The organism is Erwinia sp. GW821-FHT03D09 (genome assembly GCF_059420805.1).
The window spans coordinates 53806-110069 of record NZ_JBWKUK010000009.1; the positions used below are offsets into that span (position 1 = coordinate 53806).

59 protein-coding genes, 2 tRNA genes and 1 pseudogene (1 of these 62 running past the window's edge) are annotated in these 56264 nt (G+C 53.4%); 37 read left to right on the plus strand and 25 right to left on the minus strand.

The annotated features are described in order from the left end of the window. Together AC07U6_RS10585 and AC07U6_RS10590 are read left to right on the plus strand one after the other, a co-directional pair. Nucleotides 1–75 (plus strand) — tRNA-Gln (locus AC07U6_RS10585). Between the two features lie 68 nt (nt 76–143). Next, nucleotides 144–218: transfer RNA gene (locus tag AC07U6_RS10590), tRNA-Gln, on the plus strand. A gap of 130 nt (nt 219–348) precedes the next feature. Here the strand turns inward: AC07U6_RS10590 and ubiF are convergent. Continuing rightward, entirely contained in the window at nt 349–1527 is a 1179-nt protein-coding gene (gene ubiF, locus AC07U6_RS10595) for a 3-demethoxyubiquinol 3-hydroxylase (RefSeq protein ID WP_494762000.1), read from the minus strand. Nucleotides 1528–1706: 179 nt separating this feature from the next. On the opposite strand from ubiF, the gene miaB reads away from it, so the two are divergent. The 5 genes from miaB to lnt all read left to right on the plus strand — a co-directional run bounded on the left by miaB (nt 1707) and on the right by lnt (nt 7375). Continuing rightward, nucleotides 1707–3131 carry a tRNA (N6-isopentenyl adenosine(37)-C2)-methylthiotransferase MiaB gene (miaB, locus tag AC07U6_RS10600; RefSeq protein ID WP_494761999.1) on the plus strand — a complete coding sequence of 475 codons (1425 nt, stop codon included), beginning with the start codon at nt 1707–1709 and terminating at the stop codon, nt 3129–3131. Nucleotides 3132–3335: 204 nt separating this feature from the next. Continuing rightward, nucleotides 3336–4400: a PhoH family protein gene (locus AC07U6_RS10605; protein WP_494761998.1), complete on the plus strand. Its 1065-nt coding sequence runs from the start codon at nt 3336–3338 to the stop codon at nt 4398–4400. Continuing rightward, nucleotides 4397–4864 carry an rRNA maturation RNase YbeY gene (gene ybeY, locus AC07U6_RS10610; protein ID WP_494761997.1) on the plus strand — a complete coding sequence of 156 codons (468 nt, stop codon included), beginning with the start codon at nt 4397–4399 and terminating at the stop codon, nt 4862–4864. The genes AC07U6_RS10605 and ybeY overlap by 4 nt, the downstream gene beginning before the upstream one ends. 83 nt (nt 4865–4947) lie before the next feature. Beyond that, nucleotides 4948–5826, plus strand: a complete 879-nt coding sequence (corC, locus tag AC07U6_RS10615) for a CNNM family magnesium/cobalt transport protein CorC (protein ID WP_494761996.1) — start codon at nt 4948–4950, stop codon at nt 5824–5826. A 7-nt stretch (nt 5827–5833) separates the two neighbouring features. Continuing rightward, a complete protein-coding gene (gene lnt, locus AC07U6_RS10620) occupies nt 5834–7375 on the plus strand; it encodes an apolipoprotein N-acyltransferase (protein ID WP_494761995.1) in 1542 nt (513 codons plus the stop codon). A gap of 44 nt (nt 7376–7419) precedes the next feature. Here lnt and AC07U6_RS10625 read toward each other — a convergent pair whose 3' ends face one another. After that, nucleotides 7420–7608: a hypothetical protein gene (locus AC07U6_RS10625; RefSeq protein WP_494764796.1), complete on the minus strand. Its 189-nt coding sequence runs from the start codon at nt 7606–7608 to the stop codon at nt 7420–7422. 354 nt (nt 7609–7962) lie between these two features. Between AC07U6_RS10625 and AC07U6_RS10630 the strand changes: the two genes are divergently transcribed. The 4 genes from AC07U6_RS10630 to AC07U6_RS10645 all read left to right on the plus strand — a co-directional run bounded on the left by AC07U6_RS10630 (nt 7963) and on the right by AC07U6_RS10645 (nt 11222). After that, entirely contained in the window at nt 7963–8886 is a 924-nt protein-coding gene (locus AC07U6_RS10630; RefSeq protein ID WP_494761994.1) for an amino acid ABC transporter substrate-binding protein, read from the plus strand. Nucleotides 8887–9078: 192 nt separating this feature from the next. Next, nucleotides 9079–9819: an amino acid ABC transporter permease gene (locus AC07U6_RS10635; protein WP_494761993.1), complete on the plus strand. Its 741-nt coding sequence runs from the start codon at nt 9079–9081 to the stop codon at nt 9817–9819. Then, complete coding sequence (gltK, locus tag AC07U6_RS10640) at nt 9819–10496, plus strand: glutamate/aspartate ABC transporter permease GltK (protein ID WP_494761992.1); 678 nt, start codon at nt 9819–9821, stop codon at nt 10494–10496. Before AC07U6_RS10635 ends, gltK begins: the two co-directional genes overlap by 1 nt. Continuing rightward, complete coding sequence (locus AC07U6_RS10645) at nt 10497–11222, plus strand: amino acid ABC transporter ATP-binding protein (protein ID WP_494761991.1); 726 nt, start codon at nt 10497–10499, stop codon at nt 11220–11222. It abuts the gene before it with no gap. 90 nt (nt 11223–11312) lie between these two features. Here the strand turns inward: AC07U6_RS10645 and AC07U6_RS10650 are convergent, their stop codons facing one another. Continuing rightward, nucleotides 11313–11795, minus strand: a complete 483-nt coding sequence (locus AC07U6_RS10650) for a zinc ribbon-containing protein (protein ID WP_494761990.1) — start codon at nt 11793–11795, stop codon at nt 11313–11315. Between the two features lie 228 nt (nt 11796–12023). Between AC07U6_RS10650 and leuS the strand changes: the two genes are divergently transcribed. The 13 genes from leuS to lipA all read left to right on the plus strand — a co-directional run bounded on the left by leuS (nt 12024) and on the right by lipA (nt 25628). Next, a complete protein-coding gene (gene leuS, locus AC07U6_RS10655; RefSeq protein WP_494761989.1) occupies nt 12024–14606 on the plus strand; it encodes a leucine--tRNA ligase in 2583 nt (860 codons plus the stop codon). 14 nt (nt 14607–14620) lie between these two features. Further along, entirely contained in the window at nt 14621–15217 is a 597-nt protein-coding gene (lptE, locus tag AC07U6_RS10660) for an LPS assembly lipoprotein LptE (RefSeq protein WP_494761988.1), read from the plus strand. Beyond that, a complete protein-coding gene (gene holA, locus AC07U6_RS10665) occupies nt 15214–16245 on the plus strand; it encodes a DNA polymerase III subunit delta (RefSeq protein ID WP_494761987.1) in 1032 nt (343 codons plus the stop codon). The genes lptE and holA overlap by 4 nt, the downstream gene beginning before the upstream one ends. Further along, nucleotides 16238–16918, plus strand: a complete 681-nt coding sequence (nadD, locus tag AC07U6_RS10670; protein ID WP_494761986.1) for a nicotinate-nucleotide adenylyltransferase — start codon at nt 16238–16240, stop codon at nt 16916–16918. Before holA ends, nadD begins: the two co-directional genes overlap by 8 nt. Nucleotides 16919–16966: 48 nt before the next feature. After that, nucleotides 16967–17284, plus strand: coding sequence for a ribosome silencing factor (gene rsfS, locus AC07U6_RS10675; protein WP_494761985.1), 318 nt, complete (start codon nt 16967–16969; stop codon nt 17282–17284). 3 nt (nt 17285–17287) lie between these two features. After that, nucleotides 17288–17758, plus strand: a complete 471-nt coding sequence (rlmH, locus tag AC07U6_RS10680; protein ID WP_105591034.1) for a 23S rRNA (pseudouridine(1915)-N(3))-methyltransferase RlmH — start codon at nt 17288–17290, stop codon at nt 17756–17758. Between the two features lie 33 nt (nt 17759–17791). After that, nucleotides 17792–19696 carry a peptidoglycan DD-transpeptidase MrdA gene (gene mrdA / locus AC07U6_RS10685; RefSeq protein WP_494761984.1) on the plus strand — a complete coding sequence of 635 codons (1905 nt, stop codon included), beginning with the start codon at nt 17792–17794 and terminating at the stop codon, nt 19694–19696. Between the two features lie 5 nt (nt 19697–19701). After that, the gene (gene mrdB / locus AC07U6_RS10690) at nt 19702–20814 is read left to right on the plus strand and encodes a peptidoglycan glycosyltransferase MrdB (protein ID WP_494761983.1); all 1113 of its coding nucleotides are present in this window, start codon (nt 19702–19704) and stop codon (nt 20812–20814) included. Between the two features lie 11 nt (nt 20815–20825). Continuing rightward, nucleotides 20826–21953: an endolytic peptidoglycan transglycosylase RlpA gene (gene rlpA, locus AC07U6_RS10695; RefSeq protein ID WP_494761982.1), complete on the plus strand. Its 1128-nt coding sequence runs from the start codon at nt 20826–20828 to the stop codon at nt 21951–21953. Nucleotides 21954–22052: 99 nt separating this feature from the next. Continuing rightward, nucleotides 22053–23264: a D-alanyl-D-alanine carboxypeptidase DacA gene (gene dacA / locus AC07U6_RS10700; RefSeq protein ID WP_494761981.1), complete on the plus strand. Its 1212-nt coding sequence runs from the start codon at nt 22053–22055 to the stop codon at nt 23262–23264. 157 nt (nt 23265–23421) lie between these two features. Continuing rightward, a complete protein-coding gene (gene ybeD, locus AC07U6_RS10705) occupies nt 23422–23685 on the plus strand; it encodes a DUF493 family protein YbeD (RefSeq protein ID WP_105591029.1) in 264 nt (87 codons plus the stop codon). Nucleotides 23686–23769: 84 nt separating this feature from the next. After that, nucleotides 23770–24438 carry a lipoyl(octanoyl) transferase LipB gene (lipB, locus tag AC07U6_RS10710; protein WP_494761980.1) on the plus strand — a complete coding sequence of 223 codons (669 nt, stop codon included), beginning with the start codon at nt 23770–23772 and terminating at the stop codon, nt 24436–24438. A gap of 224 nt (nt 24439–24662) precedes the next feature. Next, on the plus strand, nt 24663–25628 hold the full coding sequence (gene lipA / locus AC07U6_RS10715) for a lipoyl synthase (RefSeq protein WP_494761979.1): 966 nt from the start codon (nt 24663–24665) through the stop codon (nt 25626–25628). Between the two features lie 66 nt (nt 25629–25694). On the opposite strand, the gene tatE is transcribed toward lipA, so the two are convergent. The 5 genes from tatE to pagP form a co-directional block, all read right to left on the minus strand. Then, a complete protein-coding gene (gene tatE, locus AC07U6_RS10720) occupies nt 25695–25898 on the minus strand; it encodes a twin-arginine translocase subunit TatE (RefSeq protein WP_494761978.1) in 204 nt (67 codons plus the stop codon). 108 nt (nt 25899–26006) lie between these two features. Beyond that, nucleotides 26007–26807, minus strand: coding sequence for a deaminated glutathione amidase (locus tag AC07U6_RS10725; protein WP_494761977.1), 801 nt, complete (start codon nt 26805–26807; stop codon nt 26007–26009). 3 nt (nt 26808–26810) lie between these two features. After that, on the minus strand, nt 26811–27236 hold the full coding sequence (locus AC07U6_RS10730) for a GNAT family N-acetyltransferase (protein WP_494761976.1): 426 nt from the start codon (nt 27234–27236) through the stop codon (nt 26811–26813). A 480-nt stretch (nt 27237–27716) separates the two neighbouring features. Further along, complete coding sequence (cspE, locus tag AC07U6_RS10735; protein WP_004156612.1) at nt 27717–27926, minus strand: transcription antiterminator/RNA stability regulator CspE; 210 nt, start codon at nt 27924–27926, stop codon at nt 27717–27719. 151 nt (nt 27927–28077) lie between these two features. Next, nucleotides 28078–28647, minus strand: a complete 570-nt coding sequence (pagP, locus tag AC07U6_RS10740; protein WP_494761975.1) for a lipid IV(A) palmitoyltransferase PagP — start codon at nt 28645–28647, stop codon at nt 28078–28080. Nucleotides 28648–29694: 1047 nt separating this feature from the next. Between pagP and AC07U6_RS10745 the strand changes: the two genes are divergently transcribed. Genes AC07U6_RS10745 through AC07U6_RS10765 form a run of 5 tightly spaced genes read left to right on the plus strand, consistent with a single transcriptional unit; the run spans nt 29695 to nt 33230 of the window. Beyond that, nucleotides 29695–30414, plus strand: coding sequence for an MtnX-like HAD-IB family phosphatase (locus tag AC07U6_RS10745; RefSeq protein WP_494761974.1), 720 nt, complete (start codon nt 29695–29697; stop codon nt 30412–30414). After that, nucleotides 30411–31256 (plus strand): alpha/beta hydrolase, encoded by an 846-nt coding sequence (locus AC07U6_RS10750; protein WP_494761973.1) that lies wholly within the window; start codon nt 30411–30413, stop codon nt 31254–31256. Before AC07U6_RS10745 ends, AC07U6_RS10750 begins: the two co-directional genes overlap by 4 nt. Beyond that, nucleotides 31253–31609, plus strand: coding sequence for an EamA family transporter (locus tag AC07U6_RS10755; protein ID WP_494761972.1), 357 nt, complete (start codon nt 31253–31255; stop codon nt 31607–31609). The genes AC07U6_RS10750 and AC07U6_RS10755 overlap by 4 nt, the downstream gene beginning before the upstream one ends. Then, nucleotides 31609–32010: a DMT family transporter gene (locus AC07U6_RS10760; protein ID WP_494761971.1), complete on the plus strand. Its 402-nt coding sequence runs from the start codon at nt 31609–31611 to the stop codon at nt 32008–32010. The genes AC07U6_RS10755 and AC07U6_RS10760 overlap by 1 nt, the downstream gene beginning before the upstream one ends. Then, on the plus strand, nt 32007–33230 hold the full coding sequence (locus tag AC07U6_RS10765) for a DegT/DnrJ/EryC1/StrS family aminotransferase (protein WP_494761970.1): 1224 nt from the start codon (nt 32007–32009) through the stop codon (nt 33228–33230). The genes AC07U6_RS10760 and AC07U6_RS10765 overlap by 4 nt, the downstream gene beginning before the upstream one ends. Here AC07U6_RS10765 and AC07U6_RS10770 read toward each other — a convergent pair. The 9 genes from AC07U6_RS10770 to ltnD all read right to left on the minus strand — a co-directional run bounded on the left by AC07U6_RS10770 (nt 33219) and on the right by ltnD (nt 42062). After that, the gene (locus tag AC07U6_RS10770) at nt 33219–34115 is read right to left on the minus strand and encodes an arginase family protein (protein WP_494761969.1); all 897 of its coding nucleotides are present in this window, start codon (nt 34113–34115) and stop codon (nt 33219–33221) included. The two genes, AC07U6_RS10765 and AC07U6_RS10770, sit on opposite strands and share 12 nt — an antisense overlap. Then, nucleotides 34091–35077: a GNAT family N-acetyltransferase gene (locus AC07U6_RS10775; protein WP_494761968.1), complete on the minus strand. Its 987-nt coding sequence runs from the start codon at nt 35075–35077 to the stop codon at nt 34091–34093. The genes AC07U6_RS10770 and AC07U6_RS10775 overlap by 25 nt, the downstream gene beginning before the upstream one ends. 94 nt (nt 35078–35171) lie before the next feature. Next, the gene (locus AC07U6_RS10780) at nt 35172–36554 is read right to left on the minus strand and encodes an aspartate aminotransferase family protein (protein ID WP_494761967.1); all 1383 of its coding nucleotides are present in this window, start codon (nt 36552–36554) and stop codon (nt 35172–35174) included. 253 nt (nt 36555–36807) lie between these two features. Continuing rightward, the gene (locus tag AC07U6_RS10785) at nt 36808–36891 is read right to left on the minus strand and encodes a small membrane protein YohP (protein ID WP_456153892.1); all 84 of its coding nucleotides are present in this window, start codon (nt 36889–36891) and stop codon (nt 36808–36810) included. Between the two features lie 89 nt (nt 36892–36980). Next, on the minus strand, nt 36981–38342 hold the full coding sequence (locus AC07U6_RS10790) for a GntP family transporter (RefSeq protein ID WP_494761966.1): 1362 nt from the start codon (nt 38340–38342) through the stop codon (nt 36981–36983). 142 nt (nt 38343–38484) lie between these two features. Next, complete coding sequence (locus tag AC07U6_RS10795) at nt 38485–39261, minus strand: HPr family phosphocarrier protein (RefSeq protein WP_494761965.1); 777 nt, start codon at nt 39259–39261, stop codon at nt 38485–38487. A 4-nt stretch (nt 39262–39265) separates the two neighbouring features. Further along, a complete protein-coding gene (otnC, locus tag AC07U6_RS10800) occupies nt 39266–39889 on the minus strand; it encodes a 3-oxo-tetronate 4-phosphate decarboxylase (RefSeq protein ID WP_494761964.1) in 624 nt (207 codons plus the stop codon). After that, nucleotides 39886–41148 carry a 3-oxo-tetronate kinase gene (gene otnK / locus AC07U6_RS10805; protein ID WP_494761963.1) on the minus strand — a complete coding sequence of 421 codons (1263 nt, stop codon included), beginning with the start codon at nt 41146–41148 and terminating at the stop codon, nt 39886–39888. The genes otnC and otnK overlap by 4 nt, the downstream gene beginning before the upstream one ends. Then, nucleotides 41148–42062 carry an L-threonate dehydrogenase gene (ltnD, locus tag AC07U6_RS10810; RefSeq protein WP_494761962.1) on the minus strand — a complete coding sequence of 305 codons (915 nt, stop codon included), beginning with the start codon at nt 42060–42062 and terminating at the stop codon, nt 41148–41150. Before ltnD ends, otnK begins: the two co-directional genes overlap by 1 nt. Before the next feature lie 323 nt (nt 42063–42385). Here ltnD and ygbI point away from each other — a divergent pair, with 323 nt between their 5' ends. The 3 genes from ygbI to AC07U6_RS10825 all read left to right on the plus strand — a co-directional run bounded on the left by ygbI (nt 42386) and on the right by AC07U6_RS10825 (nt 45098). After that, entirely contained in the window at nt 42386–43147 is a 762-nt protein-coding gene (gene ygbI / locus AC07U6_RS10815; protein ID WP_494761961.1) for a DNA-binding transcriptional repressor YgbI, read from the plus strand. A gap of 296 nt (nt 43148–43443) precedes the next feature. Further along, complete coding sequence (locus tag AC07U6_RS10820) at nt 43444–43689, plus strand: hypothetical protein (RefSeq protein ID WP_494761960.1); 246 nt, start codon at nt 43444–43446, stop codon at nt 43687–43689. Between the two features lie 335 nt (nt 43690–44024). Further along, entirely contained in the window at nt 44025–45098 is a 1074-nt protein-coding gene (locus tag AC07U6_RS10825) for a malate/lactate/ureidoglycolate dehydrogenase (RefSeq protein ID WP_494761959.1), read from the plus strand. Here AC07U6_RS10825 and AC07U6_RS10830 read toward each other — a convergent pair. Continuing rightward, on the minus strand, nt 45045–45335 hold the full coding sequence (locus tag AC07U6_RS10830) for a hypothetical protein (RefSeq protein ID WP_494761958.1): 291 nt from the start codon (nt 45333–45335) through the stop codon (nt 45045–45047). The two genes, AC07U6_RS10825 and AC07U6_RS10830, sit on opposite strands and share 54 nt — an antisense overlap. Before the next feature lie 880 nt (nt 45336–46215). Between AC07U6_RS10830 and AC07U6_RS10835 the strand changes: the two genes are divergently transcribed. The 3 genes and pseudogenes from AC07U6_RS10835 to AC07U6_RS10845 all read left to right on the plus strand — a co-directional run bounded on the left by AC07U6_RS10835 (nt 46216) and on the right by AC07U6_RS10845 (nt 49059). Beyond that, nucleotides 46216–47640 (plus strand): cytochrome ubiquinol oxidase subunit I, encoded by a 1425-nt coding sequence (locus tag AC07U6_RS10835; RefSeq protein ID WP_494761957.1) that lies wholly within the window; start codon nt 46216–46218, stop codon nt 47638–47640. A gap of 1 nt (nt 47641) precedes the next feature. Further along, nucleotides 47642–48649: a cytochrome d ubiquinol oxidase subunit II gene (gene cydB / locus AC07U6_RS10840; RefSeq protein WP_494761956.1), complete on the plus strand. Its 1008-nt coding sequence runs from the start codon at nt 47642–47644 to the stop codon at nt 48647–48649. 153 nt (nt 48650–48802) lie between these two features. Next, nucleotides 48803–49059 (plus strand): annotated as a pseudogene (locus AC07U6_RS10845) (CsbD family protein). 39 nt (nt 49060–49098) lie between these two features. On the opposite strand, the gene AC07U6_RS10850 reads toward AC07U6_RS10845, so the two are convergent. Then, the gene (locus tag AC07U6_RS10850) at nt 49099–49356 is read right to left on the minus strand and encodes a hypothetical protein (protein WP_494761955.1); all 258 of its coding nucleotides are present in this window, start codon (nt 49354–49356) and stop codon (nt 49099–49101) included. 90 nt (nt 49357–49446) lie between these two features. Here AC07U6_RS10850 and AC07U6_RS10855 point away from each other — a divergent pair, with 90 nt between their 5' ends. Both AC07U6_RS10855 and AC07U6_RS10860 read left to right on the plus strand, forming a co-directional pair. Further along, complete coding sequence (locus AC07U6_RS10855; protein WP_494761954.1) at nt 49447–49974, plus strand: hypothetical protein; 528 nt, start codon at nt 49447–49449, stop codon at nt 49972–49974. Between the two features lie 328 nt (nt 49975–50302). Continuing rightward, nucleotides 50303–51616, plus strand: a complete 1314-nt coding sequence (locus tag AC07U6_RS10860; RefSeq protein WP_494761953.1) for a carbohydrate porin — start codon at nt 50303–50305, stop codon at nt 51614–51616. Nucleotides 51617–51855: 239 nt separating this feature from the next. Here AC07U6_RS10860 and fetB read toward each other — a convergent pair whose 3' ends face one another. The 6 genes in view from fetB to arnD are tightly spaced (at most 60 nt apart) and all read right to left on the minus strand, a layout consistent with a single transcriptional unit that may run on beyond the window. Next, nucleotides 51856–52617, minus strand: coding sequence for an iron efflux ABC transporter permease subunit FetB (gene fetB / locus AC07U6_RS10865; RefSeq protein WP_494761952.1), 762 nt, complete (start codon nt 52615–52617; stop codon nt 51856–51858). Then, nucleotides 52604–53269, minus strand: coding sequence for an iron efflux ABC transporter ATP-binding subunit FetA (gene fetA / locus AC07U6_RS10870; protein WP_494761951.1), 666 nt, complete (start codon nt 53267–53269; stop codon nt 52604–52606). Before fetA ends, fetB begins: the two co-directional genes overlap by 14 nt. Before the next feature lie 60 nt (nt 53270–53329). Next, nucleotides 53330–53713: a 4-amino-4-deoxy-L-arabinose-phosphoundecaprenol flippase subunit ArnF gene (gene arnF, locus AC07U6_RS10875; RefSeq protein WP_494761950.1), complete on the minus strand. Its 384-nt coding sequence runs from the start codon at nt 53711–53713 to the stop codon at nt 53330–53332. Further along, complete coding sequence (gene arnE / locus AC07U6_RS10880) at nt 53713–54048, minus strand: 4-amino-4-deoxy-L-arabinose-phosphoundecaprenol flippase subunit ArnE (protein ID WP_494761949.1); 336 nt, start codon at nt 54046–54048, stop codon at nt 53713–53715. Before arnE ends, arnF begins: the two co-directional genes overlap by 1 nt. After that, nucleotides 54045–55706 (minus strand): lipid IV(A) 4-amino-4-deoxy-L-arabinosyltransferase, encoded by a 1662-nt coding sequence (gene arnT / locus AC07U6_RS10885; protein WP_494761948.1) that lies wholly within the window; start codon nt 55704–55706, stop codon nt 54045–54047. The genes arnE and arnT overlap by 4 nt, the downstream gene beginning before the upstream one ends. A gap of 6 nt (nt 55707–55712) precedes the next feature. Next, nucleotides 55713–56264: the 3' portion of a 4-deoxy-4-formamido-L-arabinose-phosphoundecaprenol deformylase gene (gene arnD, locus AC07U6_RS10890; protein WP_494761947.1), read on the minus strand. 345 nt of this gene lie beyond the right edge of the window; the window shows 552 of its 897 coding nt (coding positions 346–897); its start codon lies off the right edge, out of view — the gene reads right to left on this strand; its stop codon occupies nt 55713–55715.

Genomic DNA, 56264 nt, shown 5'->3' on the forward strand with positions numbered 1-56264 from the left:
TGGGGTGTCGCCAAGTGGTAAGGCTCTGGTTTCTGATACCAGCATTCCGGGGTTCGAATCCCTGCACCCCAGCCATATAAAGACGGCTGGTTGTATTAAGTCGCAAAATAAAAGTCGCCTGGTTCGCCAGACGCAGTAAAAATTGGGGTGTCGCCAAGTGGTAAGGCTCTGGTTTCTGATACCAGCATTCCGGGGTTCGAATCCCTGCACCCCAGCCATAAAGCAAAAAAGCCCGCGCAAGCGGGCTTTTTTACGTCTGTTGTTTATATCGCTCAAACATACTCACCATAAAAAACAGCGCGTTTCGTGAAAATATCGGGCAGGCTGTTAACCCACCCGAAGTAAAGCTTACAGCCCCAGCGCGTACCGCAAGGCCCGCCGCTTCAATCCTCCCGAATGCTCTGCCGCCATCAGCCCGAGATTCCGGACAAATTTCAACGGAGCAAGCTGATTACTGAACGCAAAATAGAACAGGTCCATTCCGCTTTGCATCAGCTGATTATCTTTCTGCCGCTGACGTTGATAACGCCGCAGTACGGCTTCAGAGGCCCAGTCCTCAGCGCGCAATAGCGACTCACTCAGCACGCTTATCAGCGCATCCACGTCGCGATAACCGAGGTTCACTCCCTGCCCTGCCAGCGGATTGATAGTGTGGGCCGCATCGCCTACCAGCGCCAGGCCTGGCTTAACGTAGTCGATGGCATGCCTGCGGACCAATGGGAAAGATCCGGCCGCCACGGGAGTCACTTTGCCTAATCGCGCCGGGAAATGAGCAGCAATTTCTTTTTGCAGCTGAGCCATGGGCATCGACTGCAGCTGGCGTATACGCACCGGGCTGTCATACCAGACCAGTGATGCCCAGTTATCAAACAACGGCAGAAAAGCGCGTGGCCCCTGTGGAGTAAACTGCTGCCAGGTGGTATCTCCCGCATCATGCTCACAGCGCACGCTGATTAACATACAGGACTGAGCATAATTCCAGCCGCGAATACCAATACCAGTCATCTGGCGCACCTGAGAATTGGCCCCGTCAGCACCGATAACCAGACGCGCATTCAGCCGCTGGCCGCCGTCCAGCGTGAGCTGCCAGCCACCGTTCGTTGATTGCAAACCCTGCAAGCGAGTTGGGCAAATCATCCGCACGGGCTGCTGTTGCAAGCGCAGCCACAGCGCCCGCTGCAGCACGCTGTTCTCTACCATATAGCCGAGTTCCGGCAGTCCAAGCGAGGCGGCATCAAAGGACACCTGAGCCGTCTGCCACTCCCAGGTTTCCAGCCGACGATAGGGCACACAGCGCATGGCACTAACCGCAGACCAGACATCAAGCTGTTTGAGTAAAGCGACGGATGCAGCACCAATAGCTGAGATACGCACATCGGGAGGACTGGCAGGATCAAATTCCACCGGGGCTTCCTGCTCCAGAACCGCTACCTCAAACCCGTGCTGTGCCAGACCACTGGCCAGCGCGGCGCCAACCATGCCACCGCCCACAATGGCCACATCTACCTTCTGCTCATTTTCTGTCATTGTTTTTCCTTCACCGGCGTTGCCAAATATACTCTACAGCTTCACCTCGCCGGGCGAATTCTGTTATCCTGATAGTTAGTAAGTGTACCGGATTTTAACTCCGTTACCTCAGTTTCACTGGTCGCGAAACAATAGGATACGCGCCCTGCACTCTTTTCTGCATGACAAATGGCAAGTCAATGACAAAAAAACTGCATATTAAAACCTGGGGCTGCCAGATGAATGAGTATGACTCATCCAAAATGGCTGACCTGTTAAACAGCACCCACGGTTATACCCTGACCGAAGAAGCAGAAGATGCTGACGTACTGCTGCTCAACACCTGCTCAATCCGTGAAAAGGCTCAGGAAAAGGTTTTCAATCTGCTTGGCCGTTGGCGAAAGCTGAAAGAAGCGCGACCGGACGTCATTATCGGCGTGGGTGGCTGTGTGGCATCGCAGGAGGGCGAGCATATTCGTCAGCGCGCCAGCTGCGTGGATATCGTTTTTGGCCCGCAGACCCTGCATCGCCTGCCGGAAATGATCAACACCGTCCGCGGTACCAAAAGCCCGGTGATTGATATCAGCTTCCCGGAAATTGAAAAATTTGACCGCATGCCGGAACCGCGTGCAGACGGCCCTACTGCTTTTGTTTCTATCATGGAAGGCTGCAACAAGTACTGTACGTTCTGTGTGGTGCCCTACACGCGCGGCGAAGAGGTCAGCCGACCTTCGGATGACATTCTGTTTGAAATTGCTCAGCTCGCCGCTCAGGGCGTGCGTGAAGTCAATCTGCTGGGGCAAAACGTCAACGCTTACCGGGGCGAAACTTACGACGGTGGAATCTGCACGTTCGCCGAACTGCTGCGCCTGGTCGCCGCCATTGACGGTATTGACCGCATTCGTTTCACCACCAGCCATCCGATTGAATTTACTGACGACATTATTGAAGTCTATCGCGATACGCCCGAGCTGGTTAGTTTCCTGCACCTGCCGGTGCAAAGCGGTGCCGACCGCATACTCACGCTGATGAAGCGTTCACATACAGTACTGGAATATAAAGCGATCGTCCGTAAGCTGTTGGCCGCACGTCCAGATATTCAGATCAGTTCCGACTTTATCATCGGCTTCCCTGGCGAAACTCAGGCCGACTTTGAACAAACCATGAAGCTGGTTGGCGAAATCAACTTCGACGTCAGCTTCAGCTTTATCTACTCCGCGCGCCCCGGTACGCCAGCCGCCGATCTCCCGGACGATGTGTCTGGAGAAGAGAAGAAACAGCGCCTGTATATTTTGCAGGACCGCATTAACCAGCAGGCGATGGCGTGGAGCCGCCGCATGCTCGGTACCGTACAGCGAATTTTGGTGGAAGGCACCTCGCGTAAGAATGTGATGGAGCTCTCAGGCCGCACGGAAAATAATCGCGTGGTCAACTTTGAAGGCACGCCTGAGCATATTGGCAAATTTGTTGATGTTGAAATCGTCGATGTTTACACCAACTCACTGCGCGGCGTGCTGGTGCGCAGCGAAGAACAGATGGGTCTGCGCAGTATTGAATCCCCCGCCTCAGTTATTGCCCGTACCCGTAAGGAAAACGAGCTCGGCGTAGGGTCATTCCAGCCCTGATCCCACCTTTATAAATGCGGCGAGCCTTCCAGTTCGCCGCATTATTTCATGCAACGACGGTTGGTTTCTGAAATCTCAGCCCAAATATCGACTGAGACGCTTGCACCTTTGCACCTCACCATAAATAATTCCCTTATGGCACTGGCGCTTAAGTCGGTGAAGCCCATTTTCTCAACCTGGCCCTGAGTGACCCAAAGGATTAGTTTGAATATTGAAACACGTGAAATGACTTTAGAACCAGCCGATAACACCCGGCTGTTGAGCCTCTGTGGTCCGTTCGACGACAACATTAAGCAGCTGGAACGCCGTCTTGGGATTGAAATAAATCGCCGCGATAATGCGTTTAAACTGGTTGGCCGTGCGCTCTGCGTCAATGCCGCCGTGGATATCCTGCGCGATCTCTACGTGGATACCGCCCCCGTGCGTGGCCATATCCCGGATATCGACCCGGAACAGATCCACCTGGCGATTAAAGAGAGCCGGGTACTGGAGCAGACAGCGGAGAGCGTGCCTGAATTTGGCAAAGCGATTCACATTAAGACCAAGCGCGGCGTTATCAAGCCACGTACGCCGAATCAGGCGCAGTACATAGCCAATATTCTCGATCACGACGTCACTTTTGGTATCGGGCCGGCGGGTACCGGGAAAACCTATCTGGCGGTGGCCGCTGCGGTAGATGCGCTGGAACGCCAGGAAATACGCCGCATCCTGCTGACACGCCCGGCAGTGGAAGCTGGTGAGAAGCTGGGCTTCCTGCCTGGCGATCTCAGCCAGAAGGTCGATCCTTATCTGCGTCCTCTGTATGACGCCCTGTTTGAGATGCTGGGCTTTGAGCGCGTGGAGAAATTGATTGAGCGCAACGTTATCGAAGTGGCTCCGCTGGCCTATATGCGCGGTCGCACTCTGAATGATGCGTTTATCATTCTTGATGAAAGCCAGAACACCACCATCGAACAGATGAAGATGTTCCTGACGCGCATTGGTTTCAATTCCAAAGCGGTGATTACCGGTGATGTGACCCAGATTGACCTGCCGCGTAATCTGAAATCCGGTCTGCGCCATGCCATTGAAGTGCTATCTGACGTACCGGAGCTGAGCTTCAACTTCTTCCACAGCGAAGACGTGGTGCGTCATCCGGTTGTCGCCAGTATTGTCATAGCCTATGAAGCCTGGGAAAGTGCCGATCAAAAACGGCGCGATGCCCTGGCAGAAGAACGTAAACGTGAAGCGCTTGCCCTGCAGCAGGCCGCTTCACAGGAGCCCAAATGAGTACAGTCATTCTTGATCTGCAGTTAGCCTGTGAAAGTGAACAAGGATTACCGGCTGAAGCTGATTTCCGCCGCTGGCTGGAAGCGGTACTGCCGCAGTTCCAGCCGGAAAGTGAAGTCACCATTCGCGTGGTGGATGAAGCGGAAAGCCATGAGTTAAACCATACGTATCGCGGCAAGGACAAGCCAACCAACGTGCTGTCTTTTCCGTTCGAAGCGCCGCCGGGCATTGAACTGCCCCTGCTGGGCGATCTGATTATCTGCCGTCAGGTTGTTGAGCAGGAAGCGCAGGAGCAGGAGAAAACGCTGGAGGCGCACTGGGCGCACATGGTGATCCACGGTAGCCTGCATTTATTAGGTTATGATCACATCGAAGATAACGAAGCCGAAGAGATGGAATCGCTGGAGACCGAGATAATGCTTGCTCTTGGCTATCCCGATCCGTACATTTCGGAGAAAGAATAAGTACTGGCGTATCCAGCTTGCTGTACGCCTTGCCCCTGCGGGGGCAGCCGATCCCTTAACAGAGAGACTAACTCAAAAACGCCATGAGCGATGACCATTCACAGAATAACGACAGTCCCAGTAGTAAAAAGGGATTTTTTAGCCTGATCCTCAGCCAGCTGTTTCACGGTGAGCCTAAAAACCGTGATGAACTGCTTGAACTAATCCGTGATTCCGAGCAGAACGAGCTGATCGATCCGGATACCCGGGATATGCTGGAAGGGGTGATGGATATCGCCGAACAGCGTGTACGCGATATTATGATCCCCCGCTCGCAGATGATCACGCTCAAGCGTAATCAAACGCTGGAAGAATGCCTGGCGGTGATCATAGACTCTGCCCACTCGCGTTTCCCGGTGATCAGTGAAGACAAGGACCATATTGAAGGCATCCTGATGGCGAAAGATCTGCTGCCGTTTATGAGCAGCAGTTCCGAGCCGTTCAGTATAGAAAAAGTCCTGCGCCAGGCTGTTGTGGTACCGGAAAGTAAGCGTGTTGACCGCATGCTGAAAGAGTTCCGCTCGCAGCGCTATCACATGGCTATCGTCATTGATGAATTTGGCGGCGTTTCCGGTCTGGTGACCATTGAGGATATTCTCGAATTAATCGTCGGTGAAATTGAAGATGAATATGACGATGAAGAAGATCGTGATATCCGCCAGCTGAGCCGTCATACCTATACCGTGCGCGCGCTTGCCCCGATTGAAGACTTTAATGAGGTATTCGGCACCCACTTCAGCGATGAAGAGGTGGATACCATTGGTGGACTGGTGATGCAGGGCTTCGGCCATCTCCCGGCTCGTGGAGAGAGCATTGAAATCGATGGCTATCAATTTAAGGTCGCCATGGCCGACAGCCGCCGTATCATCCAGGTTCATGTCAGGGTTCCGGAAAACTCGCCACAGCCCACTCTGGAAGAGTAATTACCTTATGGCAATTGCCTCAATGTGTCAGCGCCAGCAGGTTCGCCTGCTGCTCGCGCTGTTAACGGGTGCCGCTGGCACCCTTTCTTTCTCCCCCTATGATTTCTGGCCAGCCGCCCTGGTCTCTTTAATCGGGCTCCAGGCGCTAACGCTGAACCGCACAACTCGGCAGGCCTGCGCTATTGGCTTCGTATGGGGATTTGGCCTGTTCGGCAGTGGTATTAACTGGGTCTACGTCAGCATCGCCACCTTTGGCGGTATGCCGGGCCCGGTGAATATCTTCCTCGTGGTTCTGCTGGCGGCCTATTTGTCGCTGTATCCGATGCTGTTCACCACCCTGCTAAACCGCCTGTTCCCGAAAACATCGCTGCTGCGCCTGGTGCTGGCTGCGCCGGTTCTCTGGCAGATCACGGAGTTTTTACGCGGCTGGATCTTAACCGGCTTCCCGTGGCTACAGTTCGGCTACAGCCAGATTAACGGCCCTTTAAAAGGACTGGCACCGCTAATCGGTGTGGAGGGCATCACTTTCCTACTGATGGTAATAGCGGGTCTGATGGTCTTCGCCGTCAATCGGCGGCGTTTGAGCGCGGGCATCATCGCCCTTGCCCTGCTTTTACTGCCGTGGCCATTGCGCCTGGTTAACTGGTTTCAGCCGTTACCAGAACGCGCCGTTGACGTGGCGCTGGTGCAGGGCAATATCGCACAATCGATGAAATGGGACCCTAACCAGCTGGTTAATACGCTAAAAACCTATACCGCGCTCAGCCGCCCCTGGGTTGGTAAAGCGCCGATTATTATCTGGCCGGAGTCAGCCATTCCCGATCTGGAAACGCGCCAACAGCCATTCCTGAAAGAAGTTGATGAGCAGCTTCGCAACGGTGGCAGCAGTCTGATTACCGGGATTGTTGACTCGCGGCTGGAGAATAATCGTTACCACGATTACAACTCGATTATCGTGCTGGGTGGACCGGAGCCTTACAACTACTTCAGCGGCAACCGCTACCAAAAAAATCACCTGGTGCCTTTTGGTGAATTCGTCCCACTGGAATCGCTGCTGCGTCCGCTGGCACCGTTCTTCGATCTGCCAATGTCCTCTTTCAGCCGTGGCAGCTACATTCAGCCGCAGCTCAAAGTGGCGGGCTTTAATCTTACCGCCGCGATTTGCTACGAAATCGTACTGGGTCAGCAGGTGCGGGATAACTTCCAGCCGGATACTAACTTCCTGCTGACGATCTCAAACGATGCCTGGTTTGGCCATTCCATTGGCCCATGGCAGCATCTGCAAATGGCGCAGATGCGCGCGCTGGAGCTGGGTCGTCCTCTGCTGCGCAGCACCAATACTGGCGTAACGGCCATCGTGGACGCCAAAGGGGATATCAGCCAGACTATCCCTCAGTTCTCCGCCGAGGTGCTCTCCGCAAAAGTCACACCGACTACGGGCCTGACCCCTTACGCACGTATCGGTAACTGGGGCGTGTGGTTTATCACTCTGCTCTTCGCTGCGGTGGGCGCACTGTGCTGCTGGCGCTCACGCGGAGCTCAGCGTTAAATCTTCCCGGAGCCAGTCTTTTCGCTGGCTCCGTATTTTATGCCTCATTCAAAATGCTCTCCCCCTGTTACCTTCGCGATATTTTCCCTCGCCAGCCCTTTTCTACCTTTTCCACTTCTACTTTCCACCTCTGCGAATTTCACATTCTGTTTTTCTAACGTATATATCCTCTTCGCCAACGATCTACCTTCCACTTTCTGGCTGGCCGTAGCCCTCTCGATCGCATCCATCATCCTGCTCGCCGATTATGCTGCACTTTTGTTAAAAAACTGCGGTTGGCACGATGATTGCAAAATATTTCCGTAACAACGTGTGTCGCCCTCAATAAAGTCATGATGAAACGCCGCGCGCACTATAAAAGAGCATTTAACGCACTATTACACAGCAAGGCTAGCTGCAAGGCGCCTGATTGGTGCGGCATGACTCGCAAAAAAAAAACTTTTTCGTATCCTGCCGTTAACATTCGGTTATGTTATTTGAGAAAGGCCACGTTAACGACTGTACAAAAAACAGATAAACAACTGGAAATACACACAACATCACGTAGGCGCAGTGTAACTCGCGCCGCAACACAAAGGAGTTGGAACATGAAATTACGGAAACTGGGGCTTTGCCTTGCACTGGCAGGTTTCGCCTCCGGTATTGCTAATGCAGAAGAGGCTGCGGCACCACAGGCTGCCGATGCGCAAACACAGACCCTGGAAAAAATCGCTAAAAACGGCGTCATCGTTGTGGGTCACCGTGAATCATCCGTCCCGTTCTCCTACTACGATAATCAGCAAAAAGTGGTGGGTTATTCTCAGGCATACTCCGACGCCATCGTTGAAGCTATCAAAAAGAAACTCAACAAGCCCGATCTGCAGGTTAAATTCCTGCCAATCACTTCGCAGAACCGCATCCCGCTGCTGCAAAATGGCACCTATGATTTCGAGTGCGGTTCCACCACCAATAACCTGGAACGCCAGAAACAGGCGGCCTTCTCTAACAACATCTTCGTTGTGGGTACCCGCCTGCTGGTGAAAAAAGGTGGCCCGATTAAAGACTTCGCCGATCTGAAAGGGAAAAGCGTCGTGGTCACTTCCGGTACAACGTCTGAAATTCTGCTGAACAAGCTGAATGATGAGAAGAAAATGGAAATGCGCATCATCAGCGCCAAAGATCACGGCGACTCCTTCCGTACGCTGGAAAGCGGCCGCGCGGTAGCCTTTATGATGGATGATGCACTGCTGGCAGGTGAACGCGCAAAAGCGAAGAAACCGTCTAACTGGGAAATTCTTGGCACGCCGCAGTCGCACGAAGCCTACGGCTGTATGCTGCGCAAGGGCGACGGCGAATTTAAAAAGCTGATAGATGGCACTATCGCGCAGGCGCAGACGTCCGGCGAAGCGGCTAAATGGTTCGATAAATGGTTTAAACAGCCAATTCCACCTAAAAACATGACCATGGACTTCGATTTGTCAGACGATATGAAAGCGCTGTTCAAGTCTCCGAACGACAAGGCAATGAATTAATAACGAAAATAAAGGGCAGTCTGCTGCCCTACGATTGTTGAACACTGGCCCGGGCAGACACGGCCAGGCTGATGTGGCATATGCCACATCAGCCTGGCTAAGGTATTAAGCGGTCGTTCCCCGCAGCGTACATCAGGGCCTCTCATCAATCTTCAGGGTAGCAGTCGCTACCCTTTTTTACCGGAGTTGTTTATGTCAATTGATTGGAACTGGGGAATCTTCCTGCAAGAGGCCCCGTTCGGTAATACCACCTATCTTGGCTGGCTATGGTCTGGTTTCCAGGTTACCGTTGCCGTCTCAGTCTGCGCCTGGATTATCGCTCTGCTGGTTGGATCGCTGTTCGGTATCTTACGCACCGTTCCGAACCGATGGCTGTCAACGCTGGGTACCTGTTATGTCGAACTTTTCCGCAACGTACCGCTGATCGTTCAGTTCTTTATCTGGTATCTGGTCGTCCCTGAACTGCTGCCTGTAAGTGTCGGCATGTGGTTCAAATCGGAGCTGGCCCCCAATATTCAGTTCTTCACCTGCTCTGTTCTCTGCCTGGGGCTGTTTACCGCCGCACGCGTTTGTGAGCAGGTCCGCGCCGCTATTCAGTCTCTGCCTTCCGGGCAGAAAAACGCCGGGCTGGCGATGGGACTGACGCTGCCACAGACCTACCGTTATGTCCTGCTGCCTAACGCCTATCGCGTGATCGTGCCCCCCATGACCTCTGAAATGCTGAATCTGGTGAAAAACTCGGCGATTGCTTCAACTATTGGTCTGGTTGATATGGCGGCGCAGGCGGGCAAGCTGCTAGATTACTCCGCGCACGCCTATGAATCATTTACGGCTATTACGCTGGCCTATATCGCCATCAATGCGGTCATTATGCTGCTGATGAGCCTGGTTGAACGTAAAGTACGCCTGCCCGGCAATACGGGAGGAAAATAATGTACGAATTTGACTGGAGCACTATTGTTCCCAACCTGCCTTACCTGTGGAACGGTATGGTTGTTACTCTAAAAATCACGATTACAGCGGTGATTTTTGGCATCATCTGGGGCACCCTGCTGGCGGTAATGCGGCTGTCGTCGATTACCGTCGTCAGCTGGTTTGCTCGCCTGTACGTCAACCTGTTCCGCTCAGTGCCGCTGGTAATGGTACTGCTGTGGTTCTATCTGGTGGTGCCGAGCTTCCTTCAGCAGGTACTGGGGCTGTCACCCAAAACAGATATCCGCCTGATTTCGGCAATGGTGGCCTTCTCACTGTTTGAAGCCGCGTACTACTCCGAAATTATTCGCGCCGGAATACTGAGTATTGCACGTGGTCAGGGCAACGCCGCGCTGGCGTTGGGGATGACCAAGTGGCAGTCAATGCAGTTGATCATACTGCCGCAGGCGTTTCGCGCCATGGTGCCGCTGCTGCTTACCCAGGGTATCGTTTTGTTCCAGGACACCTCACTGGTTTACGTTCTGAGCCTCGCCGATTTCTTCCGTACAGCCGATACCATCGGAATCAACAACGGTACGGAAATTGAAATGGTGCTGTTTGCCGGCGCGGTTTATTTTGTTATCAGCCTCAGTGCTTCGCTGTTGGTCAGCTATTTAAAGAAAAAAAGGACTGTTTAAATGATTACCCTGAAAAATGTTTCTAAGTGGTATGGTCAATTTCAGGTGCTGACCGACTGCTCAACGGAAGTGACGAAAGGTGATGTGGTAGTAGTCTGTGGCCCTTCCGGTTCCGGTAAATCTACGCTGATTAAAACCGTCAACGGTCTGGAACCCATCCAGCAGGGGGTGATTGAAGTCAACGGCACGGCGGTTAACGATAAACGCACCAATCTTGCTCAATTACGCTCACGCGTTGGCATGGTGTTCCAACACTTTGAACTGTTTCCCCACCTTTCCATCGTTGAAAACCTGACTCTGGCCCAGGTCAAGGTTCTTAAACGTAATAAAGATGAGGCGCGTCAGAAAGGGCTGAAGCTACTGGAACGCGTCGGGCTGGGAGCACACGCTAATAAGTTCCCTGGGCAGCTTTCCGGCGGCCAGCAGCAGCGCGTAGCCATCGCACGCGCGCTATGCATGGACCCCATCGCCATGCTGTTTGATGAACCCACCTCAGCACTGGACCCGGAAATGATCAACGAAGTGCTGGATGTGATGGTTGAGCTGGCGAATGAAGGAATGACCATGATGGTGGTGACCCACGAAATGGGCTTTGCCCGTAAAGTGGCCAACAGAGTGATCTTTATGGATGAAGGCAAAATTGTAGAAGACTCACTGAAGGATGACTTCTTCAACAGCCCTCAGTCGGAGCGCGCAAAAGAGTTCCTGGCGAAAATCCTGCATTAAGGCGGGCTTCCCATAGCTAAAAAACGGTATCCGGAGAATGATATTTTTACTTTATCCGGATACCGATTTCACCCTTTTCAGACTCGCAGCCTACGGTTCAAACGGCAGACGCTGAAACTGATCGTGCCCACACTCAGAGCAGCGAGTTAATACCTCAGGCGTGTAAATCGCGCGGGTAAACTGGCATTTCTCACAAACCAGATTTCCCAGCCCAACCACCTCACCGCTTTGATACACCCCGTGATGATTCAGATCCTGAAACACTTCGCGCCACTCAAGCTGGCTTTTATCGGTAATATCAGCCAGTTCTTTCCACAGACTCTGGCGAATGACCCGCATAAACACGCTGTCGCCGAGCTCCTGTTCGTTCTCCGCGTAGCTGCGCGCGAACTCTTCCAGATCGCGGCGAACCGCTCGCGTAACGTCATCAATTTCGCTGCGGGTCAATTCGCCACGGTTATTCATCCGCTGCCGTGCGCTTTCGACCAGCTCATCAATGTCGCGCTCGCCCTGTTCCAGGCGCTTCGTTAAGGATGAAATAAACTCGCGATAGTACTGAGCAACCTTGTTCATGGACTCTCCTTATTGATAACGAAAGCATTTCCCTATCATTCTAGTTCCTGTACAAAAAATACGGCTTTTCATTGCACAAATTTGCCGCAGCGCTTCCAGCTTAAAGAGAAATGCCGCCTCGCCGCTCGCTTACTGTTGTTGCGTTGGGGGGGGATCAGCTATGCTATGCGGATCTTAAATGAAATCAGAAATAAGCTTAGCGCTATTCAAAAAGGACCACTGGCAGCCATGCAAGAGCAATACCGCCCGGAAGAGATAGAATCCCACGTCCAGAAACACTGGGATGAGAAGCAAACGTTCAAAGTTACCGAAGAGGAAGGTAAAGAGAAGTATTACTGCCTCTCAATGCTGCCCTATCCTTCTGGCCGCCTACATATGGGCCACGTGCGAAACTACACCATCGGGGATGTGATTTCACGCTACCAGCGTATGCTGGGCAAAAACGTGCTGCAGCCTATCGGCTGGGATGCATTCGGTCTGCCTGCGGAAGGCGCGGCGGTAAAAAACAATACCGCTCCGGCTCCGTGGACCTATTCCAACATCGATTACATGAAGAACCAGCTAAAGCTGCTCGGTTTTGGCTACGACTGGAGCCGCGAACTGGCGACCTGCCAGCCTGAGTACTATCGCTGGGAACAGTGGTTCTTCACCAAGCTTTACGAAAAAGGCCTGGTCTATAAAAAGACCTCGGCGGTGAACTGGTGCCCGAACGATATGACCGTGCTGGCCAACGAACAGGTGATCGACGGCTGCTGCTGGCGCTGCGACACCAAAGTTGAGCGTAAAGAGATCCCGCAGTGGTTTGTTAAAATCACCGCTTACGCCGATGAACTGCTGAACGACCTCGACACGCTGGAAAGCTGGCCTGAGCAGGTTAAAACCATGCAGCGTAACTGGATCGGCCGCTCTGAAGGTGTGGAGATCGAGTTCAACGTTGCGGACAGCGAAGAGAAGCTCAGCGTTTATACCACTCGCCCTGATACCTTTATGGGCGTGACTTACCTGGCCGTGGCTGCGGGCCACCCGCTGGCGGCTGCAGCTGCCGCATCGAACCCGGCGCTGGCTGACTTTATTGCTGAATGCCGTAATACCAAGGTTGCCGAAGCGGATATGGCCACCATGGAGAAAAAAGGCATGGCCACCGGCCGTTTCGCGGTGCATCCTCTGACTGGCGAGCAGCTTCCGGTATGGATCGCTAACTTCGTGCTGATGGAATATGGCACCGGTGCAGTGATGGCAGTGCCTGGCCACGACCAGCGCGACTGGGAATTTGCCACCAAATACGATCTGTGTATCAAGCCGGTTATTCTGGCCGCAGACGGCACAGCGCCGGATCTGAGCGCTTCGGCAATGACCGAAAAAGGTACGCTGTTCAACTCCGGTGAGTTTGACGGCCTGTCGTTTGAAGACGGCTTTAACGCTATTGCCAACAAGCTGGCTGAAAAAGGCGTTGGCGAGCGTAAAGTGAACTATCGTCTGCGCGATTGGGGTGTTTCCCGTCAGCGTTACTGGGGGGCACCAATTCCAATGGTCACGCTGGAGGACGGCACCGTGATGCCTACTCCGGAAGATCAGCTACCGGTTATCCTGCCGGAAGATGTGGTGATGGATGGCATTACCAGCCCGATTAAAGCCGATCCTGAGTGGGCTAAAACCACGGTTAACGGCCAGCCTGCGCTGCGTGAAACCGATACGTTTGACACCTTTATGGAGTCATCCTGGTACTACGCACGCTACACCTGCCCGGACTATGATAAAGGCATGCTGGACCCGGCTGCGGCCAACTACTGGCTGCCGGTCGATCAGTACGTCGGTGGGATTGAGCACGCAATCATGCACCTGCTCTATTTCCGCTTCTTCCACAAGCTGCTACGCGATGCAGGTCTGGTGACGTCCGACGAACCAGCTAAACGCCTGCTGTGCCAGGGGATGGTGCTGGCCGATGCCTTCTACTACACCGGTAACAACGGCGAACGTAACTGGGTTTCTCCGGTTGATGTGACCGTTGAGCGCGACGAGAAAGGCCGTATCACTAAAGCATCTGATGCCGCTGGACATGAACTGATCTACGCAGGCATGAGCAAAATGTCGAAGTCGAAAAACAACGGCATCGATCCGCAGGTGATGGTTGAGCGCTACGGTGCGGATACCGTTCGTCTGTTTATGATGTTTGCTTCTCCGGCCGATATGACTCTGGAATGGCAGGAATCCGGCGTTGAAGGGGCGAACCGCTTCCTGAAGCGCGTGTGGAAACTGGCCTTCGAACACAGTGAAAAAGGCGCGACCGAAGCGCTGGATATCGCTTCACTGAGCGACGAGCAGAAATCGCTGCGTCGCGACCTGCACAAAACCATCAGCAAAGTCAGCGATGATATCGGTCGTCGTCAGACCTTCAACACCGCTATCGCTGCGATTATGGAACTGATGAACAAACTGCTCCGTGCGCCACAGGAAACTGCTCAGGACCGCACGCTGATGCAGGAAGCGTTGCTGGCCGTGGTCCGTATGCTGTATCCGTTTACCCCACACGCCAGCTTCGTGCTGTGGCAGGCGCTGGGCGGTGAAGGCGAAGTGGATAATGCCCCATGGCCACAGGCTGATGAATCAGCGATGGTTGAAGACTCGCTGCTGGTGGTTGTTCAGGTTAATGGTAAAGTTCGCGGTAAAGTTACCGTTGCAGCAGACGCGACTCAGGAGCAGGTGCAGGCTCACGCGGCACAGGAGCATCTGGTGGCGAAATATCTCGACGGCGTTACCATTCGTAAAGTTATTTACGTGCCGGGTAAACTGCTGAACCTGGTTGTGGGTTGATGTCAGGAGGAATTGTGCGACATCCGATAGTCTCTCTGTTTGTTGGCCTGGCGGTGTTGATCACCGCCGGTTGTGGCTACCACCTTCGCGGTACGACCTCTGTACCTGCTGAGATGAAAACGCTGGTGTTGGATTCGTCCGATCCTTATGGTCCTCTGGCTCGTTCGGTGCGCGAACAGCTGCGTCTGAATGATGTGAAGATTCTGGATAGCACGGATAAAAACACCGAGGTGCCATCGTTACGTCTTCAGAGCGAGCGTATCAATCGCGATACCGCGTCGATCTTCCAGGATGGTAAAACGGCTGAATACTCAATGATGATGGTAGTCAGCGCTCAGGTACTGGTGCCGAATAAAGGTATCTACCCGATCAGCACCACCGTGTATCGTTCATTCTTTGATAACCCGCTGGCCGCACTTGCAAAAGATTCCGAACAGCAGATTATCATTAGTGAAATGCGTACTCAGGCATCACAGCAGCTGGTTCGTAAGCTGCTGACGGTGCATGTGGCAGAGAATGATTCATCCATCAACACGCTGGATCGCACGCCTTCTTCGGTCGATCACCTGCACTCTGACAATACAGTGTCTGACGATTCCTACACCCGATGATCAGGATTTACCCTGAACAGCTAGGCGCGCAGCTCCGTGAAGGGCTGCGCGCCTGCTACTTATTAAGCGGTAACGAGCCGCTGTTGCTGCAGGAATCACAGGATGCTATCCGTGATGCCGCCCAGCTGCAGGGCTTTACCGAACATCACAGTGCCACGCTGGATGCCAGCACCGACTGGCCGTCAATTTTCGCGCTCTGCCAGGAACTCAGCCTGTTTTCCTCGCGTCAAACGTTGTTGCTTATCCTGCCGGAAAATGGCCCTAACGTAGCGATGAATGAGCAGCTGCTCACGCTCTCAGGTTTGCTGCACAGCGATATCCTGCTGATCCTTCGCGCGGCTAAACTGACTAAAGCTCAGGAAAACAGTGCCTGGTACAAGGCATTGAGCAACCAGGGTGCCACCATCCCCTGCCAGACACCCGAGCAGGCACAGCTGCCTCGCTGGGTGAGTGCACGGGCGAAAAAAATGCAGCTAACGTTAGACGATGCCGCCAGCCAGCTGCTGTGTTACTGCTATGAAGGGAATCTGCTGGCGCTTTCACAGGCGCTTGAACGGCTGTCTTTGCTGTGGCCGGACGGGAAACTGACGCTACCCCGGGTTGAGCAGGCGGTGAGCGATTCAGCGCATTTCACCCCGTACCACTGGGTTGATGCCCTGCTGGCTGGAAAAAGTAAGCGCGCACTTCATATTTTGCGCCAGATGCGCAATGAAGATAGTGAACCGGTGATCCTGCTGCGTACCCTACAGCGCGATCTGCTGCTGCTCTCCATGTTAAAACGCCAGATGGCGCATACGCCGATGCGTACGCTTTTCGACCAGCACCGCATATGGCAAAACCGCAGAGCGCTGTTCAGCGAGGCGCTACAGCGGCTGTCATCAGCGACTCTGACTCAGGGCATTCATCTGCTGGCGCGCATTGAACTGACGCTTAAGCAGGATTACGGCCAGTCGGTGTGGTCTGAACTTGAAACGCTGGCGCTGCTCCTTTGCCATCCGGCCTTTCCGACGAGCTTCTGCGATGCCTGATAAAACTCAGCTTCATGCCCTGTATGGCGGCACGTTTGATCCGATCCACTACGGACACCTGAAACCTGTTGAAGCCCTGGCGATGCTGGCAGGTTTACATAACGTGACGCTGCTGCCGAACAACGTGCCCCCCCATCGCCCACAGCCGGAGGCCTCACCGGCACAGCGGATCGAAATGGTCAGGCTGGCAATTGCGGGGAATCCGTTGTTCGATCTTGATCTGCGGGAAATGCAGCGCGACACGCCCTCATTCACGGTTGATACACTGGACGAGCTTCGCCAGGAGCGCGGGCCCACACAACCACTGGCGTTTATTATCGGTCAGGATTCCCTGCTCACCCTGCACAAGTGGCATCGCTGGCAGGATCTGCTGTTACTGTGTCACCTGCTGGTTTGCCAGCGTCCGGGATACAGCAGAGAAATGACCACGCCGGAACAGCAACAGTGGCTTGAGGAACATCTGGCAGCGCGGCCTGAAGAACTGCATCAGCAGGCTGCCGGTAAAGTTTTTCTTGCCGATACGCCGCTGTTTTCAATCTCTGCAACCGAAATCCGCGATCGCCTCCATCAGGGCCGCTCTGATGCCGATCTGCTCCCACCGTCGGTCAGTGAATTTATCGTGCGCGAGGGTTTATATCGGAACCCAAATCCGCATGCTATACTGCGCCGCTAATTTTTTGGGCATCAGCCCAACACGAACTTAATCCCAAGGGGGAACCTTTTGCAAGGTAAAGCACTCCAAGACTTCGTCATTGATAAAATCGACGATCTGAAAGGCCAGGATATTATTGCTATCGACGTCCAGGGCAAATCCAGCATCACCGACTGCATGGTGATTTGTACCGGTACTTCAACCCGTCACGTGGTTTCTATTGCGGAACACGTCGTGCAGGAAGCTCGCCTGGCAGGCCTGCGCCCGTTCAGCGTTGATGGCCGTACCGCCGCTGACTGGGTCGTTGTCGATCTGGGTGAAATCATTGTTCATGTTATGCAGGAAGAGAGCCGTAAGCTCTATGAACTGGAAAAGCTCTGGAGTTAAGCCGTGAAGCTGCAGCTGGTTGCCGTCGGCACAAAAATGCCCGACTGGGTACAGACTGGATTTATGGAATATCTGCGGCGCTTTCCGAAGGATATGCCGTTCGAACTGGTCGAAGTCCCTGCCGGAAAACGCGGTAAGAATGCCGATATCAAACGCATTCTGGAAAAAGAAGGCGAGATGATGCTGGCCGCTACCGGAAAAGGCAACCGCATCGTGACGCTGGATATACCCGGCCAGCCGTGGGAAACCCCACAGCTCGCCAGCCAGCTGGAACGCTGGAAGCAGGATGGTCGTGATGTCAGCCTGCTGATCGGTGGCCCGGAAGGCCTGTCACCCGCCTGCAAGGCCGCGGCGGAACAAAGCTGGTCCCTCTCAGCGCTGACCCTGCCCCATCCGCTGGTACGCGTTTTGGTTGCAGAGAGTTTGTATCGTGCATGGAGCATTACTGCGAATCACCCCTATCATCGTGAATAACGAACTGGGTTAACCGGACATACAAAGCAGCGGATGAAATTACAACGTAACTCCTTTCGTGACTATACCGCCGAACAAACGCTGTTTGTTCGTCGGGCACTTATCGCATTTTTGGGCATTCTTGTGCTCTCCGGTGTGCTGGTAGTCAACCTGTACCGCCTGCAAATCGTCCGCTTTGAAGATTACAGCACCCGCTCTAACGAAAACCGTATCAAGCTGGTGCCCGTCGCGCCAAGCCGTGGCATTATTTACGACCGAAACGGCACTCCGCTGGCGCTGAACCGCACTATTTATCAAATAGAACTGGTGCCGGAAAAGGTCGATAACCTGCCACAAACGCTGCAGGAGCTTAAGCCGATCGTCGATCTGACCGACGAAGATATCGAAGCCTTCCAGAAAGAACGTAAACGCTCGCGCCGCTTTACCTCTATCGCCCTGAAAACCAGCCTGAACGATGTCCAGGTCGCGCGATTTGCCGTTAATCAGTACCGCTTCCCCGGCGTAGAAGTTAAAGGCTATCAGCGCCGCTACTACCCATACGGTTCGGCCCTGACTCACGTGCTCGGCTATGTCTCCAAGATCAACGACCGCGACGTCGAGCGCCTGGATAAAGAAGGCAAATGGCCAAATTACGCTGCCACCCACGATATCGGCAAGCTGGGTATTGAGCGCTATTACGAAGACGTCCTGCACGGTAAAACCGGCTACGAAGAGGTGGAGGTTAACAACCGTGGTCGGGTGATACGCCAGCTTCATGAGCAGTCTCCACAGGCCGGGCGTGACATCCATCTGACCATCGATCTCAAGCTGCAGCAGTATATAGAAACGCTGCTGGCGGGAAGCCGTGCGGCAGTGGTGGTGTCCGATCCGCGTAACGGTGAGCTGCTGGCGATGGTTTCCATGCCGAGCTATGACCCGAACCTGTTTGTTGACGGCATTTCCAGCAAGGACTACAACAGCCTGCTGCATGATGAAAACCGCCCGCTGATCAACCGCGCTACCCAGGGTGCTTATCCTCCGGCTTCGACGGTAAAACCGTATATTGCCGTATCGGCACTGACAACCGGCGTGATTACCCGCAACACCAGCCTGTTTGACCCAGGCTGGTGGCAGCTACCGGGCTCTGAGAAGCGCTTTCGCGACTGGAAGCGCTGGGGCCACGGCCGCCTGAACGTCACCAAGTCGCTGGAAGAATCGGCGGATACCTTCTTCTACCAGGTGGCTTACGATATGGGCATAGATCGATTGAGCGAATGGATGAGCAAATTCGGCTACGGTCATCTGACCGGCATTGACCTGGTGGAAGAGACACCGGGCAACATGCCAACCCGCGACTGGAAAATGAAGCGCTTTAAAAAGCCGTGGTATCAGGGTGACACCATTCCCGTAGGGATCGGTCAGGGCTACTGGACTGCAACGCCGGTGCAGATGAATAAAGCCCTGATGATCCTGATAAATGACGGCGTGATTAAAACGCCGCATCTGATGATGGATACCATGCAGGGCGAGACAAAAATCCCGTGGCGTCAACCTGCAGCGGCTCCGATCGCTGATATTCATACCGGCTACTGGGAAATTGCCAAAGACGGCATGTACGGCGTGGCAAACCGACCAAACGGGACCGCGCGTAAAAGTTTTGAAGATGCGCCGTATAAAATCGCCGCTAAATCGGGTACTGCTCAGGTTTTCGGCCTGAAGGCCAATGAAACGTATAACGCCCATAAGCTGGCCGAACATCTGCGCGACCACAAGCTGATGACTGCCTTTGCACCGTACGATCATCCACGCGTTGCGGTTGCGATAATCCTTGAGAACGGTGGCGCAGGCCCGGCCGTCGGTACCATCATGCGCCAGATCCTCGATCATATTATTTTGGGCGATAACAATACCAACCTGCCTGACGCTGCGCCTACGCCGCCGGGCTATGAAGGTGAATAACCGGTATGAACGATAGCCGTCAGAAACAGTCAATCTGGACCCGAATCCATATTGATCCGATATTTTGCCTGATCATTGCCGCCCTGCTGATTTACAGTGCGCTGGTGATGTGGAGCGCCAGCGGCCAGGACCCGGGCATGATGGAGCGTAAGATTAGCCAAATTGCCATGGGCATCCTGGTGATGCTGGTCATGGCTCAGATCCCGCCACGTGTCTATGAAGGCTGGGCTCCCTACCTTTACATAGTCTGTGTCATATTGCTGATTGCCGTCGATGCTTTCGGCCATATCAGTAAAGGTGCACAGCGCTGGCTGGATTTGGGAATTGTGCGTTTTCAGCCCTCTGAAATTGCGAAAATTGCCGTGCCGTTAATGGTGGCAAGGTTTATTAACCGTGATGTCTGCCCACCAACGCTGAAGAATACCGCCATCGCGCTGGTGCTGATCTTTATGCCCACGCTGCTGGTCGCCGCCCAGCCAGACCTCGGTACATCAATTCTGATTGCCGCTTCCGGACTGTTTGTACTGTTCCTGTCCGGATTGAGCTGGCGCCTGATTGCCGTTGCCGTACTTCTGGTTGCGGCGTTTATTCCGATTCTCTGGTTCTTCCTGATGCATGATTATCAGCGCGATCGCGTAATGATGCTGCTGGACCCGGAAAGCGATCCACTCGGTGCCGGCTACCATATTATTCAGTCCAAAATTGCTATCGGCTCCGGTGGCCTGCGTGGTAAAGGCTGGCTGCACGGTACGCAGTCACAGCTGGAATTTTTGCCCGAACGCCATACCGACTTTATTTTTGCCGTACTGGCGGAAGAACTGGGACTGGTCGGCGTGCTGATCCTGCTTATACTCTACGTGCTGCTGATCATGCGCGGGCTGATGATAGCCGCACGCGCGCAAACCACGTTTGGCCGCGTGATGGTGGGAGGATTAATGCTGATCTTCTTTGTCTATGTTTTTGTTAATATTGGTATGGTCAGCGGTATTTTACCGGTGGTAGGGGTGCCGTTACCGCTGGTAAGCTACGGTGGTTCAGCACTGATAGTATTGATGGCCGGGTTTGGGATCATTATGTCGATTCACACCCATCGAAAACTGTTGTCGAAGAGCGTTTAAGAGGCATAGACATGCGTAAGGATTGGCTTTGGATTGCCCTGGCATCAGCCATGCTGGCAGCCTGCACCACTGATACAGAGCAGCAGGCTCCGGCCCCGCAGCAGCAGACTTACAATGGCCCGGTGGTGGAAATTGGCGGAGCAGAACCTCGCTATGAGCCGATCAATCCCGGTACCAGCCAGGATTACTCGGTGAATGGCAAGACCTACAAAGTCATCAAGGACCCTTCCAACTTTAGCCAGGTCGGCCTGGCCACCTCATACGGTGAAGAAGTCGGTGGAAATCGCACGGCCATCGGTGAAATCTTCGATCCCAACGCGTTGACCGCTGCGCATCCCACGCTGCCGCTGCCAAGCTACATTCGCGTAACCAACCTGGCAAATGGCCGGATGATTGTGGTGCGCGTTAACGATCGTGGCCCGTATACGCCAGACCGGATTATCGATCTTTCTCGTGCTGCGGCCGATCGTTTGAATACGTCCAACAATACTCGGGTGCGCCTCGACTATATTGCTGTAGCCCCTGACGGTACGCTCTCTGGCCCCGGCACAATTGGTACTACGGTAGCGAAACAAAGCTACGCCCTTCCCGCTCGCCCTGAAATTGGAGCAGGCCTGACGATGGGGAGCGGTGCAGCAATGTCACAACCGCAGACCTATGCCGCCCCGGCTGAGCAGCAGAACGTTCGCGCAGTGGATAACAGCACGCTGAGCAGCGATGACAATATTGGCGCGCCGGTACGCAGCGGTGGTTTCCTCGGTGCCGCGCAGCCATTGCGCAACGGCGTGCTGGAAGGCAGCGAGCCGATCAATGCGCCTGTCGCCTCATCAACTTCTTCAGCGCCACCGGCCATTGTTGCCGCAGCGGCAGCCTCGCAGCAACAGTCACAGCCCGCGTCCGGCAGCGGAAATTACGTGGTGCAGGTCGGCGCACTGAGCGATGGCACCCGCGCACAGCAGCTGGCCGACATCCTGGGCAAACAGTTTGGCGTCCGTGGCTCTGTTGACAGCCGCGGCAATGTTTATCGTGTACAGCTGGGGCGCTTTAGCTCCCGCCAGCAGGCTGCCGCATTACAGCAGCGTCTGGCAACTGAAGCCAACCAGCAGTCGTTTATTACCGTCGCACCAAATGCAATGTGATTCTGCCCGACCCGCCTGATTTAGCGCGGGTCGCTGTCAGAGGATTTTGCTATAGTGAGTCACTTTTTTTAACTTATCCAGGATGTTGTCGTTCTTAACATGAGCAATCTCACCTCTTCTCGACTGATCAAACGCCTGACGGTAGGATCGCTGATCGCCCTCAGCCTCAACGTTGTCGCCTACGCCGATGACGTAAACATTAAAACCATGATCCCGGGCGTCCCGGAAATTGATGCTGAAGCTTATGTCCTGATCGACTATAACTCCGGTAAAGTTCTGGCTGAGAAAAACGCCGATACGCGCCGCGATCCGGCCAGCCTGACCAAGATGATGACCAGTTACGTTATTGGCCAGGCGGTCAAAGCAGGTAAAATTCATCAGGACGATATCGTTACCGTGGGTAAAGATGCGTGGGCGACCGGTAACCCGGTATTTAAAGGCTCTTCGCTAATGTTCCTGAAGCCCGGCGACCGTGTTCCAGTTTCCCAGCTGACACGCGGTATCGTGCTGCAATCAGGTAATGACGCCTGCGTGGCAATGGCCGACTATGTCGCCGGTAGCCAGGATGCATTCGTTGGCCTGATGAATAACTACGTCAAGGCACTCGGTCTGCAAAATACCCACTTCCAGACGGTACACGGTCTGGATGCGGAAGGTCAGTACAGCTCTCCACGCGATATGGCGTTGATCGGCCGCGCGCTGATTCGCGATGTACCAGACGAATATGCGGTCTATCGCGAAAAAGAGTTCACCTTTAACAATATCCGCCAGATGAACCGTAACGGCCTGCTGTGGGATACCAGTCTGAACGTTGACGGAATCAAAACCGGTCATACCGACGCGGCAGGCTACAACCTGGTGGCTTCCGCGACCGAAGGTCAGATGCGCCTGATCTCTGCGGTAATGGGTGGACGTACCTATAAAGGTCGTGAAACCGAAAGTAAAAAACTGCTGACCTGGGGCTTCCGCTTCTTTGAAACCGTGGCACCGTTGAAAGCTGGCAAAGAGTTTGCCTCAGAGCCGGTCTGGTTTGGTAACAGCGATCGCGTGCAGCTGGGCGTGGAAAACGACGTCTATCTGACCATCCCACGTGGGCGGATGAAGGATCTGAAAGCCAGCTACACCCTGAGCAATACCGAACTGCATGCGCCATTGCAGAAAAATCAGATTGTAGGCAGCATTAACTTCCAGCTGGACGGTAAAACCATTGAGCAGCACCCGCTGGTGGTCCTGAACGAAGTGCCGGAAGGCGGTTTCTTCGGCCGCATCGTGGACTACATCAAACTGATGTTCCACCACTGGTTCGGTTAATTCCGTGCACGAAGGGACCGATCGGCGATCGGTCCCTGTGGGATAACATTTTGGCCACGCGCCTGTCCCTTGAAATTATCCCGTAAAATCCCCATATTGTTAGTATCTGTGAACTCCCGCAGCGACGGGGTTCCTTGTATGTGTTACCGGAGTCCATATGAAAACCAATCTTAAAGATCTGCTCGAATTCCCGACCTCTTTTACCTACAAAGTAATGGGGCTGGCACAGCCAGAGCTGGTCGATCAAGTGGTTGAAGTCGTGCAACGTCACGCGCCGGGCGACTACTCTCCGGACGTTAAGCCGAGCAGCAAAGGAAACTTCCATTCCGTTTCTATCACCATTACCGCCACGCACATCGAGCAGGTTGAAACGCTGTACGAAGAGCTGGGCAAAATAGAAATTGTTCGGATGGTGCTGTAACCCCATATCTGGTGCGGGCATACTGGTTCTTGCCCTGCACCAGCGCTATACTGCACTTCTGCTTTTCTAACCGGATCGTGCGTTTTGTCTCCTGAAACTCTGATTATTCGCCAGCTGGGTCTGCAGCCCTGGGCACCTGTCTCTCAGGCCATGCATCAGTTTACCGACCAGCGCAGCGAAGCCACGCCTGATGAAGTCTGGCTGGTGGAACACTTGCCGGTTTTTACCCAGGGCCAGGCCGGGAAAACTGAACATCTGCTTATGCCGGGGGATATTCCGGTAATGCAAAGCGATCGCGGCGGCCAGGTAACCTATCACGGTCCGGGCCAGCAGGTGATGTATGTGATGATTAATCTTAAGCGCCGCAAAGTGGGTGTACGCCAGTTAGTCACCGCGCTGGAAAAGACGATTATCGCCACCCTCGCCCATCTCGGCATTACCGCCAGCGCACGTCCCGATGCTCCCGGTGTTTACGTTGACAACAGAAAAATTTGCTCACTGGGTCTGCGCATTCGCAACGGCTGTTCGTTTCACGGCCTGGCGTTGAATATTGATATGGACCTCGCGCCGTTTCTGCGCATCAATCCCTGCGGCTATGCCGGCCTGGAGATGACGCACATTCATGCGCTGCGCCCTGGGGTCACGCTTGCATCCGTTCAGCCGTTGCTGATTGACAATTTTGCACGCCAGCTAGCAATTACCAACGTGCAATGGAGCAAAGAGTGTGATTTACCGCTAAAATGTGCGCTCTGATTTACAATTCTGTAACGCTTTCTCGCACTGGCGGGCTGTTTCTGTAAACGAGAGATGATATAATTTTTATGCTTTTTCAAAAAAATTTGAATTTACCCATACAATTTTACGTTGGAACAGACGGTCAGACAGGCTGATGTCCGATAGTTAAAAGGGTGTACCACAAACTCATTTAGTGTTTAGCGGGTAATTTCGCCGCAATCCAACCTGGAACTAGCAAGACTATGAGTAAACCGATTCTGATGGAACGCGGTGTTAAATACCGCGATGCAGACAAAATGGCGTTGATCCCGGTAAAAACCGTGATGACCGAACGTACTGAAATACTGCGTAAGCCAGAGTGGATGAAAATCAAACTCCCAGCAGATTCCAGCCGCATTCAGGGCATTAAAGCCGCAATGCGTAAAAATGGTCTGCATTCCGTCTGCGAAGAGGCTTCCTGCCCAAACCTTGCTGAATGTTTTAACCACGGCACCGCGACCTTTATGATCCTTGGTGCTATCTGTACCCGCCGCTGCCCGTTCTGCGACGTTGCCCACGGTCGTCCCCTGACTCCCGACAGCAACGAGCCGGGTAAACTGGCGCAAACCATCGCGGATATGGCGCTACGTTATGTGGTCATCACCTCCGTTGACCGTGATGACCTGCGCGACGGGGGTGCTCAGCACTTCGCCGACTGCATCACCGCCATTCGTGAGAAGAGCCCGAACATCAAAATCGAAACGCTGGTACCGGATTTCCGTGGTCGTATGGACCGCGCGCTGGAAATTCTCAACGCGTCCCCGCCTGATGTCTTTAACCACAACCTCGAGAACGTGCCGCGCGTTTACCGCCAGGTGCGCCCGGGTGCGAACTACGAATGGTCACTGAAGCTGCTGGAGCGCTTTAAAGAAGCGCACCCGGATATCCCAACTAAATCTGGCCTGATGGTCGGGCTTGGTGAAACCAACGAAGAAATCGTTGAAGTGATGCGCGATCTGCGCCGCCACGGCGTCACCATGTTAACGCTGGGCCAGTACCTGCAGCCAAGCCGTCACCACCTGCCGGTACAGCGCTATGTCAGCCCGGCTGAGTTTGATGAAATGAAGGCTGCGGCCATGGATATGGGCTTTACCCATGCCGCCTGCGGCCCGTTTGTACGCTCTTCTTATCATGCAGATATGCAGGCCAAAGGGCTGGAAGTGAAGTAATTCTGCTCTGCCAGCATAAAAAAACGGATGACAGGATCATCCGTTTTTTTTACCTGAACCCGGGGCTCACTCTTTACGAACGAGCTGTTCGGCCGGTTTATCTTCAGGCTCAGATTGCCTCGCAGCGGTGTCATCATCGCTCATCGCTTTTTTAAATCCCTTGATAGCAGCACCTAAATCACCGCCCAGCGTACGCAATTTATTAGTACCAAAAAGCAGGACGATAAGCGCGCCGACAATCAGCAGTTTGCCGATACTTAAACCTTCCATATCCACCTTCTTCGCGTTAAGCAGAGGGGAAAGTCCCCCTTATTGACTGATTTTAACGCGTGGGAACGGCGCAGGTGCAGCGGCAATCTGTAACAGGATACGACCCCATCAGCGATTTTTAACGGCCAGTTCCGGTGGGGAAAAGCGCCGATTGGCCAACACCGGCAGCGCCTGTCGCACGGCTATAATCCGTTGCGGGTCTACCTCCCCCGTTAGCAGCGCGGGGGACTCAGCCGCCCTGATAGTGGCAATACCGAGCGGATCGACCAGCAGACTGTTACCAATATTGCGCGGGCCGCACTCCCCGACTGCCAGCACGTAGCAGGTATTTTCCAGCGCCCTTGCGGTAACCAGAACTTCCCAGTGCATCTCTTTATGCGGGCCTCTCACCCACGCTGCAGGCAGCACCAGCAGCGAAGCACCGTCCAGTACCAGCCGCCGTGCCATCTCAGGGAAACGCAAATCGTAGCAGGTCATCAGCCCGACCTTGATACCATCGACATCAATCAGCGGCGGCAGCTCATCACCCGCACTCACGTTGCGGGACTCCTGCATGGCGAACGCATCGTACAGATGCAGCTTGTTATAGCGGGCGATAATCTCGCCGCACCGAATAGCGATCAGCGTATTGAACACCCGACCTTCACCATCAGGCACGTGCAGCGTTAGTATCGTCGTGAGCATGTTTTCCTGGCTGGCAGAGAGCAGCTGGTTAACAAACGGTCCATCCAGCGGCTGTGCCGAGCGCACACCCCAGTCAGGATCGCCGTTGTCCCGCGCCAGTACGGCCTCTGGCAGTACCAGCAGATTTGCCCCTTCACTCACCGCATCCTTCATCAGCCCGATACAAATATCCGCGTTTTCCTGCCATTCGCGGCGTACGGCAAACTGCCCGGCGGCAACTTTCATCGTTCAGCTCAGCTCCTTAACATGGTAGCGCGGTGACTCTGTGAATCCTTCGCGCAGATAAAAGGCGTTGGCTTTTTCGCGCCGCTCATGGCAGTGAACCTCCATGCGGTCACAGCCTCGGTCGCGGGCCAGTTGTTCTGCATACGCCAGCAGCTGCTGCCCGGCACCTTTGCTTCGTTCGCCCTCGGCGATACAGAAATAGCTGATACGGGCAAAATCCCCCGCCAGCGCCAGCTGAGGAATAAAATGCAGCGACAGAAATCCCAGCACCGTATTCCCCTGCTCAGCCATTAGCAAACGTTCGGTGTCATCCGCGATCAGCTGCGCCAGCCGTCGCTCAATAAAAGGAGCAGTACCCTCATAGCCCAACTCCGCCAGCAGCGCACTCAGGGCAAAAGCATCTTTTGGTTCGGCAAGACGAATATTCATCCACGCTCTCCAGACTAAGCCAGCTGTTAATACGATAAACGCTAACATAAAAAACCTGTCATTGTTTATAGCCTCAGCCCGGCTATCCCCGCAAGGGGCAAGATCACAGCCTAATGTTACAAATGCTGATAAGTGTAATCCTAAGTGAATCGGATGGAATTTGTCAGCACGCAGGACGACCGATTAATGTTTCCTTAATAATCTTTCGGCAGACTCAGCTCATCCCACTGTAAGAGGCGCTCAAGATGAACTGGCTTCCCCGCACCCCGATTGAAAGTCTTGCTATGCTACTGACCTGTTCCGCAGCAGTGGCCTGGTTGTTGCTATTTTTCTCACGTTAGAGTACAGCGATCCGGCTTATCAACCCTGTGCCGGGCCACCGTTATCACGCGCAAAACGCAGGTCTAATCTCAGACCACGATCTTCAGGCGAAAAAAAACCCGCCTGACGAGGCGGGTTTTAAAAATTCTGTCTGATAACTTAAATAGCGGCAACGTTAGCAGCAGATGGGCCTTTAGCGCCGTTGGTGATTTCGAACTCTACGCGCTGACCTTCAGCCAGAGTTTTGAAACCATTGCTCTGGATGGCAGAGAAGTGTACGAACACATCTTTGCTACCATCTTCAGGAGTAATGAAACCGAATCCCTTGGACTCATTAAACCACTTAACGCTACCTTTGATCTTAGACATCTATATTACCTTTACATGAAAAATGGACACTAAAACTGTGTCGGTATCTAGTACAGCAATTGCGAAGGCTTTTGTCCAGTAGACAATGATGAAAAAGTGATAAATATCGCCTTTTTTTAACATCACTCATTTTTATCGCACTTTTCTTCCGTTAAAACTGCCAACGGAGCCAGGCGAAATAAACATTACCGTTATTGTAGGTACCCGGAATATAGGTCATTTGAAATGACGCGGGGCCATAACCTACTGATGCAAGGGGTAATACTACGGGAATAGGAATATAATTCCAGTTATCGCGCATCGTCACCCCAGCAGTGAACCCTGCCCCCAGATGAAAGTTATCATCGGCCAGCGGCCGCCATGTTTTTTCCCACCCGTAACCCCCTATGGGCTCCCACTTGTTATAGGAATCTTTGAATGCCATCACGTAGAGGCCGTTCCAGTTACCCTGTTCGTTGTAGTGGCTGACCCCAAAGCCCGCTCCCCATGGACGCTCGTTATAACGATCGGTTTTATCTTTGTCATAGGTCCAGCGGTTATGCCAGGTAATAGCAGGAAGGTAGAGGTCCACGGTCTGCGGATCGTTCCATGTCTGGCTGAGGTTATCAGTCAAAGATTGCCATCCTTCGGCGACCGCATCGTTCAACTTAGAGGCCTGTGCGCCTGCTGAAAAAAGGCCATTCAGCAGCAGTAAAAAGAGATATTTCTTCAGGTTTACCATAATAATTCTCACTTCTCCCCGGAATGATTAAGAATCAACTTCCTATAAGGGCCCAAAATTTTGGCCCGGTCAACATTAGACTAATAATGTTAATTATAGCGTTTCAACTTAAACACACTATTAACTCCTGCTTTTTCTCTATCTCCCGCTGACAGGATGCCAGGTAAAAATTATAACATAATGATATAAATGAAAAAAATAAAAACCATCTTTCCTGTACTGGCTCAAAAAAACAACAACTTCAAGTTGGTTCTGACTGAAAGTAGCGTCTAACAGGCTCTCGTTAATCTCGTTCATTCTTATTTACTGGCAAAGTGAACAAAATTTACGCCAAATCATATAAATCATGATTAATTTACGAATCAATCACCAAAAAAAGATCAACAAACAGACGAAATTAAAATAAAATTAATAAAAATCATATTGTTAAAAGAAATGCGCACCAAAAAACCAATAAATATTATTTATGGATCTCTATCGGAAATTTGATAAGATAATTCTTATCAAGCAGAAGGCAGGGAGGCTGTAGTGATTAAAATGTTAAGGTGTGGACAATGTGGTAGTACAAAATTCTTCTTTACCGTAGGCAGCAACAGTGGTGGACATCACGGTGCCATTTGCGCCTGCTGTCGTAAACAGCTAAACAGCCAGGATACTGACGCAGGTTTATCCGTCCTTTCCAGAGCCTTATCCACTGCGCTTGCCGAAAAAGTTCTTAATCGGGCATTGAAAAAGCAGTAACCTACCCCGTTTGCACTCAACCTCGTGAGGCTTTAACGCGCATGAGAAAGCGATACTAATAGAATTAACTGGATGACTCGCATTTTGTCACAGTTTGAAAATATCATTCAGATCTTATAATTTCTCCGTGGATAAAAATACAATTAGTGCCTTTTAACGGGTGATTGAATGCCGAATTGTTTATGCGACAATCCCGTATATGTCTTATTTAGCCTGCTTATTATAAACTTCCTCCCGTTAATTACCTGAGCATTCTTTACGTCTGTTCAATGCCTTATTTATCAAATCAGCCGTCGGACGCTATATATGAAAAAGCAGGGATTATCCGGCATTATCCCGCGCACGGATTCACGTTGGGTTATTGTTTGTGATTTTGATGGCACAATTAGTTGTGCTGATGTTACTGATACATTAATGGAAAAGCTAGGTCATCCTGACTGGCAATTACTGGAGAAGCGCTGGATAAATGCCGAAATAGGTTCCAAAGATTGTCTGAGTGGGCAAATATCATTACTTGATGCTTCGCGCCAGCAGATAGACGCGTGCCTGGATCAAATCAAAATCGATCCTGAGTTCTGTCGGTTTGCCCGATGGGCTAAAGCCGAGGCGATACCGCTTTATGTCGTCAGCGATGGCCTTGATTATGCGATCGAACGTATCTTGCGCAACAACAATATTGCGGGTTTGCCGGTGATCGCTAACCATCTTGAACAGGTCAGCGACCGGGGCTGGCGTATCAGCTTTCCGCACTTTTCCCCTGACTGCCAGTATGCAAGTGGCACCTGCAAATGCCGGGTTGCGAAAATGTTAAACTCCGACAAGTTTATCGCCATTGGCGACGGGCGATCCGATTTTTGTGTGGCCTCCATAGCAGACCATGTGTTGGCCAAAAAAAGTCTGCTGACGCATTGCCAGAAGGCTGGAATTCCACATACACCATTTAACAGCTTCCGAGAAGCACGCTCGTGTCTTGAACGACTGATTAAAAAAGAACCACAGCTGATTTCATCTCAGGAGACCTCATGATCGCAAAGCACGACTATCTTCTGCCTGCCGGGCGGATCGGCGTGCTACTGATCCATGGGCTAACGGGAACACCCGTTGAAATGCGCGGCGTCGCTCGCGAATTTCATCGCGCCGGATATACCGTCTATGCCCTACAGCTTGCCGGGCACTGCGGTAGTGTTGAAGACCTCATAGCTACCCGTTGGCAGGACTGGTATCAAAGCGTAATCGACGGCGCTGAAATGCTTCGCAAACAGGTTGATTCGCTTTTCGTTTGTGGCCTCTCTATGGGAGCGGTTCTGGCATTAAAATATACTGCGTCTCACCCCAACGAGGTCGCAGGCGTACTGGCCTATAGTGTAACGTTTCGCTACGACGGCTGGAGTATTCCGCCGCTCTCGCGCTTTGCTGCGCCCTGGCTACTTCCGCTGGCTGGCATGCTCAATGTTGGTCGCCACAAAATGTTTAATGAAGAACCCCCTTACGGCATTCAAAACAAAGTGTTGAGAAAAAAAATTGCCGATAAAATGCAAGGTGGTAACAGCGCTGAAGCCGGTCTGCCGGGTAATCCATGGCCTTCACTCAACGAATTCTTACTGCTATCGCGAAACGTCCGCCGCAAGTTACACCATGTTCATACCCCCTGCCTGCTGTTGCATGCCAGCAATGATGATATTTCGCATCGCCGTAATGCCGAGCTGGTGCGTGATACCGTTAGTGGTCCAGTGGAAATGATACTACTCCCTAATAGCTATCATATGATTACCATCGATAACGATCGGCAGGAGTTATTTCAGCGCTCGATTGCTTTCATTCGTCGCTATAGTGTTAAAACAACGCTCTCGCTGGGTGAGGTGCTATGAGTCACCTCACCCTGATATTGTGGTTACTGAATATACTTGTAGACAGTCTGGGCCAGCTCTCATTTAAAGCGGCAGCAAGCGGTAGCGTCCACTATGAAGGACTGCAACAGTGGCGATATATGCTGCAGCGGCCGTGGCTTTGGTTGGGTATGGCATGTTACGTCCTGGAGTTTTTGCTCTGGCTGGCTTTCCTCACGCTCGTTCCTCTCTCTGTCGGCATGCTGCTTGGCTCAACCAGTATTGTCACTATTATGCTCGCCGGGCGGATTTGGTTTAAGGAATCGCTCACCCGCTGGCGCGTAATCGGTATTTTGTTGATTTCTTTGGGCGTAGCAATAATAGGAATTCATTGATGAAACGTTTCTACATTGTTGGTTTCCTCGCACTGATGATTTTCGACACGCTGGCTCAGATCAGTTTTAAGGCAGCGGCTATCCATGCTTTTCCGCTCACAATGGATTCCGCGTGGCTTTCACGTGTATTCAGCCATCCATGGATTTATGGCGCATTCGTCGGGTATGCCGGTGCATTTTTCACCTGGATGACGCTGCTGAAGTACGCGCCTATTGGACCGGCTTTTGCCGCATCCCACCTCGAAATAATCAGCGTCACTTTGCTATCAGTATGGCTCTTCGATGATAGCCTGACACTCATAAAAATAGTTGGCGGATTGCTGATTCTTACCGGAATACTCTTCCTGGCAAAAGGTGAAATTGCCCATGTAAAGGCTGATGCGGAACAGCAGGTACAATGAACTTTTCTTTTCTCCGGCGTCAGCTGCCGCCAACCGCAGGATTGCCGCTGCTCTGGCGCGATTTACGCCCACCTCGCGCTAATTTTTCAGCTCGCCTCGCGCAGGAGCTGGGTATTCCTCCGCCGCTGTTAACCTGCTCAGGTACTGCTGCACTGATTATTGCCCTGCGCACCTTACAACGGCGCCAGCCCAATCGACATCGCATTATTGTCCCCGCCTGGACCTGCCCGCTGGTAGCGCTGGCTGTGTATTATTGCCCTCCGCTCAAAATCGTCCCCTGCGATATGGAATTCGGTGGCATGAATTTCGACAGGGAGCGGCTGGCGCAGCTGTGTGATCCGCAAACGCTGGCTGTCGTTGTCACTCACCTTGCCGGCCGGGTTGCGGATACGACTACCGCGATTCAAATCGCAGCCGCCCACGGTACGGCGGTCATTGAAGATGCCGCCCAGTCGATGGGGGCTAAAAATGCCGGGGAAAGCGTTGGCCTGGCGGGAGACATTGGCTTTTTCAGTCTGGCGATGGGAAAAGGGTTAACGACGGCAGAGGGGGGAGTGCTGTTCAGCCACTCTGCTGAATTACAGAGAGAGATGGCGCAACAGATCGCCCACGATCTGCCCTGGCGTGCCGGCTGGGAACTGCGCCGAATCATCGAACTCTGGGGTTATCGGCTGATGTATCATCCCGACAGACTGGACTGGGTTTATGGCCGGCAGCTCCGCAGTGCGCTGAATCGTGGCGATGCGGTTACCGCCGTTGGCGATGACTTCACCGTAGACGATATCCCTTTACACACTCTGGGCAACTATCGTCAGCGAGTCGCCGCTGCTGCTCTGACTCGATTTTCGGCCTGGCAACAACAAAACAGCCTGCGGGCAAAGAGAAGAGTCGCCGAGCTCAGGCAGCTGGCTGGCGTAACGCTCCTGCAGGATGGACCGCGCCAACAGGGAGTGTGGCCATTCTTTCTACTGCTGATGCCTGACAGCGCCTCTCGCGACCGCGCGTTACAGCACCTTTGGAATGCCGGATTAGGTGTGACCCGGCTGTTTATTCATACATTACCCGGCTATCCCGCCGTTATGCCATTTTGCCTGCCCTCGCCCATACCCAACGCGGAAGATTTTGCCGCTCGTTCACTGAGCATCAGCAACAGTCACTGGGTTGAAGACGATGATTTCGCACTGATTGTTTCCACGTTACGCGCGGCATTAGCCGCCTGAAGCTCGCTGTACAAAAGTCAGCAGCTGTTGATTGAGACGGTTTTGCGAACTCTGCCATTCGGCAGCCTGACTGGCCGATATCAACGACTGACCATCGCCGGCGCTCAGCCAGCGTTTGAAGCGGCTGTGATACTCGCAGGATGAGACTTCTCCGGTGATATCCATCCCCACCAGCCGATTTGCACAGGCCTGAATCAGTAATTCCAGATGTTTTAGCTCAAAGCATCCCTGATCCCAATTGGTTTGCACCACCTGCTTGCTCAGGACATCTTTATCCAGTGACAGATAAACCGGACCGTCGCTTAGCTGACGTAGAAATGCCGACAGCAGACTATCCGGATGATCAAAACGGTGATTACACTCTTTCGCTCCCAACCAGTTAAGCCATCGGGTATCCACACCAATGCTCCAGTAATGCAGTTTCTTAGATAACAGGGGGCGCAGATGATTTTCCCAGGCGTGGCTCAGACTAATATCCGATGAACAGATACCCAGCACATGTATCTGACTAATCTGCGGTAAGCGGCTGGCATGGTAAACCCAGGAACCACAGTGGATGCCAAAGGGATAGAGCATATTATCCGGATGATTATCGCAGATAATAAGCTGCACCGGGCGGTCCGCAGGCAAACGCTGTAACAGCAAATAGGTGAGATGATGGTAGTCCCCACTCCCCGTGAATACGCAACCGTGGCGATCGGGTAACAGGGCCCGACTGGCAGTCATCAGCTTTCGCCAGTCGGCCCAGCAGGACCCAAAGCGAATTCGTTGCTGCCAGTCAGACAACGACAGTATCGTTACCCGATCCAACCCGGTCACCGAACCATCGAAGTCCAGCACCAGCGGCCGATCTTCTGCCATCAGGAAGGGGGAGGATCGGACCATTTTTTATCCCCCTCAAGATAGTGACGAAAATAGCGTACCACTCCCCGAAGGAGAGGATTGCGCACGCGCACCAGATGCCGGGTGAAGGTGAAGCTGGCACCGAGGCTGGCTTTGACCTCCGGGTCGGTCCAGCCCGCAACGTATTCCTGCAATCCCTGCTCGATGGCATACTCCAGATTGACAAACCAGCTGACAAAATAGAGGTTAAATTTCAGCGCCAGCGCATAGTCGAAGCCAATATATTTATCCACCAGCCTGCCCTGAAACTGATAGCAGAGGTTGAAACCGACCAGCCGACCTTCGTACCAATAACAGAACAGTTTTCCTGCACTGTGCCGATCGAGCAGCAAATGGTCAAAGAACTCGGCGCTAAGCAAATCAAAATGCACCTCACTCTGCTGCCAGACTGAAAGATAAAACTGGTAAAGCTGTGCGCGCCAACAAGGGTCCTCCAGGCGTTCGTCACCACAATGAATCACCTCAATGCGAAGCTCATCACGGCTGCGAAGCTTGCGGCGAAGATTACGACGCCGACTGCGGGACATACGGGCCAAAAACTCATCGGTACTGGTAAAATTAATTGGAACGACCGCCAGTGCCTGCCCTTCCACGCTGATATAACCTCGCGCCTCCGCCGCCGCTATCACGCGACGGCTGTAGTCGTTATCCGCTGCAGAAAGCAGCGGCGAGGCAATGGGAAGATCTTTAATAATGGTCAGAGAATGCTTATTACCGCAGTGGGTTTCAATCCACCTTAGCAACGCTGCCGGCTCCTGCTGGCGCGGCAGGCAGGCATATTCACTGGTCGTCGCGCCTATAAAGCAGGTATCCAGCGTGAGCCACTTCCGCCAGCCCGGGAAACCGGGCCAGCGAGCTAGACGCTGGCGCAGCGCGGGTTCAACGGTCGTTAACAGATCGAACCGGGTGGTGAAAATCGGCAGGCCGTTTTCGGCGATTCGCACCGTAAATCCTTCAGGCGGATGCAGTGCAAACGCCGAAATAAGCCCCGTCGGTTCCAACTGATTGACGTACCCGTCCTTCATCATATGCAAAGGATTACCGCTCACGTTTCGCCCGAACCAGCAGTTGATCCAGCAACACGATAGCCTGATCGATCTCAGCGCGGCTGATCTCAAGCGATGGCGCAAAGGTGATCACATTTTTGTAATATCCCCCCACATCCAGCACCAGTCCGGTTTTCTGCCCCTGATACTCCAGCGTACCGGAAAGACCAATATCCACCATCTTATCCAGCAGCGCTTTATCAGGCGTAAAACCATCAGCTCCGCAGAGTTCCGCACGCAGCGCCAGACCAAGACCGTCAACGTCACCAATCTCTTTATGCTGACTCTGTAGCGATTTCAGTCCTTCAAGGAAATAGGCACCGCTTTCCATGACCTGACGCTCATAATCTTTCTCAGCCAGCATATGCATCACTTCCAGGCCAACGGCGGTACCCAGCGGGTTCGAGGCAAACGTCGAGTGGGTGGAACCTACCGGGAAAGTGGTCGGATTAATCATCTCTTCACGCGCCCAGATACCCGCCAGCGGATTAAGCCCGTTAGTCAGCGCTTTCCCAAACACCAGCACATCTGGAGTAATGTCAAAATGTTCAACTGACCACAGCTTGCCGGTACGATAAAAGCCCATCTGGATTTCATCCACCACCAGCAGAATACCGTGCTGATCGAGTACCTTTTTCAGCGCTGGATAGAAGTTACGCGGTGGAATGACGTAGCCGCCGGTGCCCTGCACGGGTTCGATATAAAAAGCGGCGAATTCTGCCTGCTGCGCTTTAGGGTCCCACAGGCCGTGGTATTCGTTTTCAAACAGGCGGGCAAAATCGGCCACCAGTTTTTCCGCGTATTCTTCAGGTGTCATACCTTTCTGGCGGCGGAACGGATACGGGAACGGAATAAACTGCGCACGTTCGCCAAAATGGCCAAAGCGGCGGCGATAGCGATAGCTGGAGGTGATGGATGACGCACCCAGCGTACGCCCGTGATAGCCACCTTCAAAAGCAAACATCCGGCTTTTACCGTTGCAGAAATTTCGTACCAGCTTCAGGGAATCATCAACGGACTGCGAACCGCCAACGTTAAAATGAACTCTTCCCGGCAGGCCGAATTTACGTTCCATATCCTGAGCAATGATTTTTGACAGCTCGATTTTGGTGGGATGCAGATACTGGCTGGCCAGCTGCGGCAGTCGATCGATCTGACTTTTTAATGCATTATCGAGCCGGGTGTTAGCGTAGCCAAAATTTACCGCTGAATACCACATTTGCAGATCGAGATAAGGGGTATCTTCCGCATCATACAGAAAGCTTCCCTGACAGCGGTCAAATATTTTCGGGGGGTTAACGTAATGAACCGTATCGCCATATGAACAATACTTCGCTTCATCCTGCAACAGCTGCTCTTCATTAGACGTCATCATATCTCCTCGGCACTTTACTCCATAAAAGTTCTGCGAGTATATCCTGCAAAAAAAATATTTCAGCGCGTGCAGAGGGTATGTTGACGTTTAGTTGATAATTAAAATGGCCATATTTATTTCGTCATAAACCTTCGAGATAAAACAAAAACAAACAAATAGAGTTACAGTTTTAAATTAAAAAGGCACCATTAATTAAGATTAAATAATTTATCCATGCCGCCTGTAGAATACCAACAGGCGACAGAAACAAAAATCAGAAAATAAGTTTAAAGACACCGGTAATCGTTAACAGACCGACGATAAAAATAATTGCGATGGCCCAGAGAATAATTTTCATTCTTCATCTCCTTCAAAGGAAAAAAGCCACAGGACTCATCAGTAAGTCCCCGTGGCTTAAGTATAGAAGAAGATTATCGCTCCGCAGATTTACGCGTACAGCACCGCCGACAGCAGCCACACCAGCACAAAACCGGTCAGGCCCATCGCAGTGGTTAACACCGTCCAGGTTTTCAAGCCGTCGGCAACCGACAGGCCTAAATAGCGCGTCACCACCCAAAAACCGGCATCATTGACGTGGGAAAGTCCCAGCCCACCAAAACAGGCCGAAAGCGTGACCAGCACCAGCTGCATATCGCTCAGCCCGGTGACAGCCTGAGTTAATAACCCGCTGGTGGTCAGAATCGCCACGGTGGCCGATCCCTGCGAGGCACGCAGCGCCAGCGAGATCAGGAATGCTGCGGGGATCAGCGGTAGATTAATTGTTTCCAGCGACAGTGCCAGTGCTTTACCTACGCCGGATTCAACCAGCACCTTACCGAACGCGCCGCCCGCGCCGGCAACCAGAATCACCCCTGCCGAGCTGGGAATAGCGCGATCCAGCAGGTCGCTCAGCTTGTCACGGCTCCAGCCGCGACGCAGCCCCAGCAGCCAGGCGGAAAGCGCCAGCGCAATCAGCAGCGCAATCGCCGGCGTACCTACCAGCGTTAACACCTGACGAACGACGTTACCTTCAGGCAGTACGCTGTGTGCCAGCGTGCCCACCACAATCAGCACGATAGGTACGACGATCAATGAGGAAATTAGCCACGCGCCGGGAGCCTGCTCACCTTTCGCTCTCTGGCTGCCTTCTGGCTTTGCCAGCTGTAGCTGCTCCAGCACGCTGACCGACAGCTGATACTGACGACGGTTCATCGCTCTCGCCACGAAATAGCCCACCACGCCAACGGGAATGGAAACGGCTATACCCAACAGCATCAGCCAGCCCATATCGCTGCCTAACAGCCCCGCTGCCGCTGCCGCACCGGGATGGGTTGGCAGCGCCACGTGCACCGTCAGCATCACGCCAGCCATCGGCAGACCATATTTCAACGGCGAAACCCGGGCTACCTTAGTAAAACCATAAATCAGCGGAATAACGATAATAAAACCGACTTCAAAAAACACCGGAATGCCGAGAATAAAGGCCGCCATAGTCAGTGCCGCAACGGTACGCTTAATTCCCAGCGCCTGGGTAAAGCGCTGCGCCAGGGATTCTGCACCGCCGGAGCATTCAATAATTGCCCCCAGCATCGCACCCAGCACGATAATAATGGTTATCGAACCGAGCAGGCCGCCCATTCCGGCAGAAATCACCTTCATAATATTATCGGCAGGAATACCGGTGGCGATCGCAACCAGCAGACTGACAACCAGCAGGGCGACAAACGGATGCACTTTGGCTTTGATAACCAGCAGCAGCAAAATCAGTACGCTGACAACGGCAATGATTAATAACAGGGCGGTAAACATAATAAGCCTCAAGAAATATTTTTATTTCAGCACTTTAGAGTGCCGTTAGCAGCAGCTTTTTCCCTGGCATTTAGCCAGATTCAGGCAACAGAAACCCGACGCTGCGCAAAAAATGTGCAGCATGGTGAGTCGTAACGTCAGATTATTTCCAGGCGTCGAACCAGCCCAGGCCTTCCAGAGTAGTCGTGCGCGGGAAATATTCACAGCCGATCCAGCCCTGATAACCACTTCGGTCAATCAGATCGAACAGCCACGGATAATTCAGTTCACCCTCGTCCGGCTCATGGCGGTCGGGCGCAGAGGCAATCTGGATATGCTGATACTGACCGACGTAATCAGCGATAAGATGGCTCAGATTGCCATCCACCAGCTGAGCATGGAACAGATCGAGCTGGGTGAAAACATTTGGCCGATCAACACGCTTAACGATGTCCAGCGTCTGGTACTGACTGGAATACAGATAGTTCAGCTTGGTTTTCGGATTCAGCGCCTCAAGCAGCACGCGAATACCGTGCGGCGCAAAGCGGTCCGCGGCATAGCGTACATTTTCGATAAAGGTTTGGCACCAGGCTTCGCGGTCTGCTCCTGGCAGCACCACTGAGGCCATCACGTGGACCTGGCGGCAGTTCAGCGCCAGGGCATACTCCAGCGCGCGGTCGATATCGCGACGGGCATCGTCTTCACGCCCCGGGATCGCACAAACGCCCCACTCTCCCGCCGCCGCGTTGCCCGGTGCGGTATTAAACAGTACCAGCTCCAGTTGATTACGCGTCAGCGCCTCTTTCAGTACCGCAGCGTCATATTCGTAAGGGAATAAAAATTCAACGCCTTTAAAGCCAGCCTTCGCCGCCGCATCAAAGCGCTCAAGGAAAGGCAGTTCGTTAAACAGGGTAGACAGGTTAGCAGCAAACTTAGGCATGTCTTCAGCTCCGTAATTCAGCCACTTCGTCATCGGTCAGATAACGAACAGGGCGATCGCCCAGGGTAAATATCAGTCGGGCAGTCTCTTCCAGTTCTTCGGTATTGTCCGCCGCCTCACGCAGCGTTTTCCCCACCACCACCGGTCCGTGATTCGCCAGCAGGAATGCACGGTAGTGTGGCGCCAGCTTCGCCAGCTCCTCGCCGAGACGAGGATCGCCCGGACGATAATAAGGAACAACCGGCACATCGCCAACGCGCATCACAACATACGGCGTGAAAGGTCGAATGCAGTTCTTGCTGTCCAGCCCTTCAAGACAGGAAAGTGCGGTCAGATACAGGCAGTGCAGATGCACGATAGCACCGCACTCCGGGTTGTTCTGATAGATCGCACGGTGGAAGCTGATCTCTTTCGAAGGTTTATCGCCGTCGATCCACTCTCCTTCAGGGGTGACCTTCGACAGTCGTTCCGCCACCAGTTCGCCAAGACAGGAGCCCGTCGGCGTCGCCAGCAGCGTACCGTCCTCCAGGCGCATCGATAAATTCCCTGCCGAACCGGTGGCATATCCGCGCTGGAAAAACGAGGTACCCAGCCGGACCATTTCTTCACGTGCCTCTTGTTCAGTCATAGTGCGAACTCCGTTTGCGAACGGGCAAAAAAGTTTTCATCACCGAAATTACCGGATTTCAGCGCAAGGGACACCGGCTGCGTGACCGATCTGACCCACGGAACTCCGGGGGAAATCACCGGGCCGATATGGAAGGCATCAATGTTCAGCGTCTGCGCCACCACGCCCGAGGTTTCGCCTCCGGCAACGATAAAGCGCTGCCAGCCGCGCTGTTGCAGTTCACGCACCACGCTGGCAAACAGCTGCTCAACGGCCTCGCTGCTCTGCTGCGCACCGTACTGCTGCTGAATACGCTGCAGCGTTTCCGGTTCAGAGGTGGCAAACAGCATCGGTGCCAACGACTCATTAGCATGCTGATCCACCCAGTCGCACAGCTCGTGTGCATAGGCTTCGCGCTGCTGCAGCGCGCGTTCCACATCAACCGCCTGCGAAGAGGCCTGCTGACGGTAGCGGGCCACCTGCCGGTTAGTCATCGTCGAGCAGGAACCGGAGATGACCACCGCCCGTCCGCCCTGCGGTTTACCTGCGGCCTGCGCCTGTTCGCGATCCCAGCCGCTGCTCGCCCACTGCCGCGCCAGGCCAATTGCCAGCCCGGAACCGCCGGTCACCAGTTTCATCTCACGCAGCGCTTCCCCCTGAGTCAGCAGATGCTGCTCGTTAAGCGCATCCAGCACCACATAGCGCACACCCTCTGCCGCCAGCGCAGCCAGTTCAGTTCGCACCGCCTCAGCACCGCAATCCAGCATCTGGCTGGCGATCAATCCAGCCTTACCCGCTGCCTGCGCTTCCATCAGCCGCAGCAGGTTACTGTCGGTCATCGGCGTGACCGGATGATGGCGCATACCTGAATCGGACAACAGCTGGTTCATCACGAACAAATGCCCTTGATAGACGGTACGGCCATTCACCGGCAGCGCAGGGGAAATGACCGTCTGCCTTTCACCCAGCACGGCCAGCAATGCATCGGTGACCGGGCCAATATTCCCTTTCGCGGTGCTGTCGAAGGTCGAGCAGTATTTAAAGTAGAACCGCTCGCAGCCCTGCTGTTGCAGCCACGCCAGCGCCGCGAGAGAATCCTCAACGGCTTTTTCTGCCGCGCAGGAACGAGACTTCAGGCTGACCACAATCGCTTCCGCATCCAGCTGGCGGTCGTCCTGCGGCACTCCGTTAACCTGCACCGTTGACATGCCGTTCTGCACCAGAAAACTGGCGATATCGGTGGCACCGGTAAAATCATCTGCAATCACACCCAGGCGCATTATTTCTGCTCCTTTTTTTCCGGCAGCGTAATGCCGCTAAAGATCTTGATCACCGCGCTGTCGTCTTCGCGGCCGTAGCCTGCATTGCTGGCGGAGGTAAACATATTGAACGCCGTCGAAGCCAGCGGCAGCGGAAAGTGCAGTGCTTTCGCCGTATCAGCGACCAGACCGAGATCTTTCACGAAAATATCCACTGCGGATTTCGGCGAGTAGTCACCGTCAACAACGTGCCGCATGCGGTTTTCAAACATCCAGGAATTCCCCGCCGCGTTCGTCACCACGTCATACATGGTATCCAGCGGGATACCCGCACGTGCAGCCAGCGCCATTGCTTCTGCTCCGGCCGCAATATGTACCCCGGCAAGCAGCTGATGGATAATCTTCACCGTCGAGCCAAGACCGATCTCACTGCCAATCCGATACACCTTACCCGCCACAGCATCCAGCACCGGCTGCAGGCGCTCAAAGGCAGCATCGCTGCCGGAAGCCATCACCGTCATCTCGCCCGCCGCGGCTTTCACCGCACCACCGGAAACCGGCGCATCCAGCATGATCAGCTGATACTGCGTCAGCTGCTGTTCAAAACTCTGCGCGTCGGCAGAGGAGATCGTCGAGGAAACCATCACCGCGGTACCTGGCTTCAGACGCGAAGCCAGGCCATTTTCACCAAACAGAATGGCATTAACCTGAGCAGCATTTACCACCAGCAGCAGCACCGCATCCAGCTCGTCGGCGAAATCATCAGCGCGGCTCTCTGCCCCCTGTGCGCCGCTATCGCGTAGAGTTTGCAGTGCCTGTGGATTAAGATCCACGCCCCAGGTCCGCAGGCCTGCCCTGATACAGGATTGCGCCGCGCCCATGCCCATAGAACCGAGGCCAACGACACAAACCGACATTGATGCTGCGTTAGACATACGCCCTCCGTGTTAATTTTGGTGATAATTTGTTTTCTTGTGTGAAGTATAGGCGTTTTAAACCGCAAACTTGGTGATATACATCACAATAATTAACAACGAAGATAACAGGGTTCACATAGATTAACAGAGTAAAAAAGAACGCCAAAAGGAATAAAACCATCATTATTCAGTAAGATAGGTAATTATAATGACTGAAAAGCTGTGACGAAAAAGCATTGGCGTGATAAATTGGTAAAAATTGTGGTGTTGTGTCGCCGAGTCGATGACATTCTTCAACACCGTTCTGCAGGCTGGCTACGCCCCTTTTTCAAGGAGAGTTCATGATTCCCGTTGAACGCCATCAAAAAATTTTATCGCTGGTGCAGGAACGCGGCGTAATCAGTATTGCTGAACTGACCGAACGTCTGGCGGTCTCCCATATGACCATTCGCCGCGATCTGCAAAAGCTGGAAGAACAGGGAGCGGTAATGTTGGTTTCCGGTGGCGTGCGTTCGACCGAGCGATTATCCAGCGAACCTTCGCATCTGGATAAAACCAGTATGTTCAGCCTGGAAAAGCAGGCCATCGGCGCGGCAGCGGCACAGCATATTCCCCGCAACAGCTGCCTCTATCTGGACGCAGGCACCACCACTCTGGCGCTTGCTCGCGAGCTCAGCGTTCGTGATGACCTGCTGATCGTCACTAACGATTTCGCCATTGCCAATTTCCTGATTGATGGTAGCCAGTGCAGAATGATCCACACCGGTGGCACCCTGTGTCGCGACAACCGCTCCAGCGTTGGGGAAGCCGCCGCTCAGGCCCTGCGTGGACTGTCGATTGACATTGCTTTTATTTCTGCATCCTGCTGGGGCACACGCGGAACCTTCACGCCGGATGAAGAAAAAATTGCCGTCAAGCGCGCAGCCAGCGGAGTAAGCCGCAAGCGGGTGCTGCTGGCCGACAGTTCGAAATACAATAAAATTGCCACTTTTCTGGTACTACCGCTCGAAGAGTTTGATGGCATAATCACTGACCCACATCTGCCGGCGTCCGCCAACCGTGAGCTGGCGGCAATGGATATTGATATCACTATTGCGGGTTAAGCGCCCTGCAGCACGGTGTGGTGGCAATAAATGTTCACTACGCCGGATGCTGATCACCTTTACACAACCATTCATTTATTAGCGATTGTCATCACAAACCGTCATTTTGCTCGGAATATCCTCACCAAACGCGGGGCGTTATAGCTAAACTTATGAGGTCATCTTAAGGACTTACTTGTTACCAACTTCACCCTGACCGTTATACCCACTCTGTTCAAGATTAGTAAAGGGAAGGGATTGTCCGGCAAGTATTAAACCGGGTGCTTGAAAGAGGCTGGGTATGCAAGGAGATCCCTATGAGCACAATAAATATCAGCCTGGGCCGTTACAGCCTGACAGCCAAAGATGCGGGAAATCACATCAAAGGTTCGATTGCTATTAATGATGAAGGCGGCACTCAACTCACCTGCCAGGAGTTTAAAGAACACGACCTGGATGATGTAGTCAATAACGTGATTTATCCCGTCACCGGTGGCAACCGGCAAATAACGCAGGCGCTCCGTGACGAAATGATTCAAGCGGGGTTTTATCAACCTCACTAACTCAAGTGTAAACTTTAAACGTCAGTGAAACGGTTTCTGTAACAAAATTTGTTCAGCTATTGCCGTAATCGATTTATAAGATCGATATGAACTAATTGATCTATATAACCAATTATATTTTATACAAAAATTGTGTGACCATGCTCCTGTACCACTCAATGGTAAAGTCGAGAAATAGCTTTATTTGCCCACGTTTCGTGGGCTTTTTTTTATAAAAATTCTACGCTCCTCAGTCACATGCCGGATAGGATAGGATAGGGCCAGTTCTATACTGCGATACACATTGCAGCAACCGGTTATAACTTCCGTCACCTGACGGCTAAACATGGAGCGTAATGATGGACGAAATTCGTATTAACCCCACTAAACTGCATCAGATGGTTAACAGCCTGTGGCTGCATGCTGGCAGCAGCCCGTCTGAAGCAAGAAAAATTGCCGATCATCTCGTTGCTGCCAATCTTGCCGGCCATGATTCCCACGGCGTGGGTATGATCCCCACCTATATGACCTCCCGCGCGTTAGGAAATCTGCAACAGAACCATGAACTGCTGATCGTCAAAGACGCCGGAGCCGTGTTAACGGTTGATGGCCAACAGGGATTCGGCCAGGTGATGGCCGCAGAAGCGATGAAGCTGGCTATAGGCCGTACCCGCGAGCTGGGCATGTGCGCGATCGCCCTGCGTAATTCTCACCATATCGGGCGTATTGGCCACTGGGCAGAAATGTGCGCCAGCGCCGGATTTATCTCGTTCCACTTTGTCAACGTCGTCGGCGATCCGCTCGTCGCTCCTTTTAACGGCAGCGACCGCCGATTTGGCACCAATCCGTTCTGTGCCGTTTTTCCGCGCCCCGGGCAGGCCCCGCTGCTGCTGGACTTCGCCACCAGCGGCATTGCCTACGGCAAAACCCGCGTGGCGTGGAATAAGCGTATAGCGGTTGCCGACGGCAACCTGATTGACAGCCACGGCCAGCCGACCTGCGATCCGGCCGTCATGCATGAAACGCCTTACGGTTCACTGCTGGCATTTGGCCTGCATAAAGGCTATGCACTGGCGGTGATGTGTGAAATTCTCGGCGGCGCACTTTCCGGTGGCAAAACTACCCACCAGGATTCTCTGCAAACCTCATCAGCGGCGATTTTCAACTGTATGACCAGTATCGTATTGGACCCTGCCGCGTTCGATGCACCGGAAATGCAGCAGGAAGCGCAGCGGTTTATTGACTGGGCGAAAGCCTCCCCGCAGGCAGGTGAACAACCAATCAAAGTGCCCGGCGAATGGGAAGAAGAGCAGCGCGCGGAACGTCAGCAGCACGGTATTCCGATTGATACCAACAGCTGGCAGCAGCTGTGTCAGTCAGCGCGTGAAGCCGGTATGCCGGAAACCGAGCTGGCAGATTATCAGCCCTGAGCCATCGGCTAAAGCGGCGGCGCTTATGCGCCCGCCACTGGCCGATCGGCGTGAGAACAGCAACTTAATACCTGCCGCCGTGAAGAACAGCGCAAACACACTTTCAATTCCCCGACGGCATTTCTGATAGCCCCCGCTCATCATCTGAGTAGAAAACAGCAGCGCGTAGCTGCCGAACACGAAAATGCCCAGCAGCGCCCAACACAGCGAGCCACTGATCACACCGGCAGCCAGCATCAGAGCCGGCAGTCACCCCTGGCTCATCGCCACCCCCATAATGGCCATATTACTGGGACCCGGGCTGGCCGTTCCCAGTAAGTAGGCCGCATAAACCGGCAACAGCGCCAGCAGAATATCCATCTCCCCCCCCCTGTAAAATGGCCGACAGTGGCCCTGTGTCGCTGTTATAGCACGGCAGTCGGCGCCGTCGCCAATGTGCATATTCCGTACAGTTCAATTTTGATTCTCGACAATTATTGAACAGATAAACCACGCAAAATTGTATCAAAATATTTCAAATTGCGTAATCTTGTGTATTACATTATTAACATTTTTCGAGCAGATGTTGAAAATAGCAGGATGAGGGAAGGTGCTAAAAATGCAGAAAAATTAACAGTTTCAATTACGCTCTAAAAAATAACACATGGTTTACATATTTCACCAAACCTTTATATTTTCTGTGGTTATTATACCCATACCGTGCCACAACATTATATTTATATCCCTCTTAGCTATAAAAAACCGATAAAATGAACGTCGATATTTATTCGCAGGGAGAAATATCCTTCGCATTTACCCCCGAAAGACAGCGATAAAAAACCCTTACTCATCATAATTATACAGTTCATTCACATACCATCAGCATTTCACTAGCCTGCTTTAACATTTTTCGCCAGCGATTTAACCTCACTGCGAAACACTTCAACGTAATAATGATTGCTGTTATAGCCGCGATCAATATTACTGTTACTACTCCTTCACCTGATTTGGTCTTACGATCAAAGCGTAGTAGATGAGAAACCCGCAATTATCCGTCTTCACTTTTCCATAATGTAGTCTATTTGTTAATTGTGGGTAAAAAAATAAAAGGCAGTATTATGTTAGATCGAGGTAAGCAATGTTCGGATTAGATGCGTATCACCTGGCAAGGATACAGTTTGGCTTTACCGTAACCTTTCACATCCTTTTCCCCGCTATCACCATCGGGCTGGCCAGTTTCCTTGCGGTACTGGAAGGTCTGTGGCTGAGAAGCAAAAACGAGGTTTATCGCGACCTCTATCATTTCTGGTCAAAAATCTTCGCCGTCAACTTCGGTATGGGTGTGGTATCGGGGCTGGTAATGGCCTATCAGTTCGGCACCAACTGGGCGGGATTCTCACAGTTCGCCGGCAGTATCACCGGCCCGCTGCTGACCTATGAAGTCCTGACCGCATTCTTCCTTGAAGCCGGCTTCCTCGGCGTCATGCTGTTTGGCTGGAATCGCGTCAGCCGTGGTCTGCACTTCTTCGCAACCTGCATGGTGGCACTGGGAACTATTATTTCTACCTTCTGGATACTTGCCTCCAACAGCTGGATGCAGACACCACAGGGCTACACGGTGGAAAACGGTATCGTGGTCCCTGCCGACTGGCTGGCGATTATCTTCAACCCCTCTTTCCCGTACCGACTGCTGCATATGTCCGTGGCGGCCTTCCTGGTGACCGCATTCTTCGTCGGTGCCTCAGCGGCCTGGCACCTGTTGCGCAAAAACGATACGCCCGCCATTCGCAAAATGCTGTCTATGGCTTTGTGGATGGCGCTGATCGTGTCGCCGATTCAGGCGATGATCGGCGATGCTCACGGTCTGAATACGCTGAAGCATCAGCCTGCCAAGATCGCAGCGATTGAAGGACACTGGGAAAACCCGCCGGGTGAAGCCACACCGCTGATCCTGTTCGGTATTCCGGACATGAAAGAAGAAAGAACCCGCTACGCGCTGGAGATTCCTTACCTCGGCAGTTTGATTCTGACCCACAGCCTCGACAAACAGGTTCCGGCACTGAAAAGCTTCCCGAAAGAAGATCGTCCTAACTCGCTGGTGGTGTTCTGGTCGTTCCGCGTCATGGTTGGCTTAGGCATGCTGATGATCCTGATGGGGGTCGTCAGCCTGTGGATGCGCCGCGGCCAGCGCCTTTACACCTCACGTCCGTTCCTGTGGTTTGTGCTGCTGATGGGGCCATCCGGGCTGATTGCGCTGGTCGCAGGCTGGATCACTACAGAAATGGGGCGTCAGCCGTGGGTAATTTATGGCCTGCTGCGCACCCGTGATGCCGTTTCGCTGCACAGCACGCTGCAGATGGCGATCTCGCTGATCGCCTTTATCCTGGTTTATATCTCAGTGTTCGGTATCGGCTACACCTATCTGGCTAATCTGATCAAAAAAGGTCCGCAGGCAGGAGAAGGTGACCATACCCCAGAAGGTGGGCCGGGTACCTCACACACCCCTTCACGCCCGCTGTCGGCGGTGCAGGAAAAATTAAATTCATCGGAAGAGGGAAAATAAGATGGGAATCGATCTCTCCATTATCTGGTTTACCATCATTGTCTTCGCCACCCTGATGTACATCATTATGGATGGCTTCGATCTCGGTATCGGCATCCTGTTCCCGTTCAATAAGGATCCGGTTGAGCGCGACATGATGGTGAATACCGTCGCTCCGGTGTGGGACGGCAACGAAACCTGGCTTATCCTCGGTGGTGCCGCACTGTTTGGTGCCTTCCCGCTGGCCTACGCGGTGATCACCACGGCGCTTGCCGCACCGTTAACGATTATGCTGATCGGCCTGATTTTCCGCGGCGTAGCTTTTGAGTTCCGCTTTAAGGCAACCGAAGAGCATCGTCCTTTCTGGGATAAAGCCTTTATCGGCGGCTCGTTTGTTGCCACCTTCAGCCAGGGTGTCGTGCTGGGCGCGGTGATCAACGGTTTCGAAGTTACCAATCGCACCTACAGCGGTCCGGCGCTGGCATGGCTGACGCCGTTTACCCTGTTCTGCGGCGCAGGACTGGTTCTGGCCTATGCACTGCTGGGTAGCACCTGGCTGATTATGAAAACCGAACATGAGCTGCATCGTAAAATGACCGCGCTGACTAAGCCGCTGTTGCTGGCGCTGCTGGCGGTGATTGCCATCGTCAGCATCTGGACACCACTGCTGCACGAGAACATTATGCATCGCTGGTTCAGCCTGCCTAACCTGTACTGGTTCCTGCCGGTCCCGGTGCTGGTGCTGGCCACTGCGTGGGGTCTGCTCCGCGCACTGAAGTGCCATGCGCACTACACGCCGTTCCTGCTAACGCTCGCGCTGGTGTTTCTTGGCTTTACCGGCCTCGGCATCAGTATCTGGCCAAACATCATCCCACCGTCTATCACCATTTGGGATGCGGCTTCGCCACCTCAGAGCCAGGGCTTTATGCTGGTTGGCGGTCTGCTGATTATTCCGGTAATTCTGGTTTATACCTTCTGGAGCTATTATGTCTTCCGCGGGAAAATTAAGCCGGACGAAGGTTATCACTGATATTTAACATTCAGGGTGGATCGGGCGATCCACCTTTTTTACATTCAGTTAAACGTAAGTTCATATTTTCATAGAAATTCCGACGCTCTTCTGCCATCAGTGGGCTACGCTTATTATCCCACATGAGGAAATCATGCCATCAAAGGAGGCAGTATGAGTCTGTTTGATAAAGCGAACGATAAAGCGGAAGAAGCTCTCGGCAAAGGCCAGGAAGAGTTTGGCAAAGCCGTCGATTCTCCTGAGCATGAATTTAAGGGGAAAGTCCGTCAGCAGGCGGCGAAGGCATCCTGTGTGCCATAGATGATGCTCTGGACTGTGTGAAAACCAAAACCAAAGACTCTCCGTTGGTCTCACTGGTTATTGCAGCCGGAGTGGGCTTCCTGGCGGCTAAAATATTTGGCCAAAGATAATCGATTCGCGATAAAAAACGCCCGCGAACGGGCGTTTTTTCAGGCTTCAGCATGATGCTGCATCACCCACACTTCATGACAGGTCATAATAGCTAATAGTAATGATAACCCACTTCCTGAGAAATAGAGCCAGCGGGTAAAGGCTACATCACCGGTCATTGATAAAAGTTCGAGAAAATTTTCCAGCATTTCACGCGGGATAATATTGATTTGAATAAATGTAATCAATAAAAAGAATATCAAATAAGATAAGACAAAAGAAAACACACACCATATAGCAAACAACAGTTTTCTCATGGACTCTCTCCCTGACCAATACTTATCAAAAAACTCCCTTCAGTTGCATTGAGGACATCTTACCTTAACCTTCTATCAGGTGAAAATCAGTTGATGCTGTCTGCCCTAAATATCATAAAAACGTCCTTAAAACGCATTTTTGAGAGAAACCGTCATCGGGTGGTATGGTGTAATGGCAACGGAAAAAAAAGGGACTACACCACTGAGGGTATCGATAAAGAGGGGTCACATATGGAAAGGCTATCATCCTCAAAAATTTGGCGCCATGCCATGTTCTCCAGTGCTGCCGCACTGACGATGCTACTTTTCAGTAACGCGGTTTGTGCAAAGCACATAACGCTGAAAATTATACCCGAACAGCAAACATCATCTGTTTATCCAAACATTAATAACGCTAAATCTCTACCCAAAAACTTATCCCCCATACCTGAGTATCAGGATCGCAGGCCGCAGCCGTTAATGCACGGTGAAGGATTTAACTACGATCTTTATTATAACTATCATTTAACACCTCACGTTATTCTTCATCCTAACTTACAACAAACAACTAAACCTGGAGCTGTCGAAGACAACTCACATCTGTTTGTTGGCGGCCTGGGGGCTGAGATTAAGTTTTAAGTTTTATCCGCCGGTTTATTACCGCCCTGAACTGGCGGACTTCTCTCGACTATTACCTGCCGTAGAAACAAACAGTAACCATGCTAATTATTTCCATACAATAAATTCACTTCGCTAAGCATTCTCCGCACAAAAATATAATCCCTGCCACTTGTTCACATGTTGTCATACGACAGTTGCAAAACATTTATTGCGGCAGTTAAGACAACAGCATTTTATCTCTAAGTACCCGGCGGTTAACCGTTAATGGAATTCGGTGAAGCAGGACCGTGGGGTGATAATAAAAAAGGTCATTATTATGCAAAGAAAAGCAAATACAGTTCGGAGAATGAAAAAACTCGCGCTGGTGTGCAGCAGTGCTCTGGTGATGTTTTCTACGGTCTCCCGGGCCGATATGGCACCGTTAAGCGTTGATTCATCCTATATGTTCGGTGACTGGGGCGGTCTGCGATCGCAGTTAAAAGAGGACGGCGTGGATTTCCAGGTGAACTACACCATGGAATCCGCCAGCAATCTGGCCGGCGGCTATAAAACCTCAACAACCGCACGTTACACCGATCAGTGGGCATTCGGCACCAGCCTGGATTTAGAGAAGCTGCTTAACTGGGAGGATACCCAGTTCCAGTTCACCGTTACCAGCCGTAACGGCCACGATCTGACTGAACATATTAACGATCCCCGCACCGGCGGTCTGTCATCGGTAGAAGAGGTTTACGGTCGTGGTCAAACCTGGCGCCTGACTCAATTCTGGATGAATAAAGGCTTCTTCAATCGTCTTATCGAAGTGAAAGCCGGTCGCGTCACCGTCGGTGAAGATTTTGATTCCTTCCAGAGCAATTTCGAAAACCTGGCGTTTGGCAGCGGGCAGCCGGGGAACTGGCGCGGCGACCGCTGGTTTAACTGGCCGGTTTCCCAGTGGGGCGGCCGCGTGAAGCTTAACTTTACGCCAGAAGTTTTCCTGCAGGTCGGTTTCTACAATCAGACTGCCAGCAACTACGATACCGGGAACGGCTTCCGCCTGGATACCAGTCCGACGCTCGGCAATATGGTACCGGTCGAACTGGGATGGAAGCCGGTGTTCGGACCTGAAAAACTGCCGGGCAACTACCGTATGGGCGTGTACTACTCATCGGTCAACGGCGATAAGTACTCCAGCTATCGCAACGGCAGCTATAACGATGATGCCCACGCCTACGGCGGCTATCTGTTGCTGCAACAGCAGCTGACGGCGATGGACGGTGATAATCAGCGCGGGTTGAGCATGACGGTACAGGGCGTGATGAACGATCGACGCACCTCTAAAACAGATAACTATCAGGCGATGACCTTTGTCTGGAAAGGACCGTTCGCCGCCCGTTCACAGGATGAAATTGGCGTGGGTGCAGCACGCATTCACGTCAACAGCAACTACGGGCGCATGCAGCACCGGATCAATGAAGAAAACGGGGAAAGTAACTACCACAGCCCGACCTATCTGCCCATCCAGCACGGTTCGGAATATAACTACGAGATCTACTATAACGCGCGCCTGACCAACTGGCTCAGCCTGCGGCCAAACCTGCAGTACGTCGCCTCTCCGGGTGCGGTCAGCGAAGTGAAAAACGCCTTTGTCGGCGGGCTTAGTGCCAACGTTAATTTCTAACAGCGGGATTTAAGGGATGCCCAAAACCACTCTATAGTGAGTTACAGGCGGTAATATTTATCCGCATTAAGCTGTGTATCAGTCACATTCTCAGGCCCCGTTTGGGGCCTGAGAATTGCATATCATCCTGAGTACAGGACAGACCTGCCTCGTCACACGCCGCCAGCCTGAAGGCTTACTGACGGGCAACTCGGCTGCCTGAAGATATTCCAGATACGCCACCGCACCACGTGATAACTTCACGGCTTAAGTTGAACCCGTGCGGTGTAAAAGCGCTGGCAGGCGAGGTAACCGGCCACAATTGTCGAGAGACTGGCCGTTCCCAGCAGCATAAACGTCACCATAATCTGGTATTTGATCGCCTTCACTGGATCGATACCGGCAAAAATCAGCCCGGACATCATCCCCGGCAGGCTGACCAGCCCAACGGTTTTAGCTGCATCCACGGTAGGGATCATTGCCGCGCGAATACTGTCGCGCACAATGCTACCTGAAGCGATTCGCGCACTGGCCCCCAGGCTCAGCATCTCTTCCACCTTCTGCCGGTTATCGGCAAAGCGCTGGTTGAGATTGCTAAAGCACAGTCCCACCGCCACCATCGCATTGCCCGCGATCATGCCGGATATCGGGATCACCTGCATCGGCATAAACTCAATCGCCCGGCTGAGCACCAGAATAGTTAAGGTCAGTGTGGTACCCAGCGTTATCGCCACGAATGAAATCAGGAATCCATTATCAATGGCACGGCTGCGCTTTTTGGCATTCAGCGCCGCATTCACGCAGATAAACAGCACCATCAGCACCGTCAGCCAGCCGTTGTCCAGTTCGAAAATGTACTTCAGCACATAGCCGACAATCACCAGCTGCACGATAGCTCGCGCCACGCTCCAGACGATGTCTTTTTCCAGCCCCAGTTTCTCTTTACGGCTGACCAGCAGAGCAATCAGCACCAGTACCAGCGCCAGGCCCAGCGACTCATTGGTAATATTATGCTGGTTCAAGCTGCCCCCGGTTTTGCGGTGCCGACAGCGTCAGAATACGCTGCGCGTTATCGGTTTCATGACGATCGTGGCTGATCCAGATCGCGGCGGTGCCCTGCCCGACCTGTTCATCAATGAGTTGATGTACCGCCTGCTTATTTTCCTCATCCAGCGCGCTGGTGATCTCATCCAACAGCAGAATATCAGGCGGGAACTGGAGATTACGCAGCAGCGCCACGCGCTGTTTTTCCCCACCGGAAAGCTGGTCGATGGTGCGGTCCAGCGCGGCAGCCGGCAGATTCAGCCGCTGCAGGCCGTCGATCATCGACTGCCGCTGCGGCGGGCGCTGGCGGATCTGATACGGCAGCGCCAGATTGTCGAACACCGTGCTGCCGAACAGCACCGGCGTCTGGAAAACATAAGAGACCTGCTGCCGGTAGCGTTCCGGTTTCAACGTCGCCAGCGGCTGGCCATTGAAGATCACCTCACCCGATGAGGGCTCCAGCAGCGAAGCGATAATTTTCAGTAACGTGCTCTTCCCTGCCCCGGACGGACCCGTCAGCCAGAGAAACTCCCCTTTGCCCAGCGAAAAGGACAGCGGTGCCAGCAGGAGTTTATCCTGCAGCGCAAAGCTGACCTCCCGAACCTCCAGAAGGCGATTTTTATCCATCATTTTAAATAACCTGCTAATTAAGAAATCCTATAACCCGGCAATCATAACGCCTTTAACCGGTTAACGGTCTTTTTTGTCCGGCCAGAGGATCAGCATCAGCCCGGTGAGGATCAGCCCCCCACCCGCCAGCTTGCCCCAGAAAAACGACTCATTGAGCGAAGGGATAAGCAGCGCGATCCCCCAGACCAGCAGATAGCTGAGGCTGAGCAGCGGATAAGCGCGGCTCAGCGGTATACGCTTCAGCGCCAGCAGCCAGCACAGCATGGAAAACGCATAGGCGAACAAACCGGCCAACAGCGCCAGCGCGGGGGGGGAAAAGGTGACAATAGCGCCAGCGAAGTCCAGCGGCCGATCGATGGCCGGCAGCTGGATCATCGCCCATTTCATCAACAGCTGCGCCGCGCTGACCAGCAGCACACTGCCCAGAGCACATAGCCAGCCCATCAGGTATATCCGCCCATCACCGCCACACCGCCCACGATCAGCAAAATGCCGCAACCGTGGCGGAGCGACAGCCGCTCATGCCACAGCCAGCGGGCGGCCAGCGCGACCAGGACAAAATTCAGGCTGAGCATGGGATAGGCCACACCAACCGCAACTTCCTGTAGAACCCGCAGCCAGGCAAGCATAGCCAGCCCCAGCAGCAGCACGCTCAGGCCAAACCACAGCAGAAGATGCCGACGTGGCCGTGCGTTGCCGTCGATGGCTGTTGCCTGCTTCTGGCACAGCTGCCCGGCACAGCTCAGCAGGCTTACCAACACAATCAGCAGAATATTCATGGCTGCTGGTGATAGTAGTAAAGGACCATACGCTGCTGACGATACACCTCGTCCGGCGCGGGCAGTCCAGGGTCAACGTCGCGAGCGCTGTCGGTCAGTTTCAGCACCAGCGATACATTGCCGAGCCGGCGGTGAGCGGCCAGCCAGTCGGCAAACCGGTCACTCGCCACCAGCCGGTCACGGCTGTCGGGATAACTTAACCCCCAGGTCAGTTCACCCGACTGTTCGTACATGTCCACGTCGCGGCGCTTCAGCTGCCACGCCACCGCCGAAGCCATACCGCTGTTGTTAGACAAAATAAAACGACTGTCCTCCAGCTGCTTTTGCGTTGACTGAATAAATTCCTGCGGCTGTTTGGAATTGACCACTTTATCCGGGATGACCAATGCCAGCGCCAGCGCAATGCCGAGCGGGCACAGCGCGGCGAACGGCCAGTTTCTGCCGCGCCCGGTATACGTGACGGCCCCCATCAGCGCCCAGAATAAAAACGCCATACCGCCCAGCGCCACCTTAAAGCCCTCGGACGGCTGGAACACCGGACGGTGAGAAAGACCCCACGGCGAAAGCACCAGCCATACCGCGAGCGCAGCCAGTGTGCCGAACGCCAGGTTCACCAGCGCATTGGCGCGTAACGCCCGGCCTCCTGCCTTCGCCGACTGCACGGCATAGTCGGCCAGCAAAATTGCCAGCGGTGCAAAGCAGGGCAGGATATAGGTCGGCAGCTTTCCTTTGGCAATGCTGAAAAACAGCAGCGGCATCACCACCCAGCTCAGCAGATACAGGCCGCCGCTGCTGGTATTTCGCACCCGGCCCGCACGCAGCAATGCCCCCGGCAGCAGCCCTAACCATGGCAGTGAACCCGCAATCAACACCGGCAGGTAGTACCAGAACGGCGCACTGTGCTGCGCATCTTTCTCGGCAAAACGCTGAATATGCTCCACCCAGAAAAAGTATGACCAGAAATCCGGCTGCTGGCGGGCAATGGCAATTCCCCAGGGAAGGGAGATTAACACCGCCGCCACCACCGCCAGCGGTCCGAAGATCAGCACTTCGCGGAAGCGACGCTGCCAGATGGCCCAGGGCACAATCGCTACCACCGGCACCGCCAGTGCCAGAAAGCCCTTGGTCATAAATCCCATGCCGCAGGCCAGCCCCAGCAGGAGCCACGCGATAATCGCCTGCCGCCGCGTGGCCGCCTGAACCGCCAGCCAGTAGCAGCACATCGCCGCCACCAGCCACAGGGTAATCATCGGATCGAGCACCGCATAGGTACCGATGCCGTAAACCAGCAGGCTGGTCAGGAAAACGATCGTCGCCAGCCACGCGGTACGACGCTGCTGAATAATCTGCATTGCCAGCCACCAGACCAGCATGGCGCTCAGGGTAATCGAGAAAACGGAACCAAATCGCACAGAGAAGTTATTGCCGCCAAACAGCAACTGGCTGAGGTTGTTAATCCAATAGCCCGCCACCGGCTTTTCAAAATAGCGCAGGCCGAGAAAATGTGGGGAAATCCAGTTACCGCTGGCCAACATTTCGCGGCTGATTTCCGCATAGCGAACCTCATCCGGCTGCCACAGGGCACGGTATTCAAGCGGGATCAGATAGTACAGGGCATACATCAGGATCAGGGAGAGGGTAATGCGCCAGCTCTTCATCCGGTCTCACTCAATAAATTGCTGGCATCCCAACCAGCCTTCGCGGCCGGGGAAGCTACCCCGGACAATGCTGCCCATCGGCAGCTGTGTGACATCATCGGGCAGCAGCTCGCCCAGCGGGCAGAAGCGAATGCCCCGCTCCCGCGCCTGGGTAAGGAGATCGTCAAACATCCCGCTTAGCGCGATGCCTTCGACTTCGGCATGAATGGTATACACCGGCATGTCATCCCGCTGCTCAACAATGCGGTCGAGAATAAAATCATTGAACGCCTGGCGGCTCACCGAGGTACCTGCCACTTCATCCCAGGTGGGTAACGTCACCGGGATCTGCACCGTACCCGGCTTGCCGTCCGGCAAACGTGGTCGGAACGGATGCGTACCCCGGCAGTCGCTGTTCCAGGCAAAGCCGAAATGCTGCTTAGCCGCCACGACCCGCCCGTCAGCACGCCAGCCCGCCACGGCAGAACAGTTAACCGGCCTGCCGAGAATGTCCGCCAGCGCGCTGGCACCGCGTTCAATCTCCGCATGCAGCTTTTCCTTCGGCCAGACGCCTGCCCA

Excerpts from the sequence above, each read along its gene's own strand:
- ubiF (WP_494762000.1), bottom strand. The coding sequence starts at position 1,527 with ATGACAGAAAATGAGCAGAAGGTAGATGTGGCCATTGTGGGCGGTGGC.
- miaB (WP_494761999.1), top strand. The coding sequence starts at position 1,707 with ATGACAAAAAAACTGCATATTAAAACCTGGGGCTGCCAGATGAATGAG.
- ybeY (WP_494761997.1), top strand. The coding sequence starts at position 4,397 with ATGAGTACAGTCATTCTTGATCTGCAGTTAGCCTGTGAAAGTGAACAA.
- corC (WP_494761996.1), top strand. The coding sequence starts at position 4,948 with ATGAGCGATGACCATTCACAGAATAACGACAGTCCCAGTAGTAAAAAG.
- lnt (WP_494761995.1), top strand. The coding sequence starts at position 5,834 with ATGGCAATTGCCTCAATGTGTCAGCGCCAGCAGGTTCGCCTGCTGCTC.
- AC07U6_RS10625 (WP_494764796.1), bottom strand. The coding sequence starts at position 7,608 with ATGATGGATGCGATCGAGAGGGCTACGGCCAGCCAGAAAGTGGAAGGT.
- AC07U6_RS10630 (WP_494761994.1), top strand. The coding sequence starts at position 7,963 with ATGAAATTACGGAAACTGGGGCTTTGCCTTGCACTGGCAGGTTTCGCC.
- AC07U6_RS10635 (WP_494761993.1), top strand. The coding sequence starts at position 9,079 with ATGTCAATTGATTGGAACTGGGGAATCTTCCTGCAAGAGGCCCCGTTC.
- gltK (WP_494761992.1), top strand. The coding sequence starts at position 9,819 with ATGTACGAATTTGACTGGAGCACTATTGTTCCCAACCTGCCTTACCTG.
- AC07U6_RS10645 (WP_494761991.1), top strand. The coding sequence starts at position 10,497 with ATGATTACCCTGAAAAATGTTTCTAAGTGGTATGGTCAATTTCAGGTG.
- AC07U6_RS10650 (WP_494761990.1), bottom strand. The coding sequence starts at position 11,795 with ATGAACAAGGTTGCTCAGTACTATCGCGAGTTTATTTCATCCTTAACG.
- leuS (WP_494761989.1), top strand. The coding sequence starts at position 12,024 with ATGCAAGAGCAATACCGCCCGGAAGAGATAGAATCCCACGTCCAGAAA.
- holA (WP_494761987.1), top strand. The coding sequence starts at position 15,214 with ATGATCAGGATTTACCCTGAACAGCTAGGCGCGCAGCTCCGTGAAGGG.
- nadD (WP_494761986.1), top strand. The coding sequence starts at position 16,238 with ATGCCTGATAAAACTCAGCTTCATGCCCTGTATGGCGGCACGTTTGAT.
- mrdA (WP_494761984.1), top strand. The coding sequence starts at position 17,792 with ATGAAATTACAACGTAACTCCTTTCGTGACTATACCGCCGAACAAACG.
- mrdB (WP_494761983.1), top strand. The coding sequence starts at position 19,702 with ATGAACGATAGCCGTCAGAAACAGTCAATCTGGACCCGAATCCATATT.
- rlpA (WP_494761982.1), top strand. The coding sequence starts at position 20,826 with ATGCGTAAGGATTGGCTTTGGATTGCCCTGGCATCAGCCATGCTGGCA.
- dacA (WP_494761981.1), top strand. The coding sequence starts at position 22,053 with ATGAGCAATCTCACCTCTTCTCGACTGATCAAACGCCTGACGGTAGGA.
- ybeD (WP_105591029.1), top strand. The coding sequence starts at position 23,422 with ATGAAAACCAATCTTAAAGATCTGCTCGAATTCCCGACCTCTTTTACC.
- lipA (WP_494761979.1), top strand. The coding sequence starts at position 24,663 with ATGAGTAAACCGATTCTGATGGAACGCGGTGTTAAATACCGCGATGCA.
- tatE (WP_494761978.1), bottom strand. The coding sequence starts at position 25,898 with ATGGAAGGTTTAAGTATCGGCAAACTGCTGATTGTCGGCGCGCTTATC.
- AC07U6_RS10725 (WP_494761977.1), bottom strand. The coding sequence starts at position 26,807 with ATGAAAGTTGCCGCCGGGCAGTTTGCCGTACGCCGCGAATGGCAGGAA.
- AC07U6_RS10730 (WP_494761976.1), bottom strand. The coding sequence starts at position 27,236 with ATGAATATTCGTCTTGCCGAACCAAAAGATGCTTTTGCCCTGAGTGCG.
- cspE (WP_004156612.1), bottom strand. The coding sequence starts at position 27,926 with ATGTCTAAGATCAAAGGTAGCGTTAAGTGGTTTAATGAGTCCAAGGGA.
- pagP (WP_494761975.1), bottom strand. The coding sequence starts at position 28,647 with ATGGTAAACCTGAAGAAATATCTCTTTTTACTGCTGCTGAATGGCCTT.
- AC07U6_RS10745 (WP_494761974.1), top strand. The coding sequence starts at position 29,695 with ATGAAAAAGCAGGGATTATCCGGCATTATCCCGCGCACGGATTCACGT.
- AC07U6_RS10750 (WP_494761973.1), top strand. The coding sequence starts at position 30,411 with ATGATCGCAAAGCACGACTATCTTCTGCCTGCCGGGCGGATCGGCGTG.
- AC07U6_RS10755 (WP_494761972.1), top strand. The coding sequence starts at position 31,253 with ATGAGTCACCTCACCCTGATATTGTGGTTACTGAATATACTTGTAGAC.
- AC07U6_RS10760 (WP_494761971.1), top strand. The coding sequence starts at position 31,609 with ATGAAACGTTTCTACATTGTTGGTTTCCTCGCACTGATGATTTTCGAC.
- AC07U6_RS10765 (WP_494761970.1), top strand. The coding sequence starts at position 32,007 with ATGAACTTTTCTTTTCTCCGGCGTCAGCTGCCGCCAACCGCAGGATTG.
- AC07U6_RS10770 (WP_494761969.1), bottom strand. The coding sequence starts at position 34,115 with ATGGTCCGATCCTCCCCCTTCCTGATGGCAGAAGATCGGCCGCTGGTG.
- AC07U6_RS10780 (WP_494761967.1), bottom strand. The coding sequence starts at position 36,554 with ATGATGACGTCTAATGAAGAGCAGCTGTTGCAGGATGAAGCGAAGTAT.
- AC07U6_RS10785 (WP_456153892.1), bottom strand. The coding sequence starts at position 36,891 with ATGAAAATTATTCTCTGGGCCATCGCAATTATTTTTATCGTCGGTCTG.
- AC07U6_RS10790 (WP_494761966.1), bottom strand. The coding sequence starts at position 38,342 with ATGTTTACCGCCCTGTTATTAATCATTGCCGTTGTCAGCGTACTGATT.
- AC07U6_RS10795 (WP_494761965.1), bottom strand. The coding sequence starts at position 39,261 with ATGCCTAAGTTTGCTGCTAACCTGTCTACCCTGTTTAACGAACTGCCT.
- otnC (WP_494761964.1), bottom strand. The coding sequence starts at position 39,889 with ATGACTGAACAAGAGGCACGTGAAGAAATGGTCCGGCTGGGTACCTCG.
- otnK (WP_494761963.1), bottom strand. The coding sequence starts at position 41,148 with ATGCGCCTGGGTGTGATTGCAGATGATTTTACCGGTGCCACCGATATC.
- ltnD (WP_494761962.1), bottom strand. The coding sequence starts at position 42,062 with ATGTCTAACGCAGCATCAATGTCGGTTTGTGTCGTTGGCCTCGGTTCT.
- ygbI (WP_494761961.1), top strand. The coding sequence starts at position 42,386 with ATGATTCCCGTTGAACGCCATCAAAAAATTTTATCGCTGGTGCAGGAA.
- AC07U6_RS10820 (WP_494761960.1), top strand. The coding sequence starts at position 43,444 with ATGAGCACAATAAATATCAGCCTGGGCCGTTACAGCCTGACAGCCAAA.
- AC07U6_RS10825 (WP_494761959.1), top strand. The coding sequence starts at position 44,025 with ATGATGGACGAAATTCGTATTAACCCCACTAAACTGCATCAGATGGTT.
- AC07U6_RS10830 (WP_494761958.1), bottom strand. The coding sequence starts at position 45,335 with ATGCTGGCTGCCGGTGTGATCAGTGGCTCGCTGTGTTGGGCGCTGCTG.
- AC07U6_RS10835 (WP_494761957.1), top strand. The coding sequence starts at position 46,216 with ATGTTCGGATTAGATGCGTATCACCTGGCAAGGATACAGTTTGGCTTT.
- cydB (WP_494761956.1), top strand. The coding sequence starts at position 47,642 with ATGGGAATCGATCTCTCCATTATCTGGTTTACCATCATTGTCTTCGCC.
- AC07U6_RS10850 (WP_494761955.1), bottom strand. The coding sequence starts at position 49,356 with ATGAGAAAACTGTTGTTTGCTATATGGTGTGTGTTTTCTTTTGTCTTA.
- AC07U6_RS10860 (WP_494761953.1), top strand. The coding sequence starts at position 50,303 with ATGAAAAAACTCGCGCTGGTGTGCAGCAGTGCTCTGGTGATGTTTTCT.
- fetA (WP_494761951.1), bottom strand. The coding sequence starts at position 53,269 with ATGATGGATAAAAATCGCCTTCTGGAGGTTCGGGAGGTCAGCTTTGCG.
- arnF (WP_494761950.1), bottom strand. The coding sequence starts at position 53,713 with ATGGGCTGGCTATGTGCTCTGGGCAGTGTGCTGCTGGTCAGCGCGGCG.
- arnE (WP_494761949.1), bottom strand. The coding sequence starts at position 54,048 with ATGAATATTCTGCTGATTGTGTTGGTAAGCCTGCTGAGCTGTGCCGGG.
- arnT (WP_494761948.1), bottom strand. The coding sequence starts at position 55,706 with ATGAAGAGCTGGCGCATTACCCTCTCCCTGATCCTGATGTATGCCCTG.